The sequence below is a fragment of the Paenibacillus harenae genome, from assembly GCF_030812415.1.
Lineage (GTDB): Bacteria > Bacillota > Bacilli > Paenibacillales > Paenibacillaceae > Pristimantibacillus > Pristimantibacillus harenae_A.
In genome coordinates this window covers 1-57,671 of record NZ_JAUSST010000004.1, presented here as the reverse complement: position 1 = coordinate 57,671, position 57,671 = coordinate 1, and the positions used below count along the sequence as shown (strand labels likewise).

Annotated in this window: 53 protein-coding genes, 16 tRNA genes and 1 rRNA gene (1 of these 70 running past the window's edge); 10 read left to right on the top strand and 60 right to left on the bottom strand. The window is 50.2% G+C overall.

The features are described from left to right. The 5 genes from J2T14_RS15190 to J2T14_RS15170 form a co-directional block, all read right to left on the bottom strand. Window positions 1-1,196, bottom strand: the 5' portion of a protein-coding gene (locus tag J2T14_RS15190; protein WP_307472067.1) for a cache domain-containing sensor histidine kinase. 520 nt of this gene lie to the left of the window's left edge; only the first 1,196 of its 1,716 coding nucleotides appear in the window; its start codon is at window positions 1,194-1,196; its stop codon lies beyond the left edge, outside the window. Window positions 1,197-1,458: 262 nt separating this feature from the next. Then, window positions 1,459-3,375, bottom strand: a complete 1,917-nt coding sequence (locus J2T14_RS15185) for an ABC transporter permease (RefSeq protein WP_307472065.1) — start codon at window positions 3,373-3,375, stop codon at window positions 1,459-1,461. Next, a complete protein-coding gene (locus J2T14_RS15180; protein ID WP_307472063.1) occupies window positions 3,350-4,120 on the bottom strand; it encodes an ABC transporter ATP-binding protein in 771 nt (256 codons plus the stop codon). The genes J2T14_RS15185 and J2T14_RS15180 overlap by 26 nt, the downstream gene beginning before the upstream one ends. A 108-nt stretch (window positions 4,121-4,228) precedes the next feature. After that, complete coding sequence (locus J2T14_RS15175) at window positions 4,229-5,218, bottom strand: sensor histidine kinase (RefSeq protein WP_307472060.1); 990 nt, start codon at window positions 5,216-5,218, stop codon at window positions 4,229-4,231. Beyond that, complete coding sequence (locus tag J2T14_RS15170; RefSeq protein ID WP_307472058.1) at window positions 5,215-5,922, bottom strand: response regulator transcription factor; 708 nt, start codon at window positions 5,920-5,922, stop codon at window positions 5,215-5,217. The genes J2T14_RS15175 and J2T14_RS15170 overlap by 4 nt, the downstream gene beginning before the upstream one ends. Window positions 5,923-6,126: 204 nt before the next feature. On the opposite strand from J2T14_RS15170, the gene J2T14_RS15165 reads away from it, so the two are divergent. Further along, entirely contained in the window at window positions 6,127-7,065 is a 939-nt protein-coding gene (locus tag J2T14_RS15165; protein ID WP_307472056.1) for a hypothetical protein, read from the top strand. 87 nt (window positions 7,066-7,152) lie between these two features. Here the strand turns inward: J2T14_RS15165 and J2T14_RS15160 are convergent, their stop codons facing one another. The 8 genes from J2T14_RS15160 to J2T14_RS15125 all read right to left on the bottom strand — a co-directional run bounded on the left by J2T14_RS15160 (window position 7,153) and on the right by J2T14_RS15125 (window position 16,821). Beyond that, a complete protein-coding gene (locus tag J2T14_RS15160) occupies window positions 7,153-8,607 on the bottom strand; it encodes an extracellular solute-binding protein (RefSeq protein ID WP_307472054.1) in 1,455 nt (484 codons plus the stop codon). Between the two features lie 117 nt (window positions 8,608-8,724). Further along, window positions 8,725-9,603 carry a carbohydrate ABC transporter permease gene (locus J2T14_RS15155; RefSeq protein ID WP_307200929.1) on the bottom strand — a complete coding sequence of 293 codons (879 nt, stop codon included), beginning with the start codon at window positions 9,601-9,603 and terminating at the stop codon, window positions 8,725-8,727. A 2-nt stretch (window positions 9,604-9,605) separates the two neighbouring features. Then, complete coding sequence (locus J2T14_RS15150; RefSeq protein WP_307472934.1) at window positions 9,606-10,505, bottom strand: carbohydrate ABC transporter permease; 900 nt, start codon at window positions 10,503-10,505, stop codon at window positions 9,606-9,608. A 152-nt stretch (window positions 10,506-10,657) separates the two neighbouring features. Then, window positions 10,658-12,001 carry a response regulator gene (locus J2T14_RS15145; RefSeq protein WP_307472052.1) on the bottom strand — a complete coding sequence of 448 codons (1,344 nt, stop codon included), beginning with the start codon at window positions 11,999-12,001 and terminating at the stop codon, window positions 10,658-10,660. Window positions 12,002-12,026: 25 nt separating this feature from the next. After that, complete coding sequence (locus J2T14_RS15140; RefSeq protein ID WP_307472050.1) at window positions 12,027-13,841, bottom strand: sensor histidine kinase; 1,815 nt, start codon at window positions 13,839-13,841, stop codon at window positions 12,027-12,029. Window positions 13,842-14,023: 182 nt separating this feature from the next. Then, window positions 14,024-14,635, bottom strand: coding sequence for a TetR/AcrR family transcriptional regulator (locus J2T14_RS15135; RefSeq protein ID WP_307472049.1), 612 nt, complete (start codon window positions 14,633-14,635; stop codon window positions 14,024-14,026). A gap of 66 nt (window positions 14,636-14,701) precedes the next feature. Continuing rightward, entirely contained in the window at window positions 14,702-16,177 is a 1,476-nt protein-coding gene (locus J2T14_RS15130) for an FAD-dependent oxidoreductase (protein WP_307472047.1), read from the bottom strand. 206 nt (window positions 16,178-16,383) lie between these two features. Next, entirely contained in the window at window positions 16,384-16,821 is a 438-nt protein-coding gene (locus J2T14_RS15125) for a GNAT family N-acetyltransferase (protein WP_307472932.1), read from the bottom strand. 347 nt (window positions 16,822-17,168) lie between these two features. Here J2T14_RS15125 and J2T14_RS15120 point away from each other — a divergent pair, with 347 nt between their 5' ends. Together J2T14_RS15120 and J2T14_RS15115 are read left to right on the top strand one after the other, a co-directional pair. Further along, entirely contained in the window at window positions 17,169-18,113 is a 945-nt protein-coding gene (locus J2T14_RS15120; RefSeq protein WP_307472045.1) for a phosphodiester glycosidase family protein, read from the top strand. A gap of 3 nt (window positions 18,114-18,116) precedes the next feature. Further along, window positions 18,117-19,148: a bifunctional glycosyltransferase family 2/GtrA family protein gene (locus tag J2T14_RS15115; protein ID WP_307472042.1), complete on the top strand. Its 1,032-nt coding sequence runs from the start codon at window positions 18,117-18,119 to the stop codon at window positions 19,146-19,148. A gap of 111 nt (window positions 19,149-19,259) precedes the next feature. Here J2T14_RS15115 and J2T14_RS15110 read toward each other — a convergent pair whose 3' ends face one another. The 5 genes from J2T14_RS15110 to J2T14_RS15090 all read right to left on the bottom strand — a co-directional run bounded on the left by J2T14_RS15110 (window position 19,260) and on the right by J2T14_RS15090 (window position 24,058). Further along, entirely contained in the window at window positions 19,260-20,741 is a 1,482-nt protein-coding gene (locus J2T14_RS15110; RefSeq protein WP_307472040.1) for a multicopper oxidase family protein, read from the bottom strand. Window positions 20,742-20,808: 67 nt separating this feature from the next. After that, the gene (locus J2T14_RS15105) at window positions 20,809-21,765 is read right to left on the bottom strand and encodes an NAD-dependent epimerase/dehydratase family protein (protein ID WP_307472038.1); all 957 of its coding nucleotides are present in this window, start codon (window positions 21,763-21,765) and stop codon (window positions 20,809-20,811) included. 115 nt (window positions 21,766-21,880) lie between these two features. Then, entirely contained in the window at window positions 21,881-22,408 is a 528-nt protein-coding gene (locus J2T14_RS15100; protein WP_307200944.1) for a TetR/AcrR family transcriptional regulator, read from the bottom strand. A 146-nt stretch (window positions 22,409-22,554) separates the two neighbouring features. Beyond that, window positions 22,555-23,379 (bottom strand): TrmH family RNA methyltransferase, encoded by an 825-nt coding sequence (locus J2T14_RS15095; protein WP_307472036.1) that lies wholly within the window; start codon window positions 23,377-23,379, stop codon window positions 22,555-22,557. 13 nt (window positions 23,380-23,392) lie between these two features. Then, a complete protein-coding gene (locus tag J2T14_RS15090) occupies window positions 23,393-24,058 on the bottom strand; it encodes a potassium channel family protein (RefSeq protein WP_307200948.1) in 666 nt (221 codons plus the stop codon). 141 nt (window positions 24,059-24,199) lie between these two features. Between J2T14_RS15090 and sspI the strand changes: the two genes are divergently transcribed. Beyond that, a complete protein-coding gene (gene sspI / locus J2T14_RS15085; RefSeq protein WP_307472034.1) occupies window positions 24,200-24,442 on the top strand; it encodes a small acid-soluble spore protein SspI in 243 nt (80 codons plus the stop codon). 6 nt (window positions 24,443-24,448) lie between these two features. On the opposite strand, the gene J2T14_RS15080 is transcribed toward sspI, so the two are convergent. Both J2T14_RS15080 and J2T14_RS15075 read right to left on the bottom strand, forming a co-directional pair. Continuing rightward, on the bottom strand, window positions 24,449-25,672 hold the full coding sequence (locus J2T14_RS15080) for an alpha-D-ribose 1-methylphosphonate 5-triphosphate diphosphatase (protein ID WP_307472032.1): 1,224 nt from the start codon (window positions 25,670-25,672) through the stop codon (window positions 24,449-24,451). A gap of 153 nt (window positions 25,673-25,825) precedes the next feature. Further along, window positions 25,826-26,392 carry a GbsR/MarR family transcriptional regulator gene (locus tag J2T14_RS15075; RefSeq protein ID WP_307200954.1) on the bottom strand — a complete coding sequence of 189 codons (567 nt, stop codon included), beginning with the start codon at window positions 26,390-26,392 and terminating at the stop codon, window positions 25,826-25,828. Between the two features lie 242 nt (window positions 26,393-26,634). On the opposite strand from J2T14_RS15075, the gene J2T14_RS15070 reads away from it, so the two are divergent. The 3 genes from J2T14_RS15070 (at window position 26,635) to J2T14_RS15060 (ending at window position 29,600) form a co-directional block, all read left to right on the top strand. Continuing rightward, entirely contained in the window at window positions 26,635-27,834 is a 1,200-nt protein-coding gene (locus J2T14_RS15070) for a quaternary amine ABC transporter ATP-binding protein (protein WP_307200956.1), read from the top strand. Between the two features lie 2 nt (window positions 27,835-27,836). Further along, complete coding sequence (locus tag J2T14_RS15065; RefSeq protein WP_307200958.1) at window positions 27,837-28,676, top strand: ABC transporter permease; 840 nt, start codon at window positions 27,837-27,839, stop codon at window positions 28,674-28,676. Between the two features lie 96 nt (window positions 28,677-28,772). Then, window positions 28,773-29,600, top strand: coding sequence for a glycine betaine ABC transporter substrate-binding protein (locus J2T14_RS15060; RefSeq protein ID WP_373458167.1), 828 nt, complete (start codon window positions 28,773-28,775; stop codon window positions 29,598-29,600). A 168-nt stretch (window positions 29,601-29,768) separates the two neighbouring features. Here J2T14_RS15060 and J2T14_RS15055 read toward each other — a convergent pair whose 3' ends face one another. The 7 genes from J2T14_RS15055 to J2T14_RS15025 form a co-directional block, all read right to left on the bottom strand. Next, window positions 29,769-30,869: a Gfo/Idh/MocA family protein gene (locus J2T14_RS15055; RefSeq protein WP_307200962.1), complete on the bottom strand. Its 1,101-nt coding sequence runs from the start codon at window positions 30,867-30,869 to the stop codon at window positions 29,769-29,771. A 50-nt stretch (window positions 30,870-30,919) separates the two neighbouring features. After that, window positions 30,920-31,642 (bottom strand): ThuA domain-containing protein, encoded by a 723-nt coding sequence (locus J2T14_RS15050; protein WP_307472028.1) that lies wholly within the window; start codon window positions 31,640-31,642, stop codon window positions 30,920-30,922. 59 nt (window positions 31,643-31,701) lie between these two features. Further along, window positions 31,702-32,868: a Gfo/Idh/MocA family protein gene (locus tag J2T14_RS15045; RefSeq protein WP_307200966.1), complete on the bottom strand. Its 1,167-nt coding sequence runs from the start codon at window positions 32,866-32,868 to the stop codon at window positions 31,702-31,704. A 22-nt stretch (window positions 32,869-32,890) separates the two neighbouring features. Next, complete coding sequence (locus J2T14_RS15040) at window positions 32,891-33,910, bottom strand: LacI family DNA-binding transcriptional regulator (RefSeq protein WP_373458166.1); 1,020 nt, start codon at window positions 33,908-33,910, stop codon at window positions 32,891-32,893. A gap of 480 nt (window positions 33,911-34,390) precedes the next feature. Beyond that, window positions 34,391-35,977, bottom strand: a complete 1,587-nt coding sequence (locus J2T14_RS15035) for a peptide chain release factor 3 (RefSeq protein WP_307200968.1) — start codon at window positions 35,975-35,977, stop codon at window positions 34,391-34,393. Between the two features lie 43 nt (window positions 35,978-36,020). Continuing rightward, the gene (zwf, locus tag J2T14_RS15030) at window positions 36,021-37,577 is read right to left on the bottom strand and encodes a glucose-6-phosphate dehydrogenase (RefSeq protein ID WP_307472026.1); all 1,557 of its coding nucleotides are present in this window, start codon (window positions 37,575-37,577) and stop codon (window positions 36,021-36,023) included. A 144-nt stretch (window positions 37,578-37,721) separates the two neighbouring features. Beyond that, window positions 37,722-38,570, bottom strand: coding sequence for a YwmB family TATA-box binding protein (locus J2T14_RS15025; protein WP_307472024.1), 849 nt, complete (start codon window positions 38,568-38,570; stop codon window positions 37,722-37,724). 152 nt (window positions 38,571-38,722) lie between these two features. Here J2T14_RS15025 and J2T14_RS15020 point away from each other — a divergent pair, with 152 nt between their 5' ends. From J2T14_RS15020 to mobB, 3 genes are all read left to right on the top strand, one after another. Further along, entirely contained in the window at window positions 38,723-39,091 is a 369-nt protein-coding gene (locus J2T14_RS15020; RefSeq protein ID WP_307472022.1) for a hypothetical protein, read from the top strand. A gap of 248 nt (window positions 39,092-39,339) precedes the next feature. Next, window positions 39,340-39,948 (top strand): hypothetical protein, encoded by a 609-nt coding sequence (locus tag J2T14_RS15015; RefSeq protein ID WP_307472019.1) that lies wholly within the window; start codon window positions 39,340-39,342, stop codon window positions 39,946-39,948. A 71-nt stretch (window positions 39,949-40,019) separates the two neighbouring features. Then, a complete protein-coding gene (gene mobB, locus J2T14_RS15010) occupies window positions 40,020-40,556 on the top strand; it encodes a molybdopterin-guanine dinucleotide biosynthesis protein B (RefSeq protein WP_307472018.1) in 537 nt (178 codons plus the stop codon). Between the two features lie 26 nt (window positions 40,557-40,582). Here the strand turns inward: mobB and J2T14_RS15005 are convergent, their stop codons facing one another. The 33 genes from J2T14_RS15005 to J2T14_RS14845 form a co-directional block, all read right to left on the bottom strand. Then, window positions 40,583-41,251: a response regulator transcription factor gene (locus tag J2T14_RS15005; RefSeq protein ID WP_307200979.1), complete on the bottom strand. Its 669-nt coding sequence runs from the start codon at window positions 41,249-41,251 to the stop codon at window positions 40,583-40,585. 80 nt (window positions 41,252-41,331) lie between these two features. Beyond that, window positions 41,332-42,315 carry a sensor histidine kinase gene (locus J2T14_RS15000; protein WP_307472016.1) on the bottom strand — a complete coding sequence of 328 codons (984 nt, stop codon included), beginning with the start codon at window positions 42,313-42,315 and terminating at the stop codon, window positions 41,332-41,334. A gap of 100 nt (window positions 42,316-42,415) precedes the next feature. Further along, window positions 42,416-43,129, bottom strand: coding sequence for a PspA/IM30 family protein (locus J2T14_RS14995; protein ID WP_307200983.1), 714 nt, complete (start codon window positions 43,127-43,129; stop codon window positions 42,416-42,418). 4 nt (window positions 43,130-43,133) lie between these two features. Beyond that, window positions 43,134-43,643: a PspC domain-containing protein gene (locus tag J2T14_RS14990; protein ID WP_307472014.1), complete on the bottom strand. Its 510-nt coding sequence runs from the start codon at window positions 43,641-43,643 to the stop codon at window positions 43,134-43,136. Next, the gene (locus J2T14_RS14985) at window positions 43,640-44,326 is read right to left on the bottom strand and encodes a PspA/IM30 family protein (RefSeq protein WP_307200987.1); all 687 of its coding nucleotides are present in this window, start codon (window positions 44,324-44,326) and stop codon (window positions 43,640-43,642) included. The genes J2T14_RS14990 and J2T14_RS14985 overlap by 4 nt, the downstream gene beginning before the upstream one ends. Window positions 44,327-44,363: 37 nt before the next feature. After that, window positions 44,364-44,657 (bottom strand): LiaF transmembrane domain-containing protein, encoded by a 294-nt coding sequence (locus J2T14_RS14980; RefSeq protein WP_307200989.1) that lies wholly within the window; start codon window positions 44,655-44,657, stop codon window positions 44,364-44,366. A 234-nt stretch (window positions 44,658-44,891) separates the two neighbouring features. Further along, complete coding sequence (locus tag J2T14_RS14975) at window positions 44,892-46,424, bottom strand: ABC transporter substrate-binding protein (RefSeq protein ID WP_307472011.1); 1,533 nt, start codon at window positions 46,422-46,424, stop codon at window positions 44,892-44,894. An 83-nt stretch (window positions 46,425-46,507) separates the two neighbouring features. Then, on the bottom strand, window positions 46,508-47,440 hold the full coding sequence (locus tag J2T14_RS14970; RefSeq protein WP_307472008.1) for a carbohydrate ABC transporter permease: 933 nt from the start codon (window positions 47,438-47,440) through the stop codon (window positions 46,508-46,510). Window positions 47,441-47,486: 46 nt separating this feature from the next. After that, window positions 47,487-48,464, bottom strand: coding sequence for an ABC transporter permease (locus J2T14_RS14965; RefSeq protein WP_307472006.1), 978 nt, complete (start codon window positions 48,462-48,464; stop codon window positions 47,487-47,489). Between the two features lie 120 nt (window positions 48,465-48,584). Further along, window positions 48,585-50,189 carry a helix-turn-helix domain-containing protein gene (locus J2T14_RS14960; protein WP_307472004.1) on the bottom strand — a complete coding sequence of 535 codons (1,605 nt, stop codon included), beginning with the start codon at window positions 50,187-50,189 and terminating at the stop codon, window positions 48,585-48,587. A 20-nt stretch (window positions 50,190-50,209) separates the two neighbouring features. Beyond that, complete coding sequence (locus J2T14_RS14955; protein WP_307472001.1) at window positions 50,210-51,925, bottom strand: sensor histidine kinase; 1,716 nt, start codon at window positions 51,923-51,925, stop codon at window positions 50,210-50,212. Window positions 51,926-52,150: 225 nt separating this feature from the next. Beyond that, window positions 52,151-52,909 (bottom strand): hypothetical protein, encoded by a 759-nt coding sequence (locus J2T14_RS14950; RefSeq protein WP_307471999.1) that lies wholly within the window; start codon window positions 52,907-52,909, stop codon window positions 52,151-52,153. Further along, window positions 52,902-53,603, bottom strand: a complete 702-nt coding sequence (locus J2T14_RS14945) for an ABC transporter ATP-binding protein (RefSeq protein WP_307471998.1) — start codon at window positions 53,601-53,603, stop codon at window positions 52,902-52,904. The genes J2T14_RS14950 and J2T14_RS14945 overlap by 8 nt, the downstream gene beginning before the upstream one ends. Before the next feature lie 12 nt (window positions 53,604-53,615). After that, complete coding sequence (locus tag J2T14_RS14940; RefSeq protein ID WP_307471996.1) at window positions 53,616-53,990, bottom strand: GntR family transcriptional regulator; 375 nt, start codon at window positions 53,988-53,990, stop codon at window positions 53,616-53,618. Between the two features lie 53 nt (window positions 53,991-54,043). Continuing rightward, window positions 54,044-54,805: an ABC transporter permease gene (locus J2T14_RS14935; RefSeq protein ID WP_307471994.1), complete on the bottom strand. Its 762-nt coding sequence runs from the start codon at window positions 54,803-54,805 to the stop codon at window positions 54,044-54,046. Further along, a complete protein-coding gene (locus J2T14_RS14930) occupies window positions 54,798-55,739 on the bottom strand; it encodes an ABC transporter ATP-binding protein (RefSeq protein WP_307471992.1) in 942 nt (313 codons plus the stop codon). The genes J2T14_RS14935 and J2T14_RS14930 overlap by 8 nt, the downstream gene beginning before the upstream one ends. A 143-nt stretch (window positions 55,740-55,882) precedes the next feature. Beyond that, window positions 55,883-55,964: transfer RNA gene (locus J2T14_RS14925), tRNA-Leu, on the bottom strand. Window positions 55,965-55,980: 16 nt separating this feature from the next. Then, window positions 55,981-56,057 (bottom strand) — tRNA-Arg (locus tag J2T14_RS14920). Window positions 56,058-56,075: 18 nt separating this feature from the next. Then, window positions 56,076-56,149, bottom strand: a tRNA-Cys gene (locus J2T14_RS14915). 10 nt (window positions 56,150-56,159) lie between these two features. Next, window positions 56,160-56,234 (bottom strand) — tRNA-Gly (locus J2T14_RS14910). A 7-nt stretch (window positions 56,235-56,241) separates the two neighbouring features. Further along, a tRNA-Gln gene (locus J2T14_RS14905) sits at window positions 56,242-56,316 on the bottom strand. A gap of 33 nt (window positions 56,317-56,349) precedes the next feature. Then, a tRNA-His gene (locus tag J2T14_RS14900) sits at window positions 56,350-56,425 on the bottom strand. Between the two features lie 20 nt (window positions 56,426-56,445). Then, window positions 56,446-56,519 (bottom strand) — tRNA-Trp (locus J2T14_RS14895). A gap of 9 nt (window positions 56,520-56,528) precedes the next feature. Continuing rightward, a tRNA-Tyr gene (locus J2T14_RS14890) sits at window positions 56,529-56,613 on the bottom strand. Window positions 56,614-56,616: 3 nt separating this feature from the next. Continuing rightward, a tRNA-Thr gene (locus J2T14_RS14885) sits at window positions 56,617-56,692 on the bottom strand. Window positions 56,693-56,725: 33 nt separating this feature from the next. Then, window positions 56,726-56,801: transfer RNA gene (locus J2T14_RS14880), tRNA-Phe, on the bottom strand. Between the two features lie 12 nt (window positions 56,802-56,813). Next, window positions 56,814-56,890: transfer RNA gene (locus tag J2T14_RS14875), tRNA-Asp, on the bottom strand. A gap of 36 nt (window positions 56,891-56,926) precedes the next feature. Beyond that, a tRNA-Met gene (locus J2T14_RS14870) sits at window positions 56,927-57,003 on the bottom strand. An 18-nt stretch (window positions 57,004-57,021) separates the two neighbouring features. After that, window positions 57,022-57,097 (bottom strand) — tRNA-Val (locus J2T14_RS14865). A gap of 84 nt (window positions 57,098-57,181) precedes the next feature. After that, window positions 57,182-57,256, bottom strand: a tRNA-Glu gene (locus tag J2T14_RS14860). A gap of 5 nt (window positions 57,257-57,261) precedes the next feature. Beyond that, window positions 57,262-57,352 (bottom strand) — tRNA-Ser (locus J2T14_RS14855). Between the two features lie 4 nt (window positions 57,353-57,356). Next, window positions 57,357-57,432 (bottom strand) — tRNA-Asn (locus tag J2T14_RS14850). 155 nt (window positions 57,433-57,587) lie between these two features. Continuing rightward, a 23S ribosomal RNA gene (locus tag J2T14_RS14845) occupies window positions 57,588-57,671 on the bottom strand; the annotation flags it as partial.

The window sequence follows — 57,671 nt, the reverse complement described above, 5'->3', positions numbered from 1 at the left end:
AAGCTCTGGCAAATCAGCTTTAAGTCCGGCACTCGGTTCACATCCGCGATGCCGGACATCATCTGAAGCGTATTGAACAGAAAATGCGGAGATATTTGCGCTTGAAGCGCCATAATCTGCGATTCTTGATTCATTAGTCTAAGCTTCAAATCATGATCGATCATTTGCTTAATCGTCTCCGCCATTCGGTTGAACTGATTACCCAGAAAGCCGATTTCATCCTGCGTTTGAACTTCCACTCTCGCATCGTAATCGCCGATCTGGATGCGGGTCATCTTGCGATGCATGTTAACGATCGGCTTCGTGATGTCAAAGCTCAAAAATAACGAAATGACCAAAGCCAGCAATACGGAGACGCCCACCGCTATAAATGCCAATGTGCGGTATAACAACAGCTTTGGATCGATTTCGTAAGCGTAACGCAAAGTGAGGTTTTTGCTTTCAAGCGGTACTGACATGTTCACGACGCGGCTGCCCGATGATTGGGCATCCAAAACCTTTCCCGTTAGAGAAGGCAGCGTATGGTACAATACGAACCGCTCATTATCGGTAATCGCAATATGCCCTTTATAGAAGCCGTTGTACCGTTCCACCAGACTTCTGAAGTTTTGTTCCTTTATATCGATGACAAGCAAGCCTACGGGCTTGCCAAGCGAGCGTACGGGAAAAAGATATTGGATAATCGGTTCCTTGTATATGCTGTCGTACCTTAACACCGTCGTCGGCTGATATCGTTTGTCTTCGGCGGTTTGCAGAAGCGATCGCACATAATCCGGTTCGAGATGCGGATATAACATCGGGTAAAAACTGCCGAGCTCTTCTCCGTCATTCCGTAAGATATACATGCCGATAATGTCCGTTAATCGTGATTGATTGTAAACGGTAAGAAAAAACTCTCTAATGTCTTTGACCGTATCATACGTTCTGCTGTCGGTCAGAAATGGTTCATTTAGAGCTATGCTGCGAATTAATCCGGGATTGGAATAGATTTGGTAAGCGGTTTCATTTAAGTTCCTTGCATACTCGTCGATTCGATCCTTCAAATCCTCCTCTACCCGAATCCGCGCGAAGTCGCGATCGTCTTTTATCGTTTGGGACACTTGGAACAATATAATGCCGGACGTTATGGAAAGAGGCAATGCGGTAGAGAGAAGCATAGCTAAAAATATTTTCATTTGAATGCGTTTTGGTTTCATCGTTTCACGATCCTTCGCGCCAAGGTGACTTCTTCAGTTCGATGTTGATTCTTTTACAATACTGCCGCATTAAGCAAGAGTTAATGATGAGATATTAAGGATAATGTTGAAAATATTCAGGTTTCACTCCTTCATTCTAAGATGTACCGCCAATCCCTGGCTACTTTTATTAAAAGGCAATTGCAATTGAAGAAGGCTGCTCCGACTGGAGCAGCCTAAACCTTGTTTTATTTATCATCTAGATTAGTTCAACCTTTGCCGCTTACGCCAGCTTCTGATACATATGGCGCAAGTAACGCCAGCGGATCATGAAGAAATACACTAACTGAATAAGGAAGAACGAAATATAAATGTTGGCCGCGTTGCCGAACATCGGATATTGAACGAGATTCTCCATATTGATGAACGCCACGACGCTATGGATAAGCCCCATCAAGAACGGCAGGAAGAACATAAGCACAAGCTGGCGGGTGACTAACCGCTTAAGCTCCTTGCGGCTAAGTCCCAGCTTGCTGATCATCTGGTATTGCCGCTCGTCCCGATCCAGATCCGCATACAGGCGGAAGTAGATGAAGCTTGCCGCGAACGTGAAGAAGACGACGCCGACGAGCACGCTAATAATGAACAAAATCGCGTTCAACTGCTTATCGTGATACCAGTCCATGACGAGTAAAGTATAATAATATTCGCCGGTCTCGCTTTGTGTCGGAATGAGCTCCTCCAAGCCTCGGCTCATGCTTAAAGTATTCGACCAGTCTGGCACGACAAAGTATACCGTCTTGTTGATGCTATTTTCCTGCTCATACTGTGACTTTGGAATCGTATTGAACAGCTCGTCGGGCACAATTAGCGTATCATCGTAATTCATTAATATGAGTTCATTAAACCTACTCTTTATGGTCATGTCCGCTCCGGACCACTCTCTCACCGCTGTTAGCAGCGCATCGTCATCGTAGCTTCGATTGTTGCGCGATGCAATCCCCGACGCGACGCTCGCTTCCGTATTCGACAAGCTCTCCGGCCCATAGCCAAGCATCGCAGCAAGCTTGTTGAAGTCGCTAAGCCGAATGACCATTCCACCTGCGTTCGTATACCTTTGCGTAACAGCAGCCTTCTCATAAGTGAATCCGCCGCTCGATAACTTCTCATCAAACGTCTTAATATGCTCTTGCTCCAGCTTGTTGTTGTGATACGATCGGTACGTGATTGCATAAGGATTCATTTTCTCCGAACGGACAGGATCTCCGACCGCCAGGCAGACGCCAATCCCCGAGAACGCAACCGCCATGACAGTAGCGACCATAAAAAACATTATCGCATTGTCCTTCATCCGGTACGTCAGATCCGATAACGTCAATAGATTAATCCGTCGGAAAAAGAACTTCTCCCGCTTCTTCATTGCACGTATCGCATACACGCTCAGTTGCGTGAACAGGAAGTATGTGCCGAGTATTACGCTTCCGACTGCGGCGATAAGCAGCGGGAAGTAGAACGCTTTTCCGAGTACGAAATAGAACACCATCCCATAGCCAGCCAAGATCAGTACAATTGCCAGCAGCGACAGCCATAATGACGCCTTCGGCTCGGGCTTCGGCTTCTCGCCTTCTTTGATGAGATCAAGCACCTGATTGCGCTTGCCGATCCGCATCGTAAGGAGCGAAATAAACAAGAAGAGCAGCGCGAACGCCCCCGCCGTCGTCCATATGGCTTCAATAGGAACATAGAAGTCGAGACTCTTCTCGAGCATCAGCATGCGCGAGCTTACCATTAAAATCAGCTTCGTAAAGATCAGTCCAACGAGGATGCCGCAGACGACGGAAGCCAGTCCGATCACCATATTTTCGATAAACGTCAGCTTCTTGCGCTGTTTCTCCGACATGCCGAGGATAAGTAGAATGCCGAATTCGCGTTTCCTGACCTTAAGGAAGGCGCTCGTCGAATAAAGCAGGAACAAGAACGAGAAAATAAAAATCAAATATTGCGAGACTTTAAGCCCCATCCCCCCAAGGTACGAAGCCGTTTCGCTGCTGGAAGCAAGCTGTCCCTGGAAATCCGGATGGTAGAGCAGCACCGCGTAGATGAAGAACACCATGACGGAGAAGGCGCTGCTCATGAAGTGAGCGGCGTACGTTCGTTTTTTGCGATAAACGTTATTAAACGCGAATTGTCGAAAATTCATTCTCATTCCCTCCAAGCAAGGCAAGCACGTTGATGATTTTTTGGTAGAAGGCTGGTCGGTTGTCGCCGCAATGGATCTCGGTATAGAATTGGCCATCCTTGATAAACACGACTCTATCGCAGTAACTCGCGGCCATTGCATCATGCGTTACTAGCATCGTCGTCGCATTCTCCTCCCTGTTCAGCTGCGCCATCAGTTCCATTACGTCGCGCGCCGACTTGGAATCGAGGTTGCCGGTCGGCTCGTCGGCCAGCAGCAGCTTCGGAGTATGGACAAGCGCCCGCGCAATCGCCGTACGCTGCGCCTGACCGCCCGATATTTCATAGGTACGCTTATCGAGAATGCCGCTGATGCCAAGCTTCTCCGCCATATAAGCGACTCGCCTGTTCATCTCCTTCAGTTCGATACCCTCGAGCGTTAGCGGAAGTACGATGTTTTCCTTTACCGTGAGCGTGTCGAGCAGGTTGAACGCTTGGAAGACGAAGCCGAGCTCCCTGCGGCGGAATTGGGCTAGCTTCTCCGAGGACAGCTCGTATGGGTCCTGCCCGTTAATGCGCACCTCGCCGGAAGTAGGACGATCGATCGTGGACACCATGTTAAGCAGCGTTGTTTTGCCGCTGCCCGACGGGCCCATGATGCCGACGAACTCCCCCTTCTGAATCGTTAGATCCACGTTCGTCAGCGCTTTATAAGCAACCTTGCCTGGATATATTTTATTTAAACTTTTTACATGCAGCAGCTCCACTGAATGATCTCTCCTCGCATTTCGTTGATAGCTCTAGTCTAGCCCAAAAAAGCCGCCGCTCCTATGAGCGCAGCTTTCATTTACCTAACAACTTTGTAAGGTTGCGGGTTATGTCCGAGCCGCGTATGGGAACGTGATGCGAACCGTTGTCCCTTCGCCAACCTTCGACTCGAGCTTAATGTCATGGTTCATCTTATCCAGCACCAGCTTCACGATATAGAGGCCCATGCCCGTGGACTCCTTGAACCTGCGTCCATTCTCCCCGGTGAAGAAAGGCAGGAAGACCCGGGATAGATCGGAAGCCGGGATGCCGGCTCCGCGATCGATGACTTCCAATATAACCGACCGATCGTCCGTCGTTGCCGATACCGTCACTTTCTTCTTCGATCCTGACGAATAGTTGACTGCATTGGCAATCAACTGCTGCAAAATAAACCGAAGCCACTTGGCATCGGATTCCACGCGCAGCTCTTCCTCGATCCGAATTTCCGGGTAAACGAAGCTGCGTATGAACAACCGTTTATTTTCCAAAATCACATCGTTCACCAGCTCTCGAAGCGACAGCGTCTCCACCTGAAAATCCTGCTCGAACGTCTCCAGCCTCGCCATGTACAGCACCATCTCGAGCCCTTTGCGGATGCGGTCCGTTTCCTCGGACATGCTGATATCTCGCGGCTCGTCGCTGTCCTGCAGCAGCAGCTCCAACACCGAAAGCGGCGTCTTCATCTGATGCACCCATTGATTCATGAACGTAATTTGATTCTGCCGCTTGCGCTCGTCTTCTAATATTCGTTTCTCATAATGGCGGTATTGCGACTGCAGCAGCTCTCCCAGAGCCGCTTGCAGCGGCGCGTCTTCCAGACTTTGAATCGACTCTTCCAACCGTATCTGCTTGCTCGACAGCACCTCATAGAACCGCCGATGGTTCGTATAACGATAGACCAAATAAACGGCAACGAAGAAGAAGCCGAGCAAATAAGCGTACAACGCAACCTTCCAATTCCGAAATCCTTCCAAGTAAAAGACAACGGTCACCGTTGCCATCTGCAACAGAACGACAACTATTACCGGCCATTGTTCGCGGGCAAACAGCTTCATGGCTGCCTCCCCTCGCTCCAGGTGTCGCTTAGCCGGTAGCCCGTGCCGCGAACCGTCTCCAGAGAGCCTTCAATGCCAAGTTCCGCCAGCTTCTTGCGCACGCGCGTAATGTTGACGCTGAGCGCGTTATCGTCCACATACGTGTAGTCGTCCCATAGCTTCTCCAGTATCGTCTCTCTGCTGACCAACCGCTCGAACCGGCTAAGCAGCGTCTCTACAAGCACCGTTTCCTTCTTCGTCAACGCTGCGGTCTTGTCCCCTAGGCGAAGCTCCATTCGTTCCGGGTAAAGCGTTAATCCCGCCCGTTCAACGAGCCGTTCCGCCGAGGCTGCGGCATAATCGCCGTATACCCGCCTAAGCTGGCTGCGAATTTTGGCCATGACGACCTCATAATGGAACGGCTTCGTCATATAATCGTCGCCGCCGTTCTCGATCGCCCGCACTTGATCCATCTCGCCGCTGCGCGCGGATATGAAGATGATCGGGCAAGTCGATACGGTACGAATCTGCCTGCACCAATAGAAGCCGTCGAAGCTTGGCAAATTAATGTCCATCAGCACCGCATGCGGCCTGATCTGCTGGAACTGATCCAATATATGTTGAAAGTCGCCGGCAATAACGGCCTCGTTGCCGTATTTCTTGATATGCGCGCGCAGCAGCTCGGCTATCTTCGCGTCATCCTCTACGATCATGATCGTATACATGCTCCGCCTCCATTAGACATTTGGTATAGAACAATTATACACCGATGACGTAAGCGGAGAAAAATAGCAGCAGAATCACGTGGAAGCGATAGGGCTAGTGTCTCCCAAGGCGCGCTAGACGGCAAAAGATAGTGTATACCCCAGAACCCCGCATCCTTAAAAAGGATACATATATAGAAGTACGAACCATTAGGAGGAACGCATATGACGAACGTCTATATCAAACGTCCATCCGTCTCCATTAAAGGCAGATACGTCATTGATCCGAGGCAGATGACTCCGGCACATCATCATCATCATCATGAACGTCAAGCGCCCATTCCGCACCTTACTGGGCCTAAACCTGTCAAACACAAAATAATCGCCAAAATGCCTAGAAAGCACTGCGGTTGCCCTACAACCCGACCACTATTGTTCCTGGAATGCCAAAGTCCGCCCGTAAGCCGCAGACTCGAGCGCGAGCGTGAACGCGAGCATGAACAATCGCACGAGATATGTCCTAAACCTCATCAATGCAGAAAACTTAAAAAAGCCAAAAAAGTTAAAATCGTCAAACGGGCTAAGGCTATCAAAAGATTCAAGAAGGTATATCTCGTTAAGAAGGAACATGTCGTTAAAAAGGTATATCTCGTTAAGAAGGAACATGTCGTTAAAAAGGTACATGAAGTTAAGCCTACCAAATGTATGAGAGAACCTCAGGAAGCTAGAGGTCTGCGCAGAGGTCCGCGCGGCTTTAGCGAGTCGCGTGGCTGGAGAGGAAGAAGAGGCTTGCAAGGTCCGGAAGGTTTGCGGGGACTTACAGGCGCCACCGGGGCTGCGGGCGCTCTTGGACCGATTGGTCCGATGGGTCCTCAAGGCATCCAAGGACCAGTGGGACCTACAGGAGCTACGGGTCCTCAAGGCATTCAAGGCCCTCCTGGACCAGCCTTCATAGGGGACTTTACCGAACTGCTTACCCTGTTGGAGACGTATTTGCTGAACGGCACTTTGGTTACCGTGATGACCGCCGGGCTGCCGACGGGCTTTACCGGCACCGTATTCAGTATCCAGGACACGCTTGCCACCTTTGTTACCGATACGACAACGTTCATGATCATTCCGCTTAATCAAATCACGAACATTGAAACGGTCCCTCCGGTATAAGGTTAAAACAACTGCCGCTTTACCCTATCCCCTTATACGATAGATGCCCGATTCTCCAATTGGAGAACCGGGCTTCCTTCTGCCTTGCTATTCGACTTTGATGGCATCGTAGAATTTCTCTTGCACCAGCTTCGCGGAGTTGTCGAGCAGCTTCTGCAGGTCTGCGCCTTCTTTGGAAAACACCTCTTGCAGGACGTTCGTTACTTCGCCGTAGTAATCTTGCGTATTGTATTGCGCTTCCGCTTTGCCGTCGAGCAAGCTATCCGATTCCGCAGCGTATTTGTATACGTTGTCGTATTTGTCGAAGATCGCTTTTGCCTTTTGGCCGTATTCGGAATCGCTGCCGAAGTAGTTCAATTGCGGCGGAATGAAGAATTTGCCTTCCTCTTGGCGTTTCTTAATATCGTTCTCTAGCGACTCCAGACCTTTGTCCGTGAAGTAGTCGAAGGTTACATATCGGAATGCGATTTCTTGCTCCTCTTTCGTTGCGTTCGGGTTGATGACAAGATAGTCGCCGCCAAGAACGCCTGTATGCTTGCCGCTCGCATCCGCTTTCGGCATCGGGAATGTCAATACGTCCTCCGGCTTCATGCCGCCTTGGTTAAGGGCTTGCTCCAGAACGCCTTCAGCGCCGGCAATAACCATAGCCGTCCGGCCTTGCGCGAATGCGCCTACCGCATCGCCCCAGCCAAGCGCCCAGTCTTGCGGAATGGCATTCGCTTCCCATCTCAGCTTGTTGTAGAACTCAAGCGCTTTGATGCCTGCAGCCGAGTTGAAGGCTGCCGTTACTTTGCCGTCAACCACCGTTTGAATCTCGCCGCCTGCTTCGAACAAGAAGTTCGTCCAGTTCCAGCCGGCTTCCGTGCCTCTGCCCATCGGCGCGATACCGGCAATTCCTTTGCCCGGGTCGGCAACCTCTTTAGCCGTTTTGTACATATCGTCCCATGTCCAGTCATAACCAGGAACGGCTACGCCTTTGTCGTCAAGCATCTTCTTATTGACAACCGTCGTCGTTACGTAACCTTTTTGGGAGATGCCGTATACTTTGCCGTCGATGTTGAACTGCGATTGCAGAATCGGGTTGATTTGATCTTTGTATTCGTAGTTATCCCACAGCTCCGTAATATCGGCAGCCCAGCCGCGCTCAACGAGGAACTTCGCTTCCGTTGCCCATGTATTGAATACCGTCGGCGCTTCATTGGAAGCCATCTTCACGCCGATCTCCGTCGGATTGTAGTGCCAATCGCTCTTCACGATTTCAACGTTCGGATATTCTTGGATGAAACGCGCGATTTTGTCGTCCTCAGCCTTGCGGTTCTCCACTTGGTCAGGCAAAGGATAATAAATGCTGATCGTTACTTTCTTCTCCTTGATGTCTTCCTTCGGAGGTTCGGTTGCTTCCGAGCCTTGATCGCTCGGTTTATCGGTTGCCGCGGGCGGCGTTGTTTCCTCCGTGTTCTTGTTTCCGCCGCCGCTGCATGCTGCGACGATCGACATCAGCATGACGAGACAAACCATGACTACGGCATTTTTCTTTAGCATCTTTATACCCCATCTCATTCGGATTTGTATTACATCCTCATCATAACGAAGGCGTTTTCATGCGACGAGGTGTATTATTATGTCGATCATGTGCAGGTTTACGATTCGCGGAATCCGCTATCCCTTAACCCCGCCGAGCTGTAATCCCCGCATAATGTACTTCTGGAACAACAGGAATACGACGATCGGAGGCAGCATGACCATCGTCAGAATCGCGAACCGAATGTTAAGGTCGAGCCTGCGGGCCTGAATAACGTACTTATAGATCGCCGTCGCAAGCGGATACGTATCGTCGCTTTGCATAACGAGCGAAGGCCAGAACCATTCGTTCCACGCGCTCGAGAATACGAAGATCGCAAGCGTCGAGAAGATCGGAATCGATAGCGGAAGCGCGATCCGAATGAACGATCCCCACTCCGATGCTCCGTCAATGCGCGCTGCTTCGAACATTTCATGATGGATATCGTCGAAGAAGTTTTTTAGCAGCAGCAGGAAAAACGCGCTTGCGCCCGCCGGCAGCCAGAATGCCCAGTACGAGTTGAGCAGCCCTAGATCCCTTAAGTTCAGGAAGTTCGGAATAATATACGTGCTCGGCGGAATGAACAGCGTGATCATGAAGAAGAAATAAATCCCTTTCCGAAAAGGAACATTCAGCTTCGATAGACTAAAAGCCGCAAGGCCGAGCACAACGACCGTAACGATCATATTCCCCAAGAAGATCGCCAGCGTATTGCCTAAAAACTGTGTCAGATCGATATAATTCCAGCCCGTATCGTAGTTATCGAAATGCCATTCCGACGGCAGGAAGCGCGGCGGGAAGGAATTAACCTCCGTATTCGCCTTAAGGCCGTTGAACAAGGTCGACAGAATCGGATAAACCATGGAACCGACCATGATTAGAATAACGACGATAACGAACGCCAGACCGACTTTATTTGTGCTTTTCTTATAGTCGTAGTTAGATAAAATGCCGCGTTCAAAGCTCTTGGCTTTCATGGTTAGTTCCCTCCCTTGTTGTTCAGCCTGAATTGCAGCAGCGCCAAACCGCCAAGCACGAGGAACATCAGAACGCCAAGCGCAGATGCTACGCCGTAATCCAATCGTGTCGTCGCATACTTAATAATCAGCAAGGCATACGTAAGCGTTGCTTTGTTCGGTCCGCCGTCAAGCAATGCCAGTTGCGACTGGAACCCTTGCGACGTACTGATGAGCTGCATGACGAGGAGCAGCATTAACAGCCCTCTGATGGACGGCAGCGTAATATGCCAGATTCTACGGAATATGCCCGCGCCGTCGATCTCGGCAGCCTCATACCAGTCCTTAGGAATGCTGAGCATCGCCGCCAAATAAATGAGCATGGCAGAACCGAATTGCTGCCACGACTCCATGAAGACGATCGAGATCATCGACCACGATTTATCGGATAAGAAAGCGATTTGGCTCGTGCCAAGCCCCGTCAGCGCGCCGTTGATCGGACCGACCGGATCGTAGAACCAACGCCATAGCCCGTACAATACGACCGCCGGCAATACGTTGGGCAAATAGGCGGCGATGCGCACGAACCCTTGGAACCGTCGCATCTCGGATATAATAATGGCGAACAGGATCGGAACCCAGAAACCCATAACAAGGCCTAGGAACATGTAATACAAGGAATTTTTGATCGCGATCCACACGTCGGCGTCCTTGAACACCGTTTTATAGTTATCGAAGCCTACAAAATCATTCCCCTTAACGAAGTCGATGTGGTAAAAGCTATAAAAAAAACCTTTCGATATCGGCACCCACAAAAACAGAACAAAAATGACTGCAGCAGGCACTAAAAACAGATAACCCCATAGATGTTTTTTCCACCTGCCCGGCTTGCGCCCGATTTTAACGACCGGCGATCGTCCCATTGCGACTTGTTGTTTCATCAGCGTTCCCTCTTTTCTTTTCTATCGCTCTATATCATTTTAGAAGCATAGAGGCTCGCTGATAATGTGCAAATCTAAGGCAATGATAGTCATTTTTACTCGTTGTGGGCGATAGTAATATTAATTCATTCGTTCTAATCGCTTCCCTGCTTCTTCATCTCGCTTGGACTCATGCCGAAGTGCTTTTTGAATATTTTGCTGAAATGCTCCGGCGACTCGTAGCCGACCCGCTCCGATATTTCGTACCTGCGAAGATCGGTTAGCAGCATAAGCCGCCGGCTCTCTTCCATCCGCAGCTTGATGACATATTCCCATAGATTGTAGCCCGTATCCTTCTTGAACAAATAACTAAGATAGTTCGGACTGACGTGGTTTTTCTGAGCGACCTCGTGCAGCGTAAGACCCTTCTGGTTAAAATATTGATCGATATACGCCTTCGACTTCTCGACGATCAAGCTGTTCTGCGCGCTTAAGTCCTCTTCCGTCGGGTCTTGCGAATATGTGCTCCAATTGAAATCGCCATAGTAAAATACATAATGATCGCGATGCTCGCGGTTCCATAGAATCGCCTTGCGCGCCTGCTCGCCCAGAACGCTTAAGAACTCGATGCCGCGCAAAATTTGGCTAATGCCGACGACGCCATGCAGGTTCAAATATTTGTGAATATTATAATAAAGGCTGCGGCCGATCATATCGAGCTGATTGATCTTATTGACGGAGGGCTCGCTAAACTCGCTCTCGTCCCATTGAATGATTATACTAATTTCCTGATTCGGCGAATAAAAGGACAGATAGTTCCATTCCTTCTCCAGCAGCTCCCCCGCGATATTGAGCGCCGCATATTGCAATAGCTGCGCGTCTCCTGGCGGGATCGCGCGGTGGGCCTTGGCCGGGGCGAAGCCCAGCTTCAGCTTAATGACCGCAAAATACGGTCCTTCGACTCGCCTTCCGAACCGCTCATAGAGCAGCTTTGCCGCTTCGGCGGCGTTGCTCTGGGGCGGCGCAAGCAGCCGGTTGTACAGTTCGGTCCGCTGCGGAAGCGGTTCATCCATGCGGAAGTGCTCCTGCATCTTCGAGAGGAACTGGTCCTCCGCAGCGGCAGGCTTATCCATCTTAAGCAGCACATTCCGCACCGAATCGAGAAATTGCTCATTATTAAGCGGCTTGATCATATAGTCCTTCGCACCGAGACGAATCGCCATCTGCGCGTATTGGAACGTCTCGTATGCGGATATGATGATGGTCTGCACCCACGGCTTAATAAGCTTCGCTTGATGCATCAGCTCGATGCCGTTCATCGACCCCATCTGAATGTCGGTTACGAGCAGATCTATTTCCTCAATGCGCAAATAATCAAGCGCCTCATATCCGCTATGGGCAATATACACATTAGCGATGCTAATGCCCGAAGAGGATACCAGATCGCTTAGTCCGTCACAAATTAACGGCTCGTCGTCCACGATCAATATATTGTACATCTCTGCTCCTCCCCCTCCTATACATCTATACATCGCGCTTTTGCTGCTCCTCCGTTATCATCGGCAAAATGATCGTTGCCGACGTTCCGCCATGCTCTCTTTCCTTATAGCCAAGCCCGTACTGATTGCCGAAATGCAGCTTAATGCGCTGTTGAATGTTGCGGATGCCATAGCCCGACGCATGATCCGGCTTATCCCCGCTCAGCAGACGGTCAAGCGCCGCATAATCGACGGCCTTATGCCCGTTATCCTCTACCTTGATCGTCACGCGCTCGCCTTCGACCATCGCCGAGATGCGGATTTCCCCATCCTCGCCCATGTTCTTCACCGCATGGATCATCGCGTTCTCGATAAGCGGCTGCAGCGTTATTTTCGGGATTAAGATCAAGCGCGCCGCGTCGGGAATGACCCAGTTTACTTCGAATTCGTATTTATATCGCTTCTGCTGCAGACTGACGTAAGCCGAAGCATGCTCCAGCTCTTCCTCCAGCGTAATAAGCTCCCTGCCGCGGCTAAGGCTGATCTTCATCAGCTTGGAAAGCTCCTTGATCATATCCGCCGATTCCGTCTTGCCCTCGAGCGAGCTTTTCCAATATATACTCTCCAGCGTATTGTAGAGCAGATGCGGATTAATCTGCTGATACAGAAGCTGCAATTGCGACTCCTTCTGCTTCAGGTCCATATTGTACTTATAATGAATGAGAACGTTCAGCCTTCTGGCCATATCGTAAAGCGCGCCAACGAGTACGCCAACCTCGTCGTTTCTTCCTTTGAACGGCGTCTCCGGCACGAGCTTGCCCGGCTCATAGGCGCGGACGAACTGCGCCAGCCGCTGCAACGGCGTCATAAGCGAACGCCAAAAATAAATCATGACGATGCAGCCAAGCAGCAAATACGCTACCGAAATCAGTTGAATGACGCGCTTCAGCTCGTTCTGCTGCTTGAGCAACGATTCGACCGGAATTTGATAAATCAGCTTCGTCTGCGAGCTGCGATCATAATTGACGACATAGATCGAATCGTCTGTAATAAGGTCCAGATTGCCTTGCGAATTCACGTTGTCGGGGATCGCTGCCTCAGGCGGCAGCGAAAGAACCGTATCGATCAGACTTGGATCTGTTGCGCTCATGACGCGGTCATTCCAGTCGGTAAAATATATGTTGCCGTCGGGAAGCGATACAGAGCGCAGCGATTCTCCGATCTTCTTATCCATCTGGGTGGCGACTAGAATGCCGATGGTATCGTTTGCAATCGTAACGTTGTTAACGGCCCTGATGTACGCATACGTCTTGACTCTGGACAAGCCGACATTCGTATCGATCATCGCCATATAAGCGCCGCTGTTCCGCTTCACGGCATCATCGAACCAGGACGGCTTCGTCGCGTCGTTGAAGAAATAGACGCCTGTCTGATTGATTTGCCGCTTCGGCGCAAAAAAGTAATAATCGTTCGGATCGTATACATACAGCGAATAGTAGACCGCTTCCCCTCCGTTCAATGGAATGGAGTTGTTGGAGAGCAGCTTGTCGACGCTGTCGAACTTCCGGACCCGTTCGATGACGGTGTCCTGCTCGCTTGGAACGAGCTTCTGCACGACGGGGTTCTGGATCATCGTCGTCGTTATTTTGCTGACGGTATCGATGTCGCGGTTGATTAACGTATAATTTTGTTTGATGAGTTCGACGTACGCATTCGTGACATGATTTTTGAGCAAATGCTCCGTCTTTATGTTGCCGTACCAATGGAGAAGGAAGATCGGGCTGACCATTACGAGGAACAAAAGGATGAGCTGCTGCTTAACGTTCAATTTCGTCATAGGATTGATAAGGCCCGTTCTCATGCTGGCACCTCCGGCTAATAATTGTACTATAGCAAAAAAAGCTTCCCAGAAGTGTGGCTATTTCTATGCTCTTCATGAGCGTTATTACGATATGGCTGCAAACCTGTTTATCATTTCGTAAACGCAAGAAAGAGACCGTCCGCTAAGGCACTGCCGCGTCTAGTCTCTTCTTCGCGATACTATTATTTGTTGATCGTTTCGGGATTTGCAATCAATCGCATCAGCATATCGGCCTTCGGATGCCGATAGTCGTCATTTCCGTTCGAATTGATGACCATAATTCCGGAAAGGACCGATAAATAACAGGCGATAAGCTCCCTGGGATCGTCTGCTGCAATTTCTCCGGCGCGCTGGCCCTCTTGGAACAACGGAAGCAGCATATCCATATAAGTATCCATCGAATACTGCTCCAGAAGCTGCTTGACCTTCTCGGGCACGCCGTCGGACGTACGCGCCTGGTGGATAAGCATGAAGTACGGTGCGCCGCTTTCATCGAGCATTCCTTCCGTCAACGTCCTGATTTTCTCGATCGGCGTTCCCGGCATTGCATAGACGCTTCGCATAGTCGCTTCCGATTCGACCATCGCTTCCTGAACAAGCGACGTGAACAATTCGTCTTTCGATTTGAAATAATGGTAAAGCAGCCCGTTGCTGATGCCTGCCGTTTCCGCGATCATGCTCATCTTTGCGCTAATGATGCCTTTACGGGCAAACACCTGGAAGGCTGCTGCCTTAATTTGCTCTCTTCTTTCATCGCGGATCTGATGCAATTGTTCATCGTTTAATGGTGCCAATGTCGAGTGCTCCTTTGCCGAACGATATAGATATCTATCAGTATAACAAATTTGATCTTCAAACCGCTATTTCTTTGCCGACTCGAACGGTGTTTCCGAGAACCGGGGCAGCAGTTCTTCCAGAATCGCCTCGACAGACCGTTCGTCATTCGCTTTAAGTTCCGCGAGCAATCTCTTGCCTTCATCCGAAGCGGACAGAACTTGAATGGCCGTCTGCGGGTTAAGCAGGTGACGTGGGGATACGGACAACGTATTCACAGCCCAATAGAGCCCATACAGTTGCCAATCGGGCTTGCTTGTTGCTTGTTTGAGACATAGTTCCATATATTCCCGACTGAATGCATCCCCTGTCCTCGAATCCGAACCTTCATATTCGACTCCTTCCCAACGCAGATCGGCCGTGCAGTTTAACCAGAAGGCCGGTTCGATCGCTTCTTTGATCCGGTTTAGTACACCGTGCTCCCAATTAGGACGGAAATCGCCGTTTCTCTCCGACAGGCAGGTTTCCAATATTTCGGCAGCCATCGCAGCCATCGTCATGCCTTGGCCGAAGATCGGATCGTAGATGCAGTAAGCATCACCTAGGACTAGCAATCCCGCAGGCCAGCGGGGCATCTTTTCGTAACGATGGCAGTACAATTCAGGAATGCGGAAGCCGCGAGGAGAGGAGATTGGTTCAAGATCGCGTACGATCTCCGAAATGATCCGGCTCGGAAGCTGCTCAACGGCCAGTTCGAATTCGGCGGCATCCGTCGGAGGATAATTTCCGCCCGGGCGGTAAAGCAGCACTTCGGCAATCTGGTCCTCGATAAAGGAAAACACGCCCGTGAAAGTACCGCTTGCAGGCTGCCCCTGAAGGTTGATGACATCCCATTTATCAATCAAATGAGTCAGATGGGAAGGCACTTTATATCGGCGGGTGCTGTATCCGAGCGAAACTTTCAGAAGATCCGGCTTCGGTACCTCGTATCCCAAATCAGTCAGCCATGCCGATAGTTTCGAGGAACGCCCGCTCGTATCAATGACTAGATCGGCCGTAAGAGCCTTCTCCTCCTTGGATTGATCTCGATCTCTAACTTGAACGCCGGTTACGGCTGACCGGTCGGGGGTCGTTAACAATCGGATCACATCGTGCCTGGGCAAGAAGCATACGTTTGAAATGGCTTTTACGCGTTGCCGGATGGTCCACTCCAATACCGCTCGGCTGAATTTGATATCATTCCGGTCATACTTCATTTCCAGGCTTCCATGCTGGTTTAAGAAGTAAACGTCTTTGTTCAGAGATGAGGGGCAACCTTGCGCCGCCAAATCAAGCTCATATCCAGGAAAGAGCCGTTCCGTGATCGATTTCCCGCGAGCAGTGGAACGATGCGGATGGAATGCCTGCGGAGTTCCGGGACGGAGGTCTGGCCCTGAGGGAAAATCGTCTTTCTCGACGATCAGTACCTCCCCGTAATGATCCGAAAGTACGCGTGCGGTCATTAATCCAGCCATACCGCCGCCAATAACGATAGCCTTGCTTTTGTTAAGATAAGTTGTCATGGTATAATTCCTCCTCGTTATAGATTGACCCATTCAGTCAATATTGGTGTAAAAAAAGTTTATGCAGTTATCAACACTTAGCGCGCTTTTATTTTGATTGAACGAATCAGTCAATGTTAGTATGCAGCGATCCCTATATTTTGTCAATAGCTTTTTTATCTATTCTGTTATCGCTTTTAACAATTTGCGGGTGAATGGAGCCGGTTTTACAGCTCCTTCACCATCAGCACATGCGGGATGCCTTCCTCCATGAATACGTCGGACGCGGTTCGGTAGCCTAGCCTCGCGTAGAAGCCTTCCGCATCCGTCTGCCCGTACAGCTTTGCATTCGTTGCTCCGTCCCGCTTCGCCAGCTGCTCCAGCCTGTCCATGATCGCTTTGCCGATGCCGTATTTCCGATACGCCGCCCGCACGCAGATGCGCTGAAGCTTCGCGGCCTTCGTCTCCCCGTCGATCCGAACGCGCCCGGTCCCTGCCGGCTTGTCCTCATAATAGACGAGCACATGGCTCGTTCTTCCGTCCAGCTGATCGTATTCGTCAATCTCTGCTTCTTCAGCTACGCCTTGCTCTTTAACGAATACTTCCTTACGGATGTCAAAAGCAAGCTCCAACTGCTCCTTATTCGTTATTTCAATGGCTTGCATCATATGTACTCCATCCCTTCGCTCGCTTTGAGCCTCTCTAATATGGTTCGTTCATCACAATATCCATTAAACCACGTTACCAGCACTCACTCAAGTAAGCCCCCGAAGTCGAGCACATACTCGCAATAACGGCATTTCTTCGAACTAATTTCGATCGCCTTGCCGACATGCCGCGTGTTGCGGCGTTTCGGCAAACTAAATCGCCCTATATCATTCACGCTACATTAAGCAATTGCCACTTCCGATCCTTATCATCAACCCCAACCGGCATGGCCATACCCTTAAGGTTCGTTTAAGCTGCCTGAATTATGGTTAGGAAACCATAACAACAGGAAGTGATACTAGTCATGGATACACCCCGAAAATCAAGAAGAAAGCTTTATTTCGCCATCACGGCTATCGTTGTCGTCATCGGCATCCTATTGTACGCGCTGGCGGATCGTTACTTAATCGAAAAGGTCGAGATCGTCGTGCGAAATCCGCAAACCGTCAAGGCCGACAGCGTCGAAGCCGCCGACCCTGTCGCGGAGCAGGCCGAATACGATGAGTGGAACTACAAAAGCGATAAGATCAGCATCAGCATCGATCAGGTTCAGACGGGCACCGGGGCCGATATGATCACCTATTTCGTAGCCGACGTACGGCTGTCGGGAGAAGCGACGTTAAGCTCGGCTTTTGCCAAAAACAGCTTCGGCCGCAACGTGATCGATTACAGCTCCAGCATCGCACAAGACAATAATGCCCTCTTCGCGATCAACGGCGATTATTACGGCTTTCGGGACGATGGCGTTATTATCCGGAACGGAACGGTCTATCGCGACGAACCGGCGCGTATCGGGCTTGGCTTGTTCAAGGACGGTACGATCGGCAGCTATGATGAAACGGAAGTATCCTCCTCCAGCCTTCTCGGGGACGGCGTCGTCAATACGCTGTCGTTCGGCCCCGTCTTAATTCAGGACGGGATGATCGCGGATGACCTAAGCAGCGTGAAGATCGATACGAACTTCGGCAACCGCTCCATTCAAGGCGCCAATCCGCGAACCGGCATCGGAATGATCGCGCCGAACCATTATGTTTTCGTCGTCGTCGACGGCCGCAAAACCAATTACAGCAAAGGCATGACCTTAGACCAATTCGCCCAGGTGTTCGCCGATCTCGGTGCAACCGAAGCTTATAATCTGGACGGCGGCGGCTCGTCGACCATGTATTTCATGGGAAGAGTCGTCAACAATCCGCAAGGCAAAAACAAAGAACGCGGAGTGAGCGATATTCTATATATCGCGGAAAGGTAGGCGATGAAAATGGTAGTCCTTATTCCTTCCTACGAGCCGGATGTTAGGCTGATCAACCTGATTGAAGACCTGCAGGCTTCTATTCCCGGCATGCCCATCGTTGTCGTGGATGACGGCAGCGGCGAATCATACGGCGAATTGTTCAAGCAAGTCGTTCAACTGGGATGCATGCTGCTGACGCATAAGACCAATCTGGGCAAAGGCCGCGCTCTCAAAACAGGCTTCAACTATATAAGAAGCCATATGAAGACCGAGGGCGCCGTTTGCGCGGACAGCGACGGACAGCATTTGCCTACAGATATTAAGAAGATCGCCGAAGCTTTGCGGGAGTATCCGGGCCGGATCGTTACGGGCAGCCGCCGGTTTACCGGCAAAGTGCCTTTGCGCAGCCGCTTCGGCAATACGCTAACGCGCAAGATGTATGCTTTCTCCACGGGAGTGAAGCTCTACGATACGCAGACCGGCCTTCGCGGTTATCCGGCCCATATGCTGGACTGGCTATGCGAGCTTAACGGGGAGAGGTTCGAGTATGAGATGAACATGCTGCTTGAGGCCCCCGGCGCAGGCTACGCGCTCCATGAAATTCCGATCGATACCGTTTATTTGAACGAAAATAAATCGAGCCATTTTCATCCGATCAAAGATTCCGTTCGCGTCTATATGCCGATCGTTAAATTTATCGCTTCGTCGCTCTCTTCTTTTATCATCGATTTCGTGCTGCTGTTCATCCTGCAGCTCATAAGCGGGCATCTGCTGTTTGCCGTAGTAGGGGCTAGATTAGGAAGTTCGATCGTCAACTTCTCTCTAAATCGAAAGTTCGTGTTTCGCAAAGGCAGCCGTGCATCATCATCGACCTCCCTCACGAAGTCTCTGCCGAAGTATTACGCGCTAGTCGTCATCGTTCTTCTATTGAATTACGCTTTCCTTCATCTTCTCAATATCAACCTTGGCGTCCCCTTGCTCGTGGCCAAGCTGCTTACGGAAGCGGTGCTCTTCCTGTTCAGCTATTGGTCGCAGCGGAAATTCGTGTACTAGGCGACACCGAGCCAAGAGTCGTGAAGAAGTTAAAGCAAGAGAAGTAAATAACGGCTGCATGCTTTAAGGGGATTGATCTCGGGAGTAAGCGGGATCCATCCCCTTTGTTTGTTACAAGTCCGGTAAATTCCCCGATTTGGTCCCGACCCGGTAAGGCGTCGTGACGCCCTCGTAATTGAACATCATGCTCATGCCCATGGAGGCGTGCATTAAATCGTGGCAATGCATCATCCATAAGCCGGGATTGTCCGCTATGACATGCACCTCGAAGGCTTCGCCTTTTTGCGTCAGCAGCGTATCTAGATAAACCGGACTTCCGCTCAAAGGCTGGCCGTTCCGGCTTAATACCCGAAAGACGTGTCCGTGCAAATGAAAGGGATGATCGCCGCCGCCGGCATTCGTAATAGTGATTTTCACATGATCGCCTTCCTCCACCATCATCGGAGGTATTTCATGAAAGCTTTTCCCGTTAATCGTATTGACGAACAAATTTTGATCGAGCGTCACCGAATAGTTCCTGTCGAAAGATAAGCGCGCTTTAGATTTATCCGATACCGGTTTTCCGTAGTCGACAAATGAGAATAGCGAAGGATCCGATGAGATTACCGGATCGCTTCCGGTACCCAGCGTTGCTTTTAAACCCGATTTTTTGCTTGCCACGATAACTTTACCCTGCTGCGGTATTTGCAGAAGAAGATCGTAACGTTGCCCGGCCCCCATCCGAAATTCATAGTTATCCAGCAGCCCCGGTTCGTTCAGATCATGGCCGTCCATGGCAATAATACGGTATGCGGCGCCGTTTACGCTCACGGTGTCCGTTTCGTTCGCAGCATTGATGACCCTCACCCTAACCGTCGAACCTGGAGCGGCTTCGATATTCCAATCCTTCGTCGAACCGTTCATCAAATAAGTTCCGTTCAGTTGCTGGATAAGAAGGGAGTCTTCCTCATCGTAGTCGAAAGCATCATTTTTGGGCTCCACGATGAGCTTCCCCAATAAGCCCTTCTTGACCTGTTCAGAGCTGGCCTGATGGGAATGGTACCAATACGTGCCCGGATGCCCCGCCTCGAATTCATACGTAAATTGCTCTCCGGGCTTTACTGCATTTTGCGACACTCCGGCAACACCATCCTGCGAACAAGGAAGCACGATACCATGCCAATGAACGGTAACTCCCTCATTTATATCTTTATTGTTCAGGACGATTCGTACCCGATCGCCTTCCGTGACTCGGAGTTCCGGACCGGGAACAAGACCGTTGAACGCCCATACCTTTGCGGATTTTCCGTTATCCAATTCCTTCACGGCCTGTGCGGCGGTCAGCCGAAACTCGCGCAACGGCGCTTCGCTCGCCTCTGCTATTATTTCGTTGCAGGCTCGCATCGCTAGCGCTCCGTTATTCGTCACAGGAATAGCAGCGCCATGAGCATGATTGGAGCCCGCTTCCCCATGATGCATAACCCCCATATCCACTTCGAGAGGCTTTTGCATGCGGATCTGCCAGAAGTAGGTCCCGATAATTACTGCTCCGAATAGAATGATAAAGGCCAACACATTCAAACTAACTTTCCCTTTTCGCGATAGTTTTCGCATAACTAGTCTCCTTTTTTGAATTAAGTAATTGATTGATTAATAACTAATGTTCGCAAAAGAGTTACCATTAAACGTTTTTCTGCAATTCGCGAATGGTTGCCGTAATGCCATCCACCGGTTTCGTTGCCGGAATTTTACCGATTAGACGTTCATATTTTTCTCCGCTTAAGCGCAAAGGCTCTTCCGTAAGGTAAAGCATTTCGACCACTTCCTTCATGACGGGTACGAATAAGCCAAGGAGCGACAGACCGGCTTTGCCGAGCGGAATGACGGGTTTCACGGTTCCGCTTGCTTGCCGGGCGATCCGGACGATCTCGTTGCCGGATATAATGTCCGAACCCGGAATGTTCCAATTTTGCCCATACGCCTTGTCATGACCAGCCAGCTCGACGACCATTATCGCCGCGTCCGGCAGGTATACGTATTCCCGAGGCACTTTCATGTTGCCGATGAAGAAAGCCATTTTCCCTGCGGCGATCGACTCTAGCGTACCTCCCAGATAGGAAGCTTGATTCGCGGTTGGACCGTAGTAATCCGGCAAACGAACGATCATAACCTTCGTTTCGCTCCAACGTTGGCTGAATATCATCTGTTCGAAAGCAAGCCTGACTTTGCCCTTTTTCGTATGCGGCTGTTTCGGATGCTCCTCGGTCACTTTGTTCATCTGTTTTCTGCCATAAGGGTAAATGCCGTCTATCGCGACGACCTTCAGACTCAATCGATTCGCTGCCTCCATGACCGATTCGCCGAGCGGCAGAAGTTTGCTTTCCATCTCATGGTAGGGGACGTTCGCGCAATGGAATAATACATCCGTTTCCTTGGCGGCCGCCGCTAGATCGTCCGGATTAAAAGCATCGCCGACAGCTATGCTTAAGTTGGAGGGATTGCCTAGCTTCCTTGCAAGCTGTTCCAGCTTCTGGCGGGATCTGCCGAACGCAACCGTCGGTATTCCCCGCTTGACCAACTCCGCCGTAATAACGGCTCCCGTACCGCCCGTCGAACCTACAACAATCGCTTTTTTCATCGTAATCATCCTCGCTTCATATTTGTGATTGATCAATTACTAACTTAATCACACTATAACATAATAGTTATTGATTGGTCAATAACTAATTTTGAATAAGGCTAGCTCAGCTAGGCTAACCTTCCTTATTCAACAATTCCGGCATATCAAGCGCGGATGAAATATTGCATAACATGCCCCTCGCCAAAAATAAAAACGTTCGTTCTTCCGGGTTTTGGATTTTATTTTGGATAAATGCGTCCAACACGATTTGGCGTACTTCCCGAAATCCGCTGCGCATCGCTTCCCGTATCGCTTCCTCTTGAATCGTCTGGGCTTGCATTTGAAGATACGTCTCATTCATATGAGAGGCCAATATACTCTCGTATGCCTTAATCAACTCGGCTTCCAACCGTTCCGGAACCGCGGATTCCACGACTTGTCGGAAAGACTGGCTAATTCTCATCCAGGAAACCTCCAGCGCGCTTAACAATAATGCTTCCTTTGTCGCAAAAAAACGAAAAATATACGGTTGCGATATTTTTGCCCGTTCCGCTACCTGTGCTGTCGTCGCCCTGTAGTATCCGATTTCCGCAAATACTTCGATTGCCGCCGATATAATATCCGTTTTGCGATTTACGACTGCTTTCTCATCCTTTGGCATAATTTCCTGACCCCCTTATTTAGTGACTAATCAATCATTGATTGTTTTGAGTATAACGCAATTGTAATCATGAAGCAAATGATTGCGTTGTTAATCATAAAAATAAATACAAAAAAACAGCCCGTTTAGAGCTGTTTCTTGAGTTGTTAATACTTTCTTTGCCTTAGCCCCTCGAACAGAAGCACCGCCGTCGCCGTCGCAACATTCAGCGATTCGGTTCCGCCCGGCATCGGAATGATGACCGCCTCGTCCAACTGCAGGCGCACGTCCTGCGATAAGCCGTCCGATTCGCTGCCCATTAGCAACCAAGTCGGCTGCTTCCAGTCATACGAGTAACAAGTATGCGTAGCTTGCAAGCTTGTGCCAACAAGCTTAATGCCTTTTTCCCGAGCGATAGGCAGCAGCTCCGCCAGATCGCCTTCGATGATCGGCAAGTGGAACAGCGAGCCCATCGTTGAGCGAACCGTCTTCGGATTATATAAATCGACGCAGCCTTTGCCAAGAATGACGGCGTCTGCCGCCACGGCATCCGCGCTGCGAACGATCGTGCCGACATTGCCCGGGTCGCGCACGCCGTCGAGCACGACGACCAGACTATTTTCAAGGTAAAGCGCGCTCTGATCATGCTCCGGCTTGGACACAACCGCGAAGATCGGCGGCGGCGTATCCGTTCCCGTGCATTTGGCCATTACGGCCCGGGAAGCTTGCACCCATTCGGCAGCCTTGGCCGCCTCATAACCGGATGAGCCCAGTTTGGGCGCATCCCTTAGCTCCGAAGGAATGCCGCGTTCGTTATCGTACACGATCACCGAAACTTCGATGCCGCTCTTCAGCGCTTCCTGTACCAGATGAACGCCTTCAATAATAAATAGCCCGCTGCGGTCGCGATGCTTCTTATCGAGCAGCGACGCCCATTGTTTAACGCGTTCATTTTGGATCGATGAGATAAGGAGATCATAATTAGGATTCATAAGTATCGTTAGCCTAGCCTTCCGAATATGCATTTTCTAAATTTCGAACATCCGAGTTTTTGCCGACAATGACAAGCACGTCGTTCCTTCGTATAAGATCGTCTGCGTAAGGGGCGATATTCATCTCGGGCCCTGTCTTGACCGCCATGACGTTGCATTTATACTTCGCGCGTATGTCCAGCTGTTTAAGGCTTTTGCCGACCATTGCCTCGGAAGCTTTCATCTCTACAATACTGTAATCATCCGACAGCTCGATATAATCGAGAATATTCGGGGATGCCAGATGATGCGCAAGCCGAAGCCCCATGTCCCGCTCCGGATAAATAACCTTGTCAGCGCCTATTTTGGATACAACCTTGCCGTGCAGCTCGTTCTGCGCTTTGACGATTAACGACTTCACGCCTAAATCCTTCAATATTATAGTTGTCAAAATGCTCGCTTGTATATCTTGTCCGATCGCCACGACGACAACGTCGAAGTTACGTACGCCTAACGCGCGCAGCGCTTCTTCATCCGTGGAGTCGGCCGATACCGCGTGCGTTACCGTTCCCACAACATCCTGTATGCGTTCCTCGCTGGAGTCGATTGCAAGAACCTCATAGCCCATTTCCGTCAATGCTTTCGCCACGCTGGAACCGAATCGCCCCATGCCGACAATCGCGAACTGTTTTTTGGCCATAACCGTAATTCCTCCTTAACGTTCGAAGCGGAGTCGTGTTTCATCCTTATAGTATAACATACGGCCGAGGCAAGGATGAAACATGACGGCACGGGGAATAGTAATGACGTAATTCAGAACGATGCAGGAGGTTGCGACGACTTGAATAACGTTACTCTTGATTTGCGCCAAGCCATTATTAATCGCGTACAAGCCAATTCCGTGCAAGAACTGACTTCGGTCATTGAGGATTCAATTGGAGCTGACGAAAGGGCCCTGCCCGGACTCGGCGTTTTATTCGAGATGATTTGGCAGCAATCCAGCCAGCCCGAGCAGCATCGCATGGTCGAGGCGCTGCATGAGCAATTGCATCATGGCGACAACCCGAGCGCTCCTACGCCTTAATAGCAGTCAATAACGGATACATGCGCTATATACGATGCTGCCGCCGACGATCGCATGGGTTACCCATGGCAGATTCTCATAGCGGTCAACGATAATAAGATCCGCCGCTTTGCCAGGCTTGATGGAGCCTAGCTCATCCTCTGTGCCAAGCGCCTCGGCCGGATGAAGCGAAGCCATCCTCACCGCCTGCGGCAAAGCGGCGATTCCCTCGTCTGCCAGCTTGAAGACAGCCGCGAGCATCGATGAAGGATGATAATCCGAACACAGGATATCCGCAGCGCCTATAGAGATCGCATCAACGGCTCGCAGGTTGTTGTCATGCGATGCGCCCCTCACGATATTCGGAGCACCCACGCATACTCGAAGTCCTCTGCCCACCGCATAGCTCGCCGTCTCTAGATTAATCGGGAATTCACAAACCTTAACCCCAAGACTCGCTGATTGATCTATGCTTTCCCGTGAATCATTGTCATGCGAAGCAATCGCGATTCCGTTCTGCAACGCAAGGTTGCCTAGCACATGCAGCCGTTCCCAATCCACTTGTTCTCTTCGCTTCGCCAAATCATCGACTATAGCGTGCACCTCATTATGATCAACGCCTTGATTTTTCATGACATAGCGCTCGAATGAACCTGGCTTCATATATTGACCTTGCCCAGGTGAATGATCCATAAACGATAAGTAGTGAATTTGTTTATTGCGCAAATAGCGCTCGACGATCGGCAGACCGGCCAGATGAGATACTTCATACCGAAGATGAATCCGATTGCGTACGACCGATCTTTTTGCCCGATAACGATCGATTAGCTCCACCATATCCGTTAACAGATAATCGCCCCGCAGACTTAACCCCACCCCAAGCGATAACGAGTGATACATCGTCGTTATGCCATGCAGCGGCAGTTTGCGCTCGAATTCGATCAGCGCCATCGGAAGCGGAAATAACGTATTCGGACGTGGCTGTATTTCCTTCTCGATGGCGTCGCAGTGGATGTCGATCAAGCCGGGCAGCACATAGCTTTGATTCGCGTCTATGATAAAGGCTTGCGGATTGCGTCGTACCCAGTCTTCGATACTTCTTGGTTCTTCTAGTATCGATTGTATACGCCCCCCTGCCAGCGTTAAGGCAGCGTGCGTGATCCGATCCTCCAATACGACTTGTCCGTTTTTAATCATGACCGGACCTGATGCTGATGCTGATTCTGATCCGGACAGAAGCTTATCATCCATAAGACGTTCACTCTCCTCTAAACCCGTTATCCTATAGTTTAAGCTTAGCATAATCCAGTCGCATTAATCATGTATATAGCGATATCGCTCAGCCATGCAAGGCAGCAAAAAACCGCGGCATCATGCTGCCGCGGCGAGAAGTAGCTATTAACGTTACTCGGTATCGTCTTCCTTCGGAATAAACTGATAGATCTCTCCCGTCTCGAACGAATCGATCAGCCGGTCCAGCCATCTGTAATATTTGAGCGCTTCTTCGATCTTGGCCGCATCATTGTCCAGCACCTGCAGGAAAGCCTGCTCATCCTCATGCTGCCTCCTGAGCTCCCCGATTTCCTTCAATGACCGGGACAGCACATGCTTATTTTGCTCGAGCGCCTTTCTCCATTTAATAGAGAAGAAATCGGCGAAATTCTGGTGCCAATCGGGAACGGCTTCATATAAATCTTTGCGCGAGCCTTTGCCCCATACCTTATTGATCATTTTCAAATCGAGCAAAGCGCGCATTCCCGTACTCATCGACGTTTTGCTCATTCCCATCGTATGGCTCATTTCGTCGAGAGTAACCGGCTCTTGATTGAAATACATATTTCCGTATAAGTGCCCAATGGATGACGTAACGCCGTATAAGTCCATATTTTTGCCGATCGACTCGATAACGCGTCTGCGCGTACGCTGTAGCTTGTCTATCTGTTCGTCCGTTAACGCTGCAAGTTCATTCATTTCGTTCCTCCAGGGGGGATCGTTATCCCCGTTAAATCCTACAAGAAGTATTGTAATCAAATGATTGTCCATATGTAAAGATAGCGTTTGGATCGAAAAAGGGAGTTATACGGAGTATTCCGTACAAAAAGTTTGTAAAGTTAAAACTGTACGTACATTACGAGGACTCACGCCTTTTGACGTTTACAGGAATAACCACCTACACTTGTAAGAGACGAAATCTTCCACAAGGGGGCATCAACATGGCCATTATAGAAGCCAAGAGGCTGACCAAAATTTTCGGACCCGATCCGAAAAAAGCGATTCCGCTGCTGGATAAAGGATGGTCCAAAGAAAAAATACATGCGGAAACGAAACTAACTGTCGGTGTTAACCAGGCCGAATTCGCGATCGAGGCCGGTCAAATATTCGTGATTATGGGCTTGTCCGGAAGCGGCAAGTCGACGCTCGTCCGTCTGATCAATCGCTTGATTGAACCGACATCGGGCCAAATCTTGTTCAATGGGACCGATGTGCTTCGGATGAATCCCGAACAGCTTCGCCAATTCCGCCGCAAAAACGTCGGAATGGTATTCCAGAAGTTCGCGCTATTCCCGCATCGAACCGTCATTCAGAATATCGAATACGGCTTAGAGGTGCAAGGCATAGACAAGAAGAAACGGCGTGATATGGCGATGCAGTCCTTGGAACTGGTCGGTCTATCCGGCTGGGAGAACAGTTATCCCGAGCAGCTAAGCGGCGGCATGCAGCAGCGCGTCGGGCTTGCTAGAGGACTCGCGAACGATCCCGACGTCCTGCTTATGGACGAAGCTTTCAGCGCGCTCGATCCGCTTATACGCAAGGATATGCAGGACGAACTGCTGGTGCTTCAGTCCAAAATGAAAAAAACGATCGTATTCATCACGCATGATTTGAATGAAGCGCTGCGAATCGGCGATCAAATCGCATTAATGAGAGACGGCAGCATCGTACAGATCGGCACGCCGGACGAAATTCTCATGCAGCCGGCCAATAAGTACGTGGAGCGGTTCGTAGAGGATGTCGACTTGTCCAAGGTGCTGACCGCTTCCCATGTGATGGAGAAGGCGGAGACGATTACGATCGAGAGAGGTCCGCGCGTCGCTCTTCAATTCATGAGAGACCGCGGCGTTTCCAGCCTGTATGCCGTCGACAAGGCAATGAACCTGCTAGGCGTCATTACTGCCGAGGACGCTTCCAGGGCGCTCAAGGAAGGACTCTCGCTTCAAGAGGTACTGCTTCAGGAAGCCCCTATAGCTTCACCCGAAGCCCTGATCAACGAGCTGTTCGAAGGCATGGGAAGCTCCAAGCTCCCAGTAGCCGTCGTGGACGGCGGCAATCGACTCTTGGGCGTCGTATTGAAAGGAGCCGTATTGGCCGCTTTAGCAGGCAATACCGTATTCGGGGCAGGTGATTCCGCATGAGCATGAATATTCCAAAAATCCCGCTGGCCGATTGGATCGAGTCGCTTGAAGCTTGGCTCGAAACGAACCTGGATCCGTTGTTTGGCGCCATTCGCGTAGTCGTCGGCGGAACGGTCGGCGGTCTGGATACCGCGCTGAACAGCGTCCATCCGCTCCTATTAATCGTTATTTTCACCTTATTGGCTTGGTTTATCGGCAGGTGGAGAATGGCAATCTTTACTGCGATCGGGCTGCTCGTTATCGACAACCTCGGCTTATGGAGCCAGACGATGCAGACGCTGGCCCTCGTCCTCACGGCTGCCATCATCTCCGTCGTCATCGGCGTGCCGATCGGTATTCTATGCGCCCGCAACAACAGCGTTCAGAAGGTCGTGACACCGCTGCTTGATTTCATGCAGACGATGCCGGCATTCGTCTATCTATTGCCCGCAGTCACGTTCTTCTCGCTTGGCGTAGTACCCGGCGTTATCTCGTCGATTATATTCGCGATTCCGCCAACGATTCGCCTGACCAACCTTGGCATACGCCAAGTTCCCGCGGAGCTGGTCGAGGCGGCAGACGCTTTCGGCTCGACGCCGTCCCAGAAGCTGTTCAAGCTTCAGCTTCCGATTGCGATGCCTACGATCATGGCAGGCATCAACCAAACGATCATGTTATCGCTGTCGATGGTTGTCATCGCCTCGATGATCGGCGCACAGGGCGTCGGAGCATATGTGTACCGTGCCGTTACGCAAGGCAATACCGGCGTTGGGTTCGAAGCCGGACTAGCCATTGTTATATTGGCTATTATTCTTGACCGACTGACCCAGCAGGTCATACGCCGAACGAAGACCAACGGGTAACGGACAGCTCTTATCCGGTTCTTATCATACTATTAACCAAGGAGTGATTTTTTGAAACCGAACAAACTAACCGTAATCGCAGCAATTGTTCTCGTCATGGCATTAGTAGCAGGATGTTCAACGTCTAACACTGGCGGCAATACAAACAAAAAAATAACGCTTGCCTATGTCGCATGGGACTCCGAAATCGCCAGCACTTACGTACTCAAGGAAGTTTTGGAGCAGAAGCTCGATTACAACGTCGAGCTCATGCAAGTAGACGCAGGTCCGATGTGGGCAGGCATCTCAGACGGGAGCGCGGACGCCATGGCGGCGGCTTGGCTGCCAACGACTCATGAATCGTATGCTTCGAAGTATGAAGGGAAATACGACGATCTGGGCGTAAACCTGGATGGCACCAAGATTGGCCTCGTCGTTCCGCAATATATGGACATTAACAGCATTGAAGATTTAACGGATGAGATAGGCGCAAGTCTCGATTATACGATTATCGGCATCGAGCCGGGTGCAGGACTGATGATGTCGACAGAGAAAGCGTTGGACGTATACGCATTACGCGAGAAGTGGACGCTGCTCGAAAGCTCGTCTGCCGCGATGACGCAGCAGCTTGAGAAAGCGTACGCCGATCAGAAGCCGATCGTCGTAACCGGCTGGACTCCGCATTGGAAGTTCGCCAAGATGGATTTGAAATACTTGGAGGATCCAAAAAACGTATACGGCGGGGATGAGCAGATTCATACCATAGCTCGCAAAGGGCTGCAAGTTGACCAGCCGGAGGCTTACGCTTTCCTTGATGCCTTTAACTGGACGCCGGAGGACATGGCCGATGTCATGATTCAAATCCAAGAGGGCAAAACGCCTGAAGAAGCCGCCAAGCAATGGGTAGAGCAGAATCGAGATAAAGTCGACGCTTGGATTAAATAAAATACCGTTAACTCCACAAGCAAAAAAGGGCTGTCCCTAAAACGTCTTATCGACGTTGGGGACAGCCCTTCTCTCGTTCAGAAAGGACAAAACGGACAAACGATCCGTTTGATGGCCGAGAGCCTAGTTTTGATCAAATGTCGGAACGAATGTCCGATAGCTTCTTTTTTAGTCTAGGCAGAACGGTTGCAAACCGAGCGGCAACGGAGCCGGACGCTCGCAGCTGCTCTTCATCATGTAATGAACGCCTTGATCGGAAGCGTCATGGAAGCCATGCATCGCTTCAAGCACGTGATAAGCGAGTTCGCCGCTTACGCGCGGCATGCGTCCGGTAAGTATCGCTTTCGCCATATCGGCAGCGCCTACGCCGCGGGCGTTTTCCGCATAACCGTAGGCGAGAGGAATTTCCGACCACTCTCTTTGGCCAGCGCGACTAAGATAGATCGGACCGCCGAAGTTGTTCGGATCCGGCACTTGAAGCGTGCCTTGGCTGCCGTATACTTCAATGCGCGGAAGCTGCGAGCCGCCCTTCGCGTCGAAGCTTGTGAGCAGCGTGCCGATTGCGCCGGAAGCGAAGTCCATGACGCCTGCGATATGCGTCGGCACTTCGACCTTCACCTTTTGGCCGTATTTCGGCTGGCTCGTAATCGTACGCTCCGGGTAGGAAATGCGTGCCGAGCCCGTAACGCGGGTGATCGGTCCAAGCATAGCGACAAGAGCAGTCAAGTAATAAGGTCCCATATCGAACATCGGGCCGCCGCCGTGCTGATAGTAGAACTCGGGAGCCGGATGCCAGGACTCGTGGCCGCCGCCTACCATGAATGCGGTAGCTCCGATCGGCGTGCCGATCCACCCGTCCTCGATAAGCTTAATGCTCGTTTGGATGCCGCCGCCAAGGAACGTATCCGGCGCGCTGCCTGCGTACAGCCCTTTCTTGCGGGCTAGCTCCAGCACCTCGAGTCCTTCCTCGCGGGTTACCGCGAAAGGCTTCTCGACATACACATGCTTGCCTGCCTCAAGCGCTCTCAAGCATACCGAAGCATGCGCCTGCGGAATCGTCAGGTTAATGACCATTTGAATATCGGGATCAGCCAGCAATTCTTCTACGGAGCAGCCTTTGATGCCATGCTCTTCGCCTTTGGCTTTTGCGCGCTCCACGTCCAGATCGGCGCAAGCGACAACCTCCATTGCGTCGAATTTGCTTCCGTTTTGCAAATAAATGCCGCTAATGTTGCCTGTGCCGATAATGCCTACTTTAATCTTTTCCATGTTCCCCGTCCCTCGTCCCATATCATGAATGATTGATGAATGACTGCTTCTTACAGTTGGTTATCCTGCATCCCCGTGTACGTTCCGGCTTCCAAGCCGGCCGCTACGGCCTTCGCCTTGCCTTCCGCGCACCATAAGAAGCCGCGGCGCATCAGTTCCTTAACGGAATCGATCTCGACGATATTCGCTTGATGTCCAAGCGAATTGTAATACACGCGTCCTACGCCCCAGCGCTTCGTCCATACGACCGGCATGTCTACCGTTTTATTAAGCGAGTGCGGCCCAGGCGTTACTGGGAAGCGAGTCGTAGCAAGCACTTCGACGGCTGGATCGACGTGCAAGTAATATTGCTCGGACTTCACCGTGAAGTCCTCCATATCCTCGGTCAAAGCGCTTGTCGAGTTGCTAATGTTCACAACGTATTCCACGCCGTCGTTGCCCGGATGAGCAACCCATTGCCCGCCCGTCATGAACTGCCAGTCTACGTTCTCGCGGAACGAATCGCACATGCCGCCATGGCAGCCTGCAAGGCCAACGCCGCTCTGTATCGCAGCCGATACGTTATCGACAAGCTTCTGATCGATGCGGCCCATCGTCCATACCGGTACGATCAGATCAAGCGCCTTCAGCTTATCGCCGTCTTCGAACGCCTCCAGCTTATCGGATACTTCAACCTCGAAGCCCTCTTTCTCGAGCATCTCTTGGAAAATAGCCGCTACTTCCTTCGGCTGATGGCCGTCCCATCCGCCCCATACGATCAATGCCTTCTTCATGCTTTTCCTCGCCCTCTCTAGCCTTCTTGTTATACTTGCCTTGCCTGCAACGATTTCAACTATTTCAATTCGCTAATCGATACCCACCGGCGTTCTGCAATCGACAGATCAACCGCCTCGAGTACCTCTTGGCATTTCACTCCGTCGTTGAAGTTCGGAACGGGCTGACGGTCCTCGGCAAGCGCCTGCATGAATTCAAGCACCTCATGCGTGAACGTATGCTCGAAGCCGATCGTATGTCCTGCCGGCCACCAAGCGTCCATATAGGCATGCGCCGGATCGGTTGCCAGTACGCGGCGGAAGCCCTGAACATCCTCTGCATCGTCCGTAAAATACACCTGAAGCTCGTTCATGCGCTCGAAATCGAACTTGATGCTGCCCTTGCTGCCGTTGATCTCGAAGCCGTTCGTACAGCGATGTCCGGCAGCGAAGCGCGTTGCTTCGAAGCTTCCGAGCGCACCGTTCATGAAGCGAGTCATGAACAACGTCGCGTCGTCAACCGTGACTTCGCCGCGCGGCCCTTCCGCACTGCCTTTGGCGCTAAGGCCCGTCATGGCCGATGCAAGCGGACGTTCCTTGATGAACGTCTCGCTCATGCCGATCACTTCGTTGAACTCGCCAACGAGGAATCGAGCCATGTCGATCAAGTGAGCGCCAAGGTCGCCGTGCGAGCCCGAGCCCGCAATATCCTTCTGCAGACGCCATACGAGCGGGAAGTTCGGATCGATAATCCAATCCTGCAGGAACATGGCGCGGAAGTGAAAGATTTTGCCGATACGGCCTTCCTCTATGAGTTTCTTGGCAAGCTGTACCGCAGGCGAGAACCGATAGTTGAAGCCAACCATGTGCTTAACGCCGGCTTTCTCCGCCGCCTCGAGCATCTCGCGGGAGTCCTCGAGCGTCAGCGCAAGCGGCTTCTCGCAGAACAAGTGCTTGCCTTCCGCAGCAGCCGCAAGCGCAATCTCCTTGTGCGCATCGCTTGGCGCATTAATATCAATGAGGTCGATATCGTCGCGCTTAACGAGCTGTCTCCAATCCGTCTCCGCGCTTTCCCAGCCGAACTGCTCGCGGGCTTGCTCGACGCCTTCCGGATCGCGTCCGCATATCGCCTTCATTACCGGCTTCACCGCCGACTTCGGGAAAAACATCGGAAGTGCGCGATACGCATTGCTATGCGCCTTGCCCATAAACTTGTAGCCAACCATACCTACCCGAATTTTGTCCATTAATCATACCGCCTCTCTTGAATTAGGTTGTTTCTCTTGCAATCAGGCGCACCGGCAGCAGCTCAAGCTCGCCTTCCGCGCCGGCTGCCTTATATTCAACATCCAGCAACCTTGCGGCAGCCCTTCTTCCCATTTCATAAAAAGGTACTGCCACCGTTGTCAGCATCGGACTTATAATCCGGGAGCTGTCCGAATCGTCATAGCCGACAAGCGAATAATCGCGACCTGTCTCATACCCGTGTTCGCGCAGCCCCTGCATTAAGCCGATCGCCATCCGGTCGTTGGCCGCGAATACCGCGTCGATAACGCCGTCTCCGATCGCCTTTCCGATGCGCTCCGCCATCTCGTAACCGCTTTTGCGGCTATAGTTGCCAATGAAGATTTGCTCCGCGGTTACGGGCAAGCCGGCTGCTTGAAGCGCAAGCGTATAGCCTTGCAGCCTATCCGTACTATTCGAGTATTGCTCCGGCCCGTTCAGGAATGCGATGTTGCGGCGTCCGCGTTCAATCAAGTGATTCACCGCGGCCATGCTGCCCGCCATATGATCGGAGTCGACAGTTGCATATGATTCCTCGTCATATCGCTGATTAACCAAGCAGAACGGATACCCCTCACTTTTCAATTCCGTCAGCGCGACCCGCTCCTCCGGCACATTCTCCGAGCCAAGCACGATGCATGCGTCAATCTTCTGCGTACGGAACAGCTTCGCATAATCTCTCTCCCCTCCGTATTCTCTGAAAATAAGCAGCAGATCGTAACCGCAGCGCTTAGCCGTCTCGCCGATTCCGCTTAATATTTCCGAGAAATAGTAGGTGGAAAACAGATGCACCTTCGGCACGAATGGCAGGATAACGCCAATGTTGCCGCTCTTCCTTCTTGCGAACTGCTGGGCCAGCGCATTCGGCACATAACCGATCTCCGCTGCGGCACGCAGCACCCGTTCGCGGGTCTCATCTTTCATCGGTCCCACATTGTTGAGGACGCGAGATACGGTCGCCTCCGAGACGCCGGCCAGCTTCGCTACTTCTTTCCTGCTAATGATCGCTAGCCTCCCGAACCTTTTTACTGTAAAATTTTATTCATGTACACGCGTACATTATGGCATGAAAACGGTTTATCGTCAATGATCTTATTTCTTTATACCAGCTATGAAAGCGAATGTCCCCTCACTTTGTCCCCTACTGCATTCCAATTAGTTACGGACCGTATAGACGCTACTAACCGTATTCACTACTATTTCCACCTATTGCGGACTATATGAACCCTATCCACTCCCGAAACCCTATCTTTCGCCTCTTTACATCCCGTTTGGGTCACCCATGTCCGTAAATCATAGAATCAGATCATATATCCGTGGATAGAGCAATTTCAGTCCGCAAGCAAGCCATAAATAGAGAGCCACAACTTGTATTAAGCTTCACAGTAACCGTACAACGCAAAAAAAAGCATCCCCGCCTGCTTACGCCACCGCGCATCGAGCCAGGGATGCTCTATTTCGTAATTATTGCTCCGATCTCGCGTCTTAAGGAGCGGTTTCCAAAAACTTGGAGGTCGGGTTTTTGTCTATCGCTGTCCGCATTGCATACTCGTTCTCGAACAGGACGACATAGTTGCCTTTCTTGTCCTTCACGAGCGTCGTGTTAATGCGGAACTTGGACGGATCGATCTTGTCGTCGACGATCCAACGGGCGAACTGGAAAGGCATCCGGTGCAATTGGATTTCTACGCCATACTCCGCGCGCATCCGATGCTCGAACACTTCGAATTGCAGATGCCCGACAACGCCGAGTATCGTCTCGTCGAAGTTGCCGGTCGAATGGAACACTTGAATCGTGCCCTCTTCCGTCAGTTGATCGATGCCCTTCTGATATTGCTTATGCTTGAGCGCGTTCTTCACCGTAACCTTGGAGAAAATCTCCGGCGAGAACGTCGGCAGCTCATCGAACTCGACCTCCGATCCTTGCGACAACGAGTCGCCGATCCGGAAGATGCCCGGATCGAACAAGCCGATAATGTCGCCCGGATACGCGGTATCGACAATATCGCGATCCTGCGCAAGGAATTGCTGCGGCTGCGACAGCTTGATGTCTTTGCCGTTGCGCACATGGCGAACGCTCATGCCGCGCTCGAATCGGCCCGAGCAGATGCGCAGGAACGCGATCCGGTCGCGGTGAGCCGGGTTCATATTCGCTTGAATCTTGAACACGTAACCGCTGAACTTCTCGTTCGTCGGTTCGACGATGCCCGTCGTGCTATTGCGTGACGTCGGCTTCGGAGCAAGCTGCAGGAAGTTCTCCAGAAACGTCTGTACGCCGAAGTTGTTGACCGCGCTGCCGAAAAATACAGGCGTAAGCTCGCCGCGCTGCACCTTCTCGAAGTCGAACGGATCGCCCGCGACATCAAGCAGCTCTATATCCTGTATAAGCTGATCGGTCAAGTAATCGCCGGCCATCTCGCGAATGACGGGATCGTTGTAATCGCTGACCTTTTTAACCTCGATCGTTGAATGATCGTTGCCTCGGAACAGCTCGACCTGAGTCTTGGTGCGGTCGTAAACGCCGCACAGCTCGCGCCCCATGCCGATCGGCCAGTTCATTGGTACGGAACGAATACCAAGCACGCGCTCCAGCTCCTCCATGAGCTCGAACGGGCTTTGGCCTTCGCGGTCCAGCTTGTTGATGAAGGTGAAGATCGGAATTCCGCGCTTGCGGCATACTTGGAACAGCTTGATCGTCTGCGCCTCGACGCCTTTGGCGACGTCGATCAACATGACCGCGCTGTCGGCTGCCGTAAGCGTACGATACGTGTCTTCACTAAAGTCTTGGTGACCAGGGGTATCGAGAATATTGACCCGATGTCCGAGGTAATCGAACTGCATCACGCTGGATGTAACGGAGATTCCGCGCTGCTTCTCGATCTCCATCCAGTCGGACGTTGCATGACGGCTCGCCTTCCTCGCCTTGACGCTGCCCGCTTCCCGAATGGCTCCCCCGAATAAGAGGAGCTTCTCGGTTAGCGTCGTTTTTCCTGCGTCAGGGTGGGAAATGATCGCGAACGTGCGCCTTTTGTCCACTTCCTGCTTTATTTCATCGCTTAACGTTTTACTCATGCTTGCCTTCCCTTCATTATGCATCGCAATGGCAACATCTTACTTACTTGCCGCTGTTCGACACCCAGATCACGTTATCTTCCTCTTGGCCGTTAACAGGCCACCAGCGGAAGCCTTCCTCAGCGAGCAACCGATCAGCCGCTTCCGGTCCCCACGAGCCTGCAGGGTAATGCTTCAAGTCGCTCTTGTCCTCGCGCCATGCTTGCGCGATCTTATCGACGAACGACCAAGCTTGGGATACCTCATCCCAGCGCGTGAAGTACGTGGAATCGCCGCGAGCGGCATCGTGAATCAGGCGCTCGTAAGCTTCCGGCGTATTGATGCCGATCTGGCAGCTTTGGCAGAATTCCATGGCAACTGGCTGAACGGAATTGTTCTCGCCCGGCGTCTTCGCATTTACTTTAATGTATATGCCCTCGAGCGGATTAACACGAATGACCAGCAGGTTCGGGGCGAGATCATGGCGCTGCGCAAACAGCACGTTCTGCGGCATCGACTTAAACTCGATGACGACCTCGGTTGTTTTCACCGGCAGTCGCTTGCCCGTTCTAATATAGAACGGAACGCCTGCCCAGCGGAAGTTGTCGACGAGTACTTTCGCCGCGAAATACGTTTCCGTCGTGGAATCTTCGCCAACGGAATCTTCCTCGCGGTAGCCCGGAAGCTGCTTGCCTCTCATCGAGCCGGCGCTGTATTGGCCGCGAACGACATTCGCGCGTACTTCGTCGCTGGACGCATATTCGCGAAGCGAGCGAAGCACCTTCACTTTCTCGTCGCGAATATCTTCGCCATGCAGGCGGCTAGGCGGCTCCATGGCGATCATCGTCAGCATTTGAAGCATATGGTTCTGACCCATATCCCGGAGCGCGCCCGATTTGTCGTAGTAACCGCCGCGTTCCTCGACGCCAACCGTCTCGGACAGCGTTATCTGGACGTTCGCAATGTGGTTATTGTTCCATAACGGCTCGAAAAATGCGTTCGCAAAGCGTATCACTTGAATATTTTGAACCATCTCTTTGCCGAGATAGTGGTCGATCCGATAAATTTCTTCTTCCTTGAACACTTGGCTGATTTGCTCGTTCAGCTTCTGTGCCGAAGGCTGATCATAGCCGAAAGGCTTCTCGATTACGACGCGATGCCAGCCGTTCGATTCCAGCAGACCACCGTCCCGCAGGTTGAACGATACCGGTCCGAACAACGATGGCGCAAGCGCCAAGTAAAATAAGCGATTGCCCGGAATGTTGAATTTCACGTCCAATTGCTCCGACAGGCGGCTCAGATCGCGGAACCCTTCCACATCGTTAATGTCCAGCGACATGTATACGAAATGCTCGGCGAATTTGCTCCACAGCTCCGCATCGTCTGCCTTGTAACGGCAGAACTCAACGATCGATTCGTACAAATCCTCACGGAATTGCTCATTCGTCCGCGGACGGCGCGCAAGTCCTACAACCGCGAAGTTCTCGGATAGCTTGCCTTCTTTATATAAGCTGAATAACGCCGGAAACAGCTTGCGCCGTGCCAAGTCGCCGGTTGCTCCGAACAGATAGTATACGGCCCCTTCTGCGGAGACGGATTCAACAGCAGTATTATATGTCATGGGTCCCATTCTTTCCTAAGAATTTTTATACAGCATCTAAAGTAGTTTATCATATCGGACATCAATCCGCTATTCGACGGTTCATAAAAATAACTAATAAGAAGCGTAAATTGTTCTAATCCTTACGTGCTCCAGACGCCGGTTTCATTCGTTAACGAGACTGTAATCGCCCGTAATAACCGGGACGCCGACGATTAGCTCCAGCTTTTGCGCTTCCGTGTTGCGGTGGAGAGCAATCTGGAGATTCCCGCGTTGTCCATTATCGACTATAACCTCGTTTTTCAGCTTGTTTGTAAAAAAAGTATCGCTTACCGTTCCCCCGTCCACATACGAATCCACTTGCTTCGCTGCCGCTAGGCGGGATATCGCGTATATCGCATCGTTATTGTACGTGTAACCTTTCGCATGCATGCTGCTCTCGTAATCATCCGTGAACGACTCGACCTCCGAAGATACGGCTTCGGCCGCCTGTATCAGCTCATGCTTCGTTAATTGCCGCGCACCGGCTTCGCTAGTCTCGCCAGCTTCATACAGCAGCATTAACTGTTCGCTTTCAGCAGTAGAAGCAACTAAGGAGAGCGTCACTCTGCCGCCATAATGAGGCAGCTCACCCTTGACGGTCTTCCCGTTCTGGTCTGCGGTCGTATCCGACGGATTGCCGGCGGCGTCCGTGAACAGCACGCTCGCAAGCGTCCCCATCGTGCCGTCCCGCACAGTCATATTCCACCTGATGGTCCACTGCGCCGCTCCTGACCCTCCTGTCATTTCATGATCGCTTAGGTCCCAGAGCGACCCGAGATCGTCGAGCAGCATCTGCCGTGCCGGGGCGATTCTCGTCTGGTGCTGCGCTTGCCAGATTGCCCAGAACGCGCATAGGAGCAGCACCAAGACAGCCGTTCGCTTACCGCCCTTTCGTTTGTTTGCACGCTTCGGTGTCGTCATGCTTGACTGCCTGTTGCTGGCAGGCTGATAGCTTTCATAGGGTACTGGCATCTACACCGACCTCCATTATCGCTTGATAGCATCACAATCGGAATCGTTTCCTGACTTTTTAGCCGTATCTAGGTAAACAACCATGCGCATACGCCCGTAGGTGAATATACTGCCTGCAGCAAGCGCAAAAGAAAGGGAGGTATCATCGGCGAATGGAACCGATTTATCCTTTACGCGAAGATGTCGTGCATCAGTTCTGCGGAATGCCCGTTTGCGTCATTATGCAAGACGGCACGCGCCACGTCGGCATACTTAGCTCCTGCAAGAGCGGCAAGCTCACCCTGAACGGGGATGCTGCCGGGTCAAACGGCACCGAGGCCGTTGTATCGAAGGCGGAAGCACAGAACGCGAAGAAGAAAAGCAAGAAGGGATCGAAGCCGGTACCGATTGCGCAGCAATCGGCCCAGACGCAAGCTTATCCGTACGATCCGTATTATTACGGACCGGAAAGATATTACCCATGGGGCGCGGCGCTCGCCATTGATCTGGCGCTTATTGCCTTTCTATTCTTGCTCATCTAAGACTCACGGTTACTTGCGAGATGACCGGCCGTCCAACACGGACGGCTTTTTTTGACGATATTAGAAAGTTTCATCATTATGCTTAGTTTATATAAGCTTGCCCAACTTATTTGACATGGGAACAGCATTTACCTCCTTACAAATTTCGCCAGTATTTTCGCATTCGATCCTGTATGCTGACGAGACAAGCGCAACCGGTAAGCGGAAACGAAGCTATTTTGGAACAAGAAAAAAGGAGGGATCGGATCATGAGAGTAAGCGAGAGCATGCGTACGATCAGAGGAATTGAGAGGTCAGCAGCCTATACGAGGATTCAGCCGGCAAGCCGTTACGGCGCGTACCCGTATCGGGAAGGTGAGCCTCAGCTACCACCGCAATCGCCCGATGACGACTGGAGTCGCGAGCTGCGCAGAGCGGCCGGCAGCGCCTCGGAATGGCAGCAGCTTACGAAGCAGGCGCTTGCCGTCGTCGATCGAATTCTTTCAAGCGCCCAGCGAGAGCGAGGACAAATTCCCGCCAAGCCCGCCTTAAGCAAGGACCAGCTCGAACAGCTTGCAGCGCATATCAAGGTGCTTCGTACAAGCTACTCCGGCAATGCCGAATATTTAAGACCGGAAGCTTGGCTTCCCATCGAGCAAGTAATTCGTCACGCTGATGAAAGCGACCGTCAACGGCTGGACGATATAAGCCTGCTAAGGAAGCTCCGATCAGCGCTAGCCTGCTCATCCGAGCAACGCGCTTCCCAGTTGATTCGCCTAACGCCCCATCCTGCAATGCCTTACGCAGCCTATTACAGCTCGATGCAATCGTATTGGCCGTTGCCGGCGATCGGTACGCTAATGAATCGCTATTATTAGATCGGAGCAGCATTCACCAAGCTATGATAAACTTAGATTATCTATAAGAACGACGCATGCAGGAGGAAGCAATGAACAACGCTCAACCGCAACAACAGCCGCATTTAAACCGCCCAAAACAGCTTATCGTGCAAGTCGTCGGATACAAAAATACCGGCAAAACCACGATGGTTTGCCGGTTAACGGAATCGTTCAAGCAAGCAGGTTATGTAGTCGGCACCATCAAGCATGATGCCCATCATTTTCAAATGGATACGCCCGGTACGGATACATGGAAGCATCAGCAAGCAGGCGCGGATGTAACCGCTATTGCGTCTCCCGAAGGAACAGCCATTCTGAAGCGCCAGTCCGAGCCGTTAGAGCAGCTCATCGCGCAGATGCCGGAAGCCGGCGTCATCTTGATCGAAGGCTTCAAGCTTGCCGATTATCCGAAGCTCGTGCTCCTGGGGACGCCGGATGATCTCCCGCTCCTGGAGTTGACATCAATCATCGGCATTGCGGCATGGCCGGAAGCAGCCGCATCGATTGACGGCAATCGCCTTAACGTACCGGTCTTCGACATGAATCAAATCGAACAAATATTTCAATTCATTTTGGCGAAAGGCTAGATACCCGCTTCGCTCTTCTAAGACCCTTAATCGGCAATCCCTTGCTTATGGGCATAAATAGCCGCTTGCGTACGATCGTCCACTTCCAGCTTGTTGAATATATTCGTAATATGGAACTTGACCGTCTTCACCCCGATGAACAATTCATCTGCAATCTCCTGATTGGACAGCCCTTGCGCCACGCGCTTAAGCACATCCATCTCCCGCTCCGTCAGTTCCTCATGCAGCGGTGCTTGCTCCTGCTGCTTCGGCTGGCGGAAGCGATTCATCATCTTCGCCGCAACCTGCGACTCCAATACCGACTGGCCGCGTGCCGCTGCGCGAATCGCATCGGCGATTTCGTTCGCGCGCGACGTCTTCAGCAAGTAGCTGAATGCCCCAGCTTCGATAACCGGATACATCTTGCTGTCATCCAAGTAACTGGTAAGCACAATAACTTTGCAGTCGGGATACAGCTCCAGCAGCTTGGCTGTCGTCTCCACGCCGTCCATGCCGTCCATGACAAGATCCATCAGCACGACGTCAGGCTTGTATGCCTGCGCCAGCCGAATGCCCTCCATCCCGTTACTTGCTTCTCCAACGACTTCAATGCCTTCCTCCGTATCAAGCACAGCCGCAAGCCCGATGCGAACCATCTCATGATCGTCTACGAGCAGCACCTTGATTGGTTGACTCAATTGCTCAACTGCCTCCATACTTTCACCACCTCTATCTATCTAAAATATACGATGCTAACCTTATCTTGCAACAGTCAAAACGGATTCCGACGCTACGCTTAAGCTGGCACCCAAATAAAGATATGCGTTCCTTCGCCAACTTTGGATGTCATCTTAAGCGATCCGCCAAGCTCATTCACGCGCTCTTCCATTGTGAGCAGCCCATAGGATGTCTGCTTCTTCGCTTCCAGATCGAAGCCTACGCCGCTGTCGCTTAGAATCATCTGGACGCCTCCATCACTGCGCAAGAGCTTAATTTCCATTCGCTCGGCCTTTGAATGGCGAAGCGTGTTGGAGAGCGCCTCCTGTGCAATGCGGAATAAGTGATCCTCCGCCTGCGGATTCAACACGATCGACTCGTCGACCTCGAGCGAAATCGTCATAGGCACCTTTTGCAGCAGTTCCTCTATGAGCGCGGCAAGTGCTTGTCCGAGGTTTTTGCCATCCAGATGGACGGGGCGCAGATGCAGAAGCAAAGCCCTCATCTCGGACTGGGCGACCGCCGCCATCTCCTCGATCAGCTGTACCTGGCGCTTGGCGCGGCTCCAGTCGCGCTCGATCGTGCGGCTCACGGCCGTCGCCGTCATCGAGATCGCGAACAACTGCTGGCTTACCGCATCGTGAAGCTCGCGGGCAAGCCGCTGCCGCTCCTCGATGACGGCGGAGAACTTGACCTTCTCCGTCCACGCCGGATCGGACTGTGCCTGCTCGCTCATCTCTCGCGTCGCTTGCTCTTCATTATCCAGCGTCACATTGAATCGACGCTTCATCTGCTGCTCGGTCAACCTCTTGATCGATTCCTTCAGCTTCGAGTTCTGCAAATAACCGTTAATAGCTGCCGCTGCAAGCGCTACGCCGATAACAATAAGACCGATAATTGCCCACTTGCCTTGAAGCGTGAACAGTTCTACATAGCCAATCCCCTGAAGCATAATAACAACCAAGCTGACTATGATGAGAAGCCACAGAATAGTCTCCGTTATTTTCCGCTTGCGGGCTGTATGATTTGTATCGTTACCGTTGATTGGCTTCCCTCGTTCCATTCTGCTCACATCCTCTATGTAACAGTATACCCGTAATGGCGCACAAGCAAGAAGAGCAGACCGTGTGAACGGTCCGCTTCTCCCTGTCGGCAGATCTATATTATTCTGCTGTCTCTTCCTTGGTTAAGCTTGGTGCGCTAGCTGCGCCAAGCTTATCCTTAAGCGCTTGAAGCTGTTCGTCAACCTTATGCTTCTTCTCCAAATCGGCTGCGCTAACAGTCAGCGTCTGGCCGCTGGCGCCGTATGGCGTACGAAGCACGTCGGCTTCCGCTTCCAGCTGCATGATTTTCTCTTCCATGCGGTAGAAGCCGCGGGATGCCGTGCCGCTGTCAATCGTATGGTCGGAAGCCAGTTGAGCCATTTGCTTCTGAGCTTTCGCCACTTGTGCACGGGATGCGAGCTCGTTGCGCTTGTTGCGAAGCTGGTAGAACTCATCCTTCATCGTATGAAGCTGCTGCATTAAACCGTCCGCTTGCGTCTTCGCTTGCGCATGCAGTTCCGTGTATTCGCCAACCTTCTGGTCGAAATACAGCTTCTCTTCAAGCAGCTTGCGGGCAAGCTCCTCTTGGCCTGCGCGAAGCGCTGCCTCTGCCTTCGATTCGCGGTCGCCTACGTTACGGACCGTTTCTTCCAAGCGCTGCTTCATGCGGCGCTCATTCGCCATTTGCTTCGCGACCGTTACTTCCGCCTGGTGAATCTCGGATTCCATATCGCGCAAGTATTGGTTAAGCATAATTACCGGATCTTCTATCTTATCAAGAGCCTCGTTTACCGTTGCCTTCGTCATGTCTTTCATGCGTTTGAAAATTCCCATTTTGTTATTCTCCCTTCTCGTATTGAGCAAGTTTGGCTTTCAATTCATCAATTTCGCGTCGGAGCGCTTTTTTCTCCAAATCGTCCATCATGCTATCGAACTGCGAGCCGCTCGCAGGTGCTGCGTTATGCTGCGGATCGTTCCATGTGCCAGGCTGTTGCGGCGGGTTCTTATAAGGACCGCCGTAGCTTGAAGGCGTTCCGAATTGACCGTTGCCGTTCGCGTTGCCGCCGAAGCCGTTATTGTATCCGCCTTGGTTGTAGCCGCCGGGATGGAAACCGCCGCCAAAGCCGTTATTGAAACCATGCGGGCCGTAATCCGAATAGATCGGGGGCTCTTTCGGTACGACGAGCGCTGCGATCAAGTAGACCAGTATAGGCGCGCCGCCCGACAATATCGTTACAACGACTAGCAGAATCCTCAGCAATGTTGCATCGACATTGAGCATTCTCGCTATTCCGCCGCAAAGGCCGAACAGCATCTTCTCTTGCCTTAATCGGTACAATTTTTTCAAGACGACCAACCTTCCTTCTCAAGCTTCCGTTTTAGTTGCTGAAGCTCCCTTTCTATTACAGATTGAACGGTGCTTCCTGCATCGGACAGAAACTCCTGTCCCATTCGGCGAACGTCGCGCAAGCTCTTCGCTTCTTGCTCCATGTCGCTAATGCGATCTTCGAGCTTTCTGAACACAGCACCCGGCTGAACGCCTTGCTCGCCGTATGCGCCGCCGTAACGGCTGTTCATCCGTTGCTGAAGTCTAAGCGACTCCATCCGTGCAGCGTAATATTCGCGCTTGTCGTATACCGTCTGGTATTCGCTTCGCATCTGGCGAAGCTGCTCTTCCAGATCGATTGTATTTTGTCTGCTTTGCTCGAACAGCTCACGATACTGAGTCGAGCGCTCCTCGCAGCTTGCTTTCTCATGCAGGGCAATCCGCGCTAGCTGCTCCTCGCCTGCCTTCAGGGCTGTCAGCGCTTGTTGCTCGCGCCGTTCCTTCTGTTGTTCGGCTTGCAGCCATTGCGCTTTCAGATGGTTGCTATGTCCGGCGTATTGCTGGTACAGCTTCTCGGCTTGGATAATGTCTTCCCGCGTCGACCATAGAAACTGATCAATCAACCGAACCGGGTCTTCCGCTTTCTCTAATCTTTCATTCAAGGTAGCGACCGTAATGTCGCGTACTCTTCGCATAATGCTCATCTACTGTACCCTCCTATCTATAATCATCCGCTATCGATTAATAGCCGTGTCTGCTTTTCTTAACCATCGATACGCCCCATACGATCGCGCCGATCGCGAGCAGGAGCATCAGGATGCCGCCCATTTTGCCTAGTAGCATAAGTCCGCCGATTGCAGCAAGTACACCGCCGATAATTTTCTTCCCGTTCACCCAGCCTAGAATACCGAAGCCGATTAGAATGAATGGAAGCAGGAGACCGAATATCGCTCCGAAGTTAATGCCGATAAACTTAAGTACTGCAATCCCGCCGACTGCCACGAGCAGGACGCCCAACGCGCTTTTTCCGTTCATAGCTTAGTTCACCTCTTTCCGTAATTTGTTTGGTTTCTTTCTTTGTTTCTAAGCTGCGTTTGTATTGCTCTTGCCTATGTACTTAGTTTAGGTTTTTTTTCAATAGGTTAAAACGGACTTTCGGCGGTTTCTTAACTAGACCTTAGTCGAGTTAGCATTACGACTATTGGTGAAAAACGAAGAACCCACACCTTCTATCAGGTGCGGGTCTCTTCACTCTTTTGCAGCTATCGATTACTTGCTTGCAAGAAAAGCGTCGTATTGCTTTTGCTTCTCTGCAACGACTTTGTCTAAGCCCGCAGCCTTCAGCTTTTCTTCATATTCGGGGAGAACTTTGTCAACGTCAACAGAACCTGTTTCAAGCGCTCTTTGGTACTGTTTAATGACGTTGGCAATAGCGCCGACTTCAGCTTTCACAGGCTCGCTGTCAAATACGAAGCCAAGTGCCGGGGATACCTTTGCATTCTGGTTAAACTCCTTGAATTTCGCCCATTTTTCCGGATCCTCGGTATTCCATACATAGTTGAGGAACTGACTTCCGAACATCCATGCGGAGCCCGGATTGTAATTAGGTGTATTGTCTGTTGCTGTTATAATTTCGCCAGATCGTGTATAGTGATCGCCCTCGATACCGAAATTGAGAAGATTGTTAATTTCTTTGTCCGTATGCAATAGGTTAATCAGCATCATCGCACGTGCCGGATCCTTGGACGTTGAGGAAATACCAAGCATCGACCCCGCCGTTTCCGATGTTGCAACCGTTTTTTCCGTCATGGTGATTTGGGCAAGCTTGCCAGTTAAATTAGCAGCGCTCGCAATTTCAGCATCTTTCCCCGGTTTCATTGGCTCGATTGTAGAGAATACAGTACCGGCCTTCCATGCATCTCCGGAAGACACCTGTGTTGTTGCCGCGTCCGCATTAATGTAGCCCTTCTTGAAGAAATCGCGAGTCAGATTCAAATATTCCTTGTAGCGGTCTATCTGTTCTACTGACATTACTGTTGTAGCATCTTGGTCCTTCAGGATTGCGCCAGGAATCGTGGAATCGCCCAAGAAATCATAATTGGCAAAGAAGTGTGAGTTAAATGTGCCGGCCGTTGTATACAGCGGCGTTAATTCAGGTTTCTTTTCTTTTACAATCGCGTATACGGCATCCAGATCTTGGGGCGTTTTTACATTGCTCATATCGATACCGAGCTCATCGGCAATATCTTTGCGGTATACGATGCCGCCTGCTGCAGCAAGCTCCTTGTTTGTTGGTACCCCATAGTTTTTGCCGTTGATTTTCGCGCCTTCGAGGAATGCCGGATCTAGAGAATCCTTGATCCCCTGACCATACTTATCGATAAGCTCGCCAAGTTCAATAAACGCGCCTTTGCCGACATTTTTAGCGTGTCCGTTCCATTGCGCCGTGAAAATAATATCTACCTCTTCGCGCGAAGCAATCATTAAGTTGATTTTATCTTCCCACGCGCCCCAATCAATCGGCATAAGATCGATCGTTGCATTTATTTTTTCCGTAAGAAGCTTATTCAAAGCATCTTCGACTTTAGTCTCATCCTTTTGCGGTGTACCCGGGTAAACCAAAGATATTTTATATGGCTTAAGTTCTGATGTTGCTGCGTTTCCTGGTGCTGCAGTTGGCTCGTTTTCATTCGCAGGCTCCGGATTGTTTTTAGCGCCGTTGCCTGAGCAAGCCGATACAACTAATACGATGGTCATCATCAACAAAAGAAGCATGGATGTTTTTTGTTTAATGTGCTTCATAACAGGTGGACCTCCCTCAAGATATAGGTTTATATGCTCAACCGGCATTGCCGGTTACAGCCAATCGTTGGCTAATCCTCTAATCAGCCTTTAACAGCGCCGACGGTCAGCCCTTTCACAAAATATTTTTGAAAGAACGGGTAAGCGAATATAATGGGTCCAATTCCGACGACAACCATCGCCATCCTAACCGTCTCGCTCGGAAATTTGAATGTTCCCCCTGCCGCTGTGATGGCTGCCGCAGCCGTGCTGTTATTCGCCAGGAATTGAATATTAAGCATTGTCTTGTACATCAAATATTGAACGGTAATATTGGCATCCTTCGTAATGAACACCAAGCTTAGAAACCAATCATTCCAATACGTAAGCGTTTGAAAGAGCGCAACCGTCGCCAGTACCGGAAGCGATAACGGAAGTACAATTTTCACAAATATGGTTAATTCGCCTGCACCGTCAATTTTCGCCGATTCTAATACTGCAGCAGGGATCGTCGTCTGAAAGAACGTCCGGATAATGAGGACGAAGAATGCAGCTACAAGTAGCGGCATAATAAGCGCCATCAACGTATCTTTTATATCAAGCATTTGTACGTATACCAAGTACCAAGGCACAAGTCCGCCCGAGAACAGCATTGTGAAAAAAACGAAGAAGGTGAAAAACTTGGCATGCGGAAAGTCTGTTCTGGAAATCGGATATGCATACAATGCCATGATGATCAAGCTTAGCGTCGTTCCAATGATGGTCACGAATATGGATATGCTATACGAACGAAAAATTTGGGTTGCATCTTCAAAAAGGAATTGATAGGCTGCCGAACTAAACTTTGAAGGTATAAATTGATACCCTTCCCTTATGACCGTTCCTTCATCAGAGATGGACACCATAACGATCAGTACGAGAGGAACGATGCACAGCAATGAATAGATGATGAAAAATATATTGATGCCTAGAGAAGCCGGTTTCGACAACTGGTTCTTCAGGTTGGATCCGGAAGATATTTTCTCGGCTGCTTCCATAGGGTTCACCTCCAAATGTTTTACGAATCTTATACGTTCCTGTATTTTAAAATAATGCGTTATCCTTGTTGATGCGCCGTACAACCCAATTCGATAGAAACACCAGCGTAAACCCGACGACTGATTGCAGCAGGCCCGCCGCAGAGGATAACCCGATATCGCCTACTGTCAGGAACGTACGATATACATAAGTGTCGATTACATTCGTAACAGGGAATAATACGCCAGATTCTCTTGGAACCTGGAAAAACAAACCAAAGTCAGCATTGAATATTTTCCCGATTTGAAGCAGCGTCATAATCGTAATGATCGGCATGATGAGCGGAATTGTTATGCTCGTCATTTGCTTCCATTTGCTTGCCCCATCAATGGTAGCCGCTTCATAATACTCATCGTCGATCCCGATAATGGCGGCCATATAGATAACGGTGAAATAACCCATATTTTTCCAAGTGTTGACAAGCGGTAAAATATACGGCCAAACCTCTTGCGTGAAGTACCATTGCACCTTTTCAAGTCCTAACGCAGGGAGCAGCGAGGTGTTCAAGTAGCCATGCTCATCGCTAAAGAAGCCAAATACGAGATAGCTAATGACGACCATCGACAGAAAGTATGGAAGAAACATAACCGTTTGATGCAGCTTAGCCATAAATCGGCTTCTGATTTCGTTCAGCATAATCGCAAATGCAAGCGGAAAAACTAAATTTAAAATAATAAAGCCTGAGTTATACAATAAGGTGTTCCGAGTAATAATCCATGCATCCGATGTTTTAAATAAGTATTCGAAGTTTGTAAGCCCGCTCCATGCGCTTCCCAGTATACCATCCGCGTAGTTGATATTCTTGAACGCGATAATGATGCCGAACATGGGAATGTAATTATTGAACACCAGCAGTACGATGGCCGGGAGCATCATCAAGTAGAACATCCAGTACTTGCGGAAAATGTCCAATTGAGATCTCTTCCCAGCTTTTATTTTTGGAATGTAGACGGTAGATACCGCTTCCGTTGTTTGTTTAGCCATCGCCTTCCCCCTCCTCCTCGTTACCAATACGTTAACCGCTTTCTCTTGCTTAATTATATAAAAAAAAGACGCCGTCAACTGTCGGCGCCGTGACCTTTTTAACGGTCTCGTGACTTTCTATTATACCTCTTGATACTTTTTCCGGTATTCCTGCGGTGTCAGACCGGTCATCTTCTTAAATAGCTTGGAGAAATGCGAAAAATTAGCGTAACCGACCGCTACGGCAATATCACTGATGCGGTTATTCGTCTTCTCCAGCTCAACACGAGCCTTCGTAATACGAAGTCTAACCAAGTAGTCCGTTAACGAGAAGCCTGTTTCTCTGCGAAACAGGCGGGACAAGTACGCCGGATTTAAAAACACGTGCTCGGCTGCTTGTTCACGACTGAAATCTTCTCCAAGATTTTCTTCCATATACCGCTGAATTTTCTCCACCACTTGGGATACGTCCTTGCCGTTCTGATTGGCGTATTCGGTTACCTGCATGCTCAGCTGCTGTGTCCACGCACGCATCCGTGACAACGATTTAAGGACATTCTCGCCAACCTCCCACTCTTTATTCGCGAATACATCGGTCATTGGTACCGATTTTTTATTAAACCATTGAAACAGCATGTTCATGAAGCCATAGTAAAAGGAAGCCATGTACGTATAATCGACCTTGCTCTCTTGCATTTGATCGAAGCATTCATCAATGCGCATCGATAACTCCGTCTGCTTGCCTGATTCCAGCAGGAGTGCCCAGTCGGTGAAATGAACCTGCTGCGGAGCCGTATTCTCAAGCGTTCCTTTGTGATCGCGCTCCAAAATGACTGCGCAAGTCGCACTTACATTGCTTCGCTCAAGCGCCAATAGCGACTGTACGCCCGTACGAATTTGCCGGACCTCCATTTCCTCTCCAATGTAACAGGAAAGATGGCAATGCAGCATATTTTTGCATTGATGGATAAACTGTTTGCATCTGTCCGCTATCGTTTCCGAATATTCATCCTTAGGGCTATAAAAGAGTGCGTACAAGATTCCATTGCCATCTTGAATAATATGTCCTGAATCATCCTGAAGAATAATTTCTTCGGCGGCATTTTTAACCCCGTACGTCATAATTTCTTCATCACGTGCAGACCATTCCTCCCGCCATTGCTCAATACTGATAAGCACTGCCCTTATAGGACTATCTGCATAAAGCGGTAATGCGTAGGTGTGCATCGTTGAATCGAGATGCTGCTGTGCCACAGACTGCCGATAGTGCAATACGTCCTGCCAGAACCGTTCGATCAGGATAAGAAGCTGTTTGTTCCATTGCTCATAAAACTTATCGTAGGTTACCCGGATTTTAGCTAGCTGCTCTAAACCGCGCACCTTGTCCAGCGCTTTATTCACGCATGCCTTCAACACGTTATGGTCAATCGGCTTTAGCAAGTAGTCGAAGCAATCAAGCTGAACGGCCTGCTGCGCATACTTGAAGTCGGCATGTCCGGTAAGGAATATAGTAACGGTAGACGGGTAATGTTCGTTCACCCACTCAAGTAGATCAACCCCGCTCTGATTCGGCATATCGATATCGGATAGAACAATGTGTATCGTGTGCTCCGCTATCATTCCCCTCGCTTCTTCGACATCGTATGCGGTGTAAATATTAGCTATTGGCAGCGATGACCAATCTATCCCTTTTTCTATGCCGCGAATCGCTATTTCCTCATCATCTACGACTAACAAATTATACAACTATCCTGTCTCCTTCCAGGCTATGGAAATTCGATAGTAACTATCGCGCCGTTGCCTTCCGTTTTATTGCCGAATGTGATTGAAGTCTTCTCCCCATACAATAGTTCAAGCCTGTGAATGACATTCATAATTCCTAAGCTGCTTTTTTCATCTTGCTGCAGCGGCTCTTTATTCTGAAGCTTTATCAGCACCTCGGGGCTAAAGCCGACTCCATTATCGCTGATGGTTAGAATAAATCCTTTATCCTTAGTCATTTCAGCCTTTATATGAATTTGGAATAGCTGTTTTCGGTTTTTAAATCCATGAATAATCGAATTTTCAACAAAAGGCTGTACGGTCAAAGCTGCAATCGGGTAATTTACTATGGGTTCCATCCCCTCGAACGTACATTGCAATTTATTTGGGAATCGGATTTTTTGAATCGTTATATAGTTTTCGATATGGGTCATTTCTTCCTTGAGAGTTATCGTATCCCGGTTGGCTTTCATAATGAAACGGAAGTAATCCGCAAGATGCAGCGACATTTTTTTAACGGTTTCCGTATCGTTTAGTGCAGCAAGATTATAGATAATATTTAAGCTGTTCATATAAAAATGCGGATTGATTTGTGCCTGAAGCTGTTTTAATTCCCCTTGCTTCACCCGAAGCTGTTCTTCATAAACGTCAATTTTCAACGTTTTGATTTGCTCCGCCATAACGTTGAACGTATTGCCCAAAAATTCAAACTCCAAGGATTTGTTCTTCTTCAGCCTCACATCCAGCATCCCCAAAGAAATCTTCTTCATCCCGATTATCAACTCATGCAGAGGTTTAAAAAGCATGTTGCGCATAAAAAATAAATAAATAAGCAAAATCGCAAGAAATCCAATAGGTGTGAATAACGTTGCATTTCGGAAAAAGAGCAGATCGCGGAGCAGCGTTTCCTCCGGTATGACGACCCGGTAGTCAATGTCAACCATATCGCTCAACCTATTCATAACCAAATAGGCGGCTCCTGTTTCATAATCGGTTAACGATGCATAGGGCTCCTTTGATAGTTCATCGTTCAATGCGGGCGTTGTCGTACTTTCCGTTAAGGATTGTACAAGTCGGTTCCCATCACGGAGATAGATGCCGTTATAACCTATATCACCGTCGCTCCATTGAATCGAAAGCATTGTATTAATATCCTGCACCTTTATAATCGCTCCAACATAAAGTCCTTCTGAAGCTTTAATGAAATTAATAAGAAAATATTTACCCGGCATGAGGTCGTCCGCTCTGACTTGCCACGTATGCTGATCATTAAGCGCCAGGTTTTTTTCTGTTGTCATTACATCCATATGGGATTGAATTATTTTTTTCGTATCATTGTATACGCTATTCGTTCCGAAAATAATGTCATTTTTGTGGTACAAAAACACAGAATCAATTAAGTTATACACGCCGACATCGCGGTTTAACTTCGAATCTATCCTGATTTTAGTTAAAGTGTACACGTCACTGTCCATCGGAAAAGACATTAGAAGCCCCACATCGGAATCAAGCACGGACATCTTGAATAAATAGTCATTAATCTGTTCCAGACTACGGTCGGTCTGTCGGACAAATATATCGAGTGTATTAAGGTAGGTTTCGGAAACCTTCTCCCTGACAATGTTTCTCGCGTAACTGTTATTGATTAGCATGTATACGACCACTGGAAGCATAACCCCCATAAATCCGATGATAAGACGAGTTCTAATCGATTTATTCATGTTATGCTTTCCTCCTATCTTTATTCGGGCTACTATAATTCTACCATTTTATGCGTTTTCATAACATCATTCAAAAATGGAAAAGAAGGGGCAGCAATGCCCCTTGTTCGATATCATATCGTTACCTATTTTAACATGTTAAGCGTTTTCTATATAGAAGAAAATGGATATTGCATGAAGAGGACGACCCGGCATACCGAGTCGTCCTCTCTATTACAGCTTTATTTAAATGTCGATCTTCTTGCTTACAAGATAATGAATCAGATATAGGAGAGCTGCCGCGAATACAACCTCCACGAGAAGAGGTCCCGCTGCAATCTCTGTTTGCAGAGAGGCCGGAAGCTGAATCGTACCTTCTGCCGCGGTGCTCGTCATCTGAACGGATACGATCCCGAACATGCCATCAACCGAGCCGAACAGTACGTTTTCTATCCAGGAAAGCAGCATCCCCAAGGTGAAGAAAGAAAAAATGCCAATCCATACTCTCATCTTCGCATGTATAGAGCGGCTAATCGTAACGGCAGCGAGCACGGTTATAACAAGCGTTGCTACGGACCATAGGTAGCTCGCCGTGATGCTCAGCACATTACTTAGAGACAATGATTCGAGATCCACAATATCGGCAAGCTCCCGTCCCATCGAATCGAAATATATAAAGTTGTGAATAAGCGCAATAATCGAGATGACCGCAACGCAGAGCAAGCTTAAGATCATTACAGCTCCAACACTCTGAAGCGGATAGGTCGGCAGCAGGCGACGATGATAATCACGCAAGCTTAAATCGTAGTTTTTGCAGCATTGCCCCACGGTCAGAATGGCGGCAAGCGAATAGATCATAGTTCCCAGAGCATATACGACGATTTCGTCCCAATCCCGTGCAAGAGCTGTAATCGTTAGCGCCGCCTGCATGATCACGACAATCGCAAGTACGCCAAGAAGGAAAGCGGCACTGTGCTTCCAGTCGTATTTCAGAAGCTTAAGCATCGTCGAACACCTCCTTGAACTTTTCATCTACGCTCTGGCCATTGTTCGCTCGTATCGTCTCCACTTCTTCATGCAGAATTAGCTCGCCATCCTTTAGAAATACGACCTCATCGAATATCCGTTCAATATCTTGCATCAAGTGAGTAGCGATAAGCAAGCTGCTGTTCTCGTCGTAATACTCTACGATCGCATCGAGTATTTTGCCTCTCGCAACAGGGTCCACGCCGCCAATCGGCTCGTCAAGCAAATACAATCTCGCATTGCGCGATAATGCAAGCGTGAGCTGCAACCTCTTCTGCATCCCTTTCGATAGGCTGCTCACCCGTGCATCGCGCTCCAGTCTCATGAACTTCAGCATATCATTCGCTTTCTCCGTATCGAAGTCGGCATAGAAATCCTTATAGAAGGCAATCGCATCCTTCACTCGCATCCAGCTCTCCGTCAGCGGTTGATCCGGCATGAAGGAAGTAAGCGAACGCGAGGTTCTGCCTACAGGCTGACCGTTTATCCATACATGCCCCTCGTAGTTAGGAATAAGGCCGGCTGCTATCTTCATCAGCGTGCTCTTGCCGCTTCCGTTGCTCCCCAACAATCCGACGATCTTTCCCGAACCTATCGTTAACGACACGCTATTCAGCGCTCTCTTCGCTCCGTACGACTTCGATACGCCGTCCAGTTGCAGCAAGTCACTCACAAATAACCTCTCCTATCCGCGATCTTCATCATTGACTGCTTCGGCAACGATCGATACGATATCGTCATTCTGGAATCCAAGCTCCTGCATGCCTTGGATGAAACGATCGATGAGATCGCCGGCCATCTCTTTTTTGATTTCCATAATTTTCGCTTCCTCGCTTGTCACATATCGTCCTAAACCGCGCCTCGTCTCCACGATCTGCTCTCTCTCCAGCTCTTGAAACGTACGCTGTACGGTGTTCGGGTTAATTTGCAGCTCTACGGCCAATTCGCGAACGGAAGGGATTTTGTCCCCCGCCTTCAGCTTTCCGATTACGATTTGCTTTTTCATATAATTCATGATTTGCAAGTAAATCGGCAGATTGTTATCGAACTCAATACTCACAATGGATGATGCTCCTTTCCGCCGCCCGAACTTTGTAAGGTCTGTCAGCACACTTAAGCGATATCCCGTTTCTTGAACGTTACAAAGCTTACTCCTAGAAATAAGAGTACATATACGGCTGCCACAATGCTAGAGAAAGTTAGTGACATCCCGGTTGCCGGCGTTTCTCCCATTCGATAAACAGAAAGGTCCGTGTTCAGGAATAGGAAGTATTTATAGAACCCGTACTTGGCCAGAAAAGCATTGAAGATGCTCTCCAGCAGAACCGCAAGCATGCCTATGCCGATCGTTGCCCCTGCTGATTTCGTTAGGACGCCGAACATAAACGTTAACGTTACATAGATGACGGTATATACCGTTTGATACAAGGCGGTGAGCCATACGTCAGACCAATTGCTTTCTCCGCCCGAGTAATCCAATGTAACGAACCCTGCTATCAGAGCCGCAGCCAGCGAGAATAGGACCAGCGACAGAACGAACAACATCACCGCTACATATTTGGACGCTAGCACTGCCGATCGGCTATGGCCTCTAATGAGGAGAAGCTTGATCGTACCAAGTTGATATTCCTTCGCCAGCACCCCGGCCGAGTAAATAATCGCCAGGAAGGAGGTGATTTGCCCGAGACCTGACCTGCCGATCAACATGGTCGTAAAGTCGAGTACGGAAGGAAGGTCATGGTCGTTCGACATTTCCAAGATGATATACGTAAAGCCTATTGTCGCGAGCAGCAATACCGCATAGGCGATGAAGAAGCTGCGCTTCTTCGACATTTTCAACCATTCATTAACGACTAACTTGTTGAATCTACGCAATGCGATTACCTCCCGTCCATTTCATGAATTCTTCTTCCAGCGACAGCTTCGTTTCCGTAATGCGATACACCTTGATTTGCTTATTGGCAAAAGAGTTCAGCACATTCGGAATAAGTTCATTATCGAGCGTTAGAACCAGCTCTTCCTGTTCGGACCTCTCCTCGGTTATCGTAACAGCCTGCAGCTCTTGTGCTGCTTTCTTTGCTTTATAAACGTTATCAACCCGAAAAGCTACCGTTACTTGGCTCGACTCTCTTACGCTTTCACCGATTGTCCGATGCGTAACAAGCTTGCCCTCCTGAATGACAACGACACGGCTGCACATTAGCTCCATCTCAGAGAGCAGATGACTAGAAACTAGTATGGAGATGCTCTCCTCCTTTGCGATCCGCTTCAAATATTCCCTCATTTCGCGAATACCGGCCGGATCAAGTCCGTTCGTCGGCTCATCCAATATAAGCAATGACGGCTCATGCAGCAAAGCCTGTGCAATGCCTAACCGCTGTCTCATGCCAAGGGAATAAGCCTTCACCTTCTTATTCAGTGCATTCTCTAGCCCCACTAACTCTGTCACCGTTTTAATTCGAACATCCGTGATGTTTTCGTTCATGCGCTGATACTGCTTCAGATTGTCGTATCCCGTCATATACGGATAAAACTCCGGATTTTCAATAATCGCGCCCACCTCTTGTACCGCCTTCAAATAGTGATTTCTAACGCTATGTCCTTGAATTTCAACATCGCCTTCGCTCATCTCTATAAGTCCAACGATCATTCGGATCGTTGTTGTTTTACCTGCTCCGTTCGGCCCTAGCAAGCCAACAATCTCACCCTTATGGACATCGAAGGAAAGTTTATCAACGAGCGCTTTGCCGCCTATCCGCTTCGATACGTTCTTAAGCCGAAGGACGGGTTCATTACTTTGATCATACATTCGAACAACCTCCAGTGTATATGTGTATTAGTTAAATAGTGCACTAATGTGCGGCCGATTGTAAAGCACAAAGTTTTTAATATAAATAACGCAAAAAAGCTCCTAAGATCAATTGATCTTAAGAGCTTCATGATTGTGTGTGTTGGTGCCGGTGAGAGGACTCGAACCTCCACGGTTTCCCTCACGATTTTGAGTCGCGCGCGTCTGCCATTCCGCCACACCGGCAATTATTTTGTAAAAATGGCGCGGCCTAAGAGATTCGAACTCCTGACCTTTTGATTCGTAGTCAAACGCTCTATCCAGCTGAGCTAAGGCCGCACATTTGTCGAGCTATTGTGGAGGCGCCACCCAGACTCGAACTGGGGGTAGAGCTTTTGCAGAGCTCTGCCTTACCACTTGGCTATGGCGCCAAATAAATATTGGAGCGGAAGACGGGAATCGAACCCGCGACCCTCGCCTTGGCAAGGCGATGCTCTACCGCTGAGCCACTTCCGCAAAACAATGGCTGGGGATTCAGGGATCGAACCTGAGAATGACGGAGTCAAAGTCCGTTGCCTTACCGCTTGGCTAATCCCCAACAAAAAAATAAAAAAAACTAATTTTAAGTTAATGGGGCGATCGAGGGGAATTGAACCCCCGAATGTCGGATCCACAAACCGATGCGTTAACCACTTCGCCACGACCGCCATAACAAGAAGTATTCAATTGGCAGGGGCAGCAGGAATTGAACCCACACCAAAGGTTTTGGAGACCTTTGTTCTACCTTTAAACTATGCCCCTAAGGTAAACTGGTGGAGGATGATGGATTCGAACCACCGAACTCAGAGAGAGCAGATTTACAGTCTGCCGTGTTTAGCCACTTCACTAATCCTCCATGTGGTGCCGTCGAGAGGACTTGAACCCCCAACCTACTGATTACAAGTCAGTTGCTCTACCAGTTGAGCTACAACGGCATATCCAATTGTGCAAGTATTGCTAGTACATCATGGTGGCTCGGGACGGAATCGAACCGCCGACACGAGGATTTTCAGTCCTCTGCTCTACCGACTGAGCTACCGAGCCTGATGTTTGTAATGGCGGAGCTGACGGGATTCGAACCCGCGGTCTCCTGCGTGACAGGCAGGCATGTTAGGCCTCTACACCACAGCTCCACATCATATTCTCGGATCATTCCGAAGGTAAAGAATTGGTTGCGGGGGCAGGATTTGAACCTGCGGCCTTCGGGTTATGAGCCCGACGAGCTACCGGGCTGCTCCACCCCGCGTCGTTAAAAAAGTTTAAATGGTGGAGGATGACGGGATCGAACCGCCGACCCTCTGCTTGTAAGGCAGATGCTCTCCCAGCTGAGCTAATCCTCCATGTTGTCTTGAGCGACTTTTATATCTTATCATAGGATCAAGTCTTAAGTCAAGCACTTTTTTAAATTTTTCTTGTGAAGAAGTTGGTGACCCGTAGGGGATTCGAACCCCTGTTACCTCCGTGAAAGGGAGGTGTCTTAACCCCTTGACCAACGGGCCGTATATGGCAGAGAGGAAGGGATTCGAACCCTCGAGACCCGGTTAGAGCCTACACGATTTCCAATCGTGCTCCTTCGACCACTCGGACACCTCTCTACAATGGCTCCCCGAACAGGACTCGAACCTGTGACAACTCGATTAACAGTCGAGTGCTCTACCAACTGAGCTATCAGGGAATATAATGTTTTTCGATGATTATGCTTCCCGAATCGCTTCAGAAAATACAGAACCATTTCTATTCAAGGCATTGCGCCCTGAAAACTGGATACGAAAGATTGTCTTGCCGAACTTTAGCTGTTGCTTACAGGTTGTATGGACCATATAAGCGTTTTAGGATAAGCCCTCGACCGATTAGTATTCGTCAGCTACACACATTGCTGTGCTTCCACCCCGAACCTATCAACCTCGTCGTCTT

Excerpts from the sequence above, each read along its gene's own strand:
- J2T14_RS15185 (WP_307472065.1), bottom strand. The coding sequence starts at position 3,375 with ATGAATTTTCGACAATTCGCGTTTAATAACGTTTATCGCAAAAAACGA.
- J2T14_RS15175 (WP_307472060.1), bottom strand. The coding sequence starts at position 5,218 with ATGAAGCTGTTTGCCCGCGAACAATGGCCGGTAATAGTTGTCGTTCTG.
- J2T14_RS15170 (WP_307472058.1), bottom strand. The coding sequence starts at position 5,922 with ATGTATACGATCATGATCGTAGAGGATGACGCGAAGATAGCCGAGCTG.
- J2T14_RS15165 (WP_307472056.1), top strand. The coding sequence starts at position 6,127 with ATGACGAACGTCTATATCAAACGTCCATCCGTCTCCATTAAAGGCAGA.
- J2T14_RS15160 (WP_307472054.1), bottom strand. The coding sequence starts at position 8,607 with ATGCTAAAGAAAAATGCCGTAGTCATGGTTTGTCTCGTCATGCTGATG.
- J2T14_RS15155 (WP_307200929.1), bottom strand. The coding sequence starts at position 9,603 with ATGAAAGCCAAGAGCTTTGAACGCGGCATTTTATCTAACTACGACTAT.
- J2T14_RS15150 (WP_307472934.1), bottom strand. The coding sequence starts at position 10,505 with ATGGGACGATCGCCGGTCGTTAAAATCGGGCGCAAGCCGGGCAGGTGG.
- J2T14_RS15145 (WP_307472052.1), bottom strand. The coding sequence starts at position 12,001 with ATGTACAATATATTGATCGTGGACGACGAGCCGTTAATTTGTGACGGA.
- J2T14_RS15140 (WP_307472050.1), bottom strand. The coding sequence starts at position 13,841 with ATGAGAACGGGCCTTATCAATCCTATGACGAAATTGAACGTTAAGCAG.
- J2T14_RS15130 (WP_307472047.1), bottom strand. The coding sequence starts at position 16,177 with ATGACAACTTATCTTAACAAAAGCAAGGCTATCGTTATTGGCGGCGGT.
- J2T14_RS15125 (WP_307472932.1), bottom strand. The coding sequence starts at position 16,821 with ATGCAAGCCATTGAAATAACGAATAAGGAGCAGTTGGAGCTTGCTTTT.
- J2T14_RS15120 (WP_307472045.1), top strand. The coding sequence starts at position 17,169 with ATGGATACACCCCGAAAATCAAGAAGAAAGCTTTATTTCGCCATCACG.
- J2T14_RS15115 (WP_307472042.1), top strand. The coding sequence starts at position 18,117 with ATGAAAATGGTAGTCCTTATTCCTTCCTACGAGCCGGATGTTAGGCTG.
- J2T14_RS15110 (WP_307472040.1), bottom strand. The coding sequence starts at position 20,741 with ATGCGAAAACTATCGCGAAAAGGGAAAGTTAGTTTGAATGTGTTGGCC.
- J2T14_RS15105 (WP_307472038.1), bottom strand. The coding sequence starts at position 21,765 with ATGAAAAAAGCGATTGTTGTAGGTTCGACGGGCGGTACGGGAGCCGTT.
- J2T14_RS15100 (WP_307200944.1), bottom strand. The coding sequence starts at position 22,408 with ATGCCAAAGGATGAGAAAGCAGTCGTAAATCGCAAAACGGATATTATA.
- J2T14_RS15095 (WP_307472036.1), bottom strand. The coding sequence starts at position 23,379 with ATGAATCCTAATTATGATCTCCTTATCTCATCGATCCAAAATGAACGC.
- J2T14_RS15090 (WP_307200948.1), bottom strand. The coding sequence starts at position 24,058 with ATGGCCAAAAAACAGTTCGCGATTGTCGGCATGGGGCGATTCGGTTCC.
- J2T14_RS15080 (WP_307472032.1), bottom strand. The coding sequence starts at position 25,672 with ATGGATGATAAGCTTCTGTCCGGATCAGAATCAGCATCAGCATCAGGT.
- J2T14_RS15075 (WP_307200954.1), bottom strand. The coding sequence starts at position 26,392 with ATGAATGAACTTGCAGCGTTAACGGACGAACAGATAGACAAGCTACAG.
- J2T14_RS15070 (WP_307200956.1), top strand. The coding sequence starts at position 26,635 with ATGGCCATTATAGAAGCCAAGAGGCTGACCAAAATTTTCGGACCCGAT.
- J2T14_RS15065 (WP_307200958.1), top strand. The coding sequence starts at position 27,837 with ATGAATATTCCAAAAATCCCGCTGGCCGATTGGATCGAGTCGCTTGAA.
- J2T14_RS15060 (WP_373458167.1), top strand. The coding sequence starts at position 28,773 with ATGGCATTAGTAGCAGGATGTTCAACGTCTAACACTGGCGGCAATACA.
- J2T14_RS15055 (WP_307200962.1), bottom strand. The coding sequence starts at position 30,869 with ATGGAAAAGATTAAAGTAGGCATTATCGGCACAGGCAACATTAGCGGC.
- J2T14_RS15050 (WP_307472028.1), bottom strand. The coding sequence starts at position 31,642 with ATGAAGAAGGCATTGATCGTATGGGGCGGATGGGACGGCCATCAGCCG.
- J2T14_RS15045 (WP_307200966.1), bottom strand. The coding sequence starts at position 32,868 with ATGGACAAAATTCGGGTAGGTATGGTTGGCTACAAGTTTATGGGCAAG.
- J2T14_RS15035 (WP_307200968.1), bottom strand. The coding sequence starts at position 35,977 with ATGAGTAAAACGTTAAGCGATGAAATAAAGCAGGAAGTGGACAAAAGG.
- zwf (WP_307472026.1), bottom strand. The coding sequence starts at position 37,577 with ATGACATATAATACTGCTGTTGAATCCGTCTCCGCAGAAGGGGCCGTA.
- J2T14_RS15025 (WP_307472024.1), bottom strand. The coding sequence starts at position 38,570 with ATGCCAGTACCCTATGAAAGCTATCAGCCTGCCAGCAACAGGCAGTCA.
- J2T14_RS15020 (WP_307472022.1), top strand. The coding sequence starts at position 38,723 with ATGGAACCGATTTATCCTTTACGCGAAGATGTCGTGCATCAGTTCTGC.
- J2T14_RS15015 (WP_307472019.1), top strand. The coding sequence starts at position 39,340 with ATGAGAGTAAGCGAGAGCATGCGTACGATCAGAGGAATTGAGAGGTCA.
- mobB (WP_307472018.1), top strand. The coding sequence starts at position 40,020 with ATGAACAACGCTCAACCGCAACAACAGCCGCATTTAAACCGCCCAAAA.
- J2T14_RS15005 (WP_307200979.1), bottom strand. The coding sequence starts at position 41,251 with ATGGAGGCAGTTGAGCAATTGAGTCAACCAATCAAGGTGCTGCTCGTA.
- J2T14_RS15000 (WP_307472016.1), bottom strand. The coding sequence starts at position 42,315 with ATGGAACGAGGGAAGCCAATCAACGGTAACGATACAAATCATACAGCC.
- J2T14_RS14995 (WP_307200983.1), bottom strand. The coding sequence starts at position 43,129 with ATGGGAATTTTCAAACGCATGAAAGACATGACGAAGGCAACGGTAAAC.
- J2T14_RS14985 (WP_307200987.1), bottom strand. The coding sequence starts at position 44,326 with ATGAGCATTATGCGAAGAGTACGCGACATTACGGTCGCTACCTTGAAT.
- J2T14_RS14980 (WP_307200989.1), bottom strand. The coding sequence starts at position 44,657 with ATGAACGGAAAAAGCGCGTTGGGCGTCCTGCTCGTGGCAGTCGGCGGG.
- J2T14_RS14975 (WP_307472011.1), bottom strand. The coding sequence starts at position 46,424 with ATGAAGCACATTAAACAAAAAACATCCATGCTTCTTTTGTTGATGATG.
- J2T14_RS14970 (WP_307472008.1), bottom strand. The coding sequence starts at position 47,440 with ATGGAAGCAGCCGAGAAAATATCTTCCGGATCCAACCTGAAGAACCAG.
- J2T14_RS14965 (WP_307472006.1), bottom strand. The coding sequence starts at position 48,464 with ATGGCTAAACAAACAACGGAAGCGGTATCTACCGTCTACATTCCAAAA.
- J2T14_RS14955 (WP_307472001.1), bottom strand. The coding sequence starts at position 51,925 with ATGAATAAATCGATTAGAACTCGTCTTATCATCGGATTTATGGGGGTT.
- J2T14_RS14950 (WP_307471999.1), bottom strand. The coding sequence starts at position 52,909 with ATGCTTAAGCTTCTGAAATACGACTGGAAGCACAGTGCCGCTTTCCTT.
- J2T14_RS14930 (WP_307471992.1), bottom strand. The coding sequence starts at position 55,739 with ATGTATGATCAAAGTAATGAACCCGTCCTTCGGCTTAAGAACGTATCG.